Annotated in this window: 54 protein-coding genes and 4 pseudogenes (1 of these 58 cut by a window edge); 26 read left to right on the top strand and 32 right to left on the bottom strand. The window is 62.5% G+C overall.

The window, feature by feature from the left end; all coding sequences use genetic code 11:
• On the bottom strand, positions 1–501 hold the 5' portion of the coding sequence (locus AC0L2O_RS11165) for an ABC transporter permease (protein WP_473369751.1). Its footprint begins 591 nt before the window's first position; only the first 501 of its 1,092 coding nucleotides appear in the window; it begins with the start codon at positions 499–501; its stop codon lies off the left edge, out of view.
• The gene (locus tag AC0L2O_RS11160; protein WP_473369750.1) at positions 485–2,056 is read right to left on the bottom strand and encodes an ABC transporter ATP-binding protein; all 1,572 of its coding nucleotides are present in this window, start codon (positions 2,054–2,056) and stop codon (positions 485–487) included. The genes AC0L2O_RS11165 and AC0L2O_RS11160 overlap by 17 nt, the downstream gene beginning before the upstream one ends.
• Before the next feature lie 581 nt (positions 2,057–2,637).
• Here AC0L2O_RS11160 and AC0L2O_RS11155 point away from each other — a divergent pair.
• Complete coding sequence (locus AC0L2O_RS11155; RefSeq protein ID WP_473369749.1) at positions 2,638–3,744, top strand: hypothetical protein; 1,107 nt, start codon at positions 2,638–2,640, stop codon at positions 3,742–3,744.
• A gap of 172 nt (positions 3,745–3,916) precedes the next feature.
• On the opposite strand, the gene AC0L2O_RS11150 is transcribed toward AC0L2O_RS11155, so the two are convergent.
• The 6 genes from AC0L2O_RS11150 to AC0L2O_RS11125 all read right to left on the bottom strand — a co-directional run bounded on the left by AC0L2O_RS11150 (position 3,917) and on the right by AC0L2O_RS11125 (position 9,857).
• Positions 3,917–4,402 carry a nucleoside deaminase gene (locus tag AC0L2O_RS11150; protein ID WP_369722368.1) on the bottom strand — a complete coding sequence of 162 codons (486 nt, stop codon included), beginning with the start codon at positions 4,400–4,402 and terminating at the stop codon, positions 3,917–3,919.
• Positions 4,403–4,472: 70 nt separating this feature from the next.
• A complete protein-coding gene (locus AC0L2O_RS11145; RefSeq protein WP_369722369.1) occupies positions 4,473–6,005 on the bottom strand; it encodes an ABC transporter ATP-binding protein in 1,533 nt (510 codons plus the stop codon).
• Positions 6,002–6,685 (bottom strand): biuret amidohydrolase, encoded by a 684-nt coding sequence (biuH, locus tag AC0L2O_RS11140; RefSeq protein ID WP_409187805.1) that lies wholly within the window; start codon positions 6,683–6,685, stop codon positions 6,002–6,004. The genes AC0L2O_RS11145 and biuH overlap by 4 nt, the downstream gene beginning before the upstream one ends.
• A 22-nt stretch (positions 6,686–6,707) precedes the next feature.
• Positions 6,708–7,634: an ABC transporter permease gene (locus AC0L2O_RS11135; RefSeq protein ID WP_188096507.1), complete on the bottom strand. Its 927-nt coding sequence runs from the start codon at positions 7,632–7,634 to the stop codon at positions 6,708–6,710.
• 1 nt (position 7,635) lies between these two features.
• On the bottom strand, positions 7,636–8,748 hold the full coding sequence (locus AC0L2O_RS11130) for an ABC transporter permease (RefSeq protein WP_409187806.1): 1,113 nt from the start codon (positions 8,746–8,748) through the stop codon (positions 7,636–7,638).
• Positions 8,745–9,857, bottom strand: coding sequence for a BMP family ABC transporter substrate-binding protein (locus AC0L2O_RS11125; protein ID WP_473369748.1), 1,113 nt, complete (start codon positions 9,855–9,857; stop codon positions 8,745–8,747). Before AC0L2O_RS11125 ends, AC0L2O_RS11130 begins: the two co-directional genes overlap by 4 nt.
• 406 nt (positions 9,858–10,263) lie before the next feature.
• Between AC0L2O_RS11125 and AC0L2O_RS11120 the strand changes: the two genes are divergently transcribed.
• Positions 10,264–11,523, top strand: a complete 1,260-nt coding sequence (locus AC0L2O_RS11120; RefSeq protein WP_409187807.1) for an allantoate amidohydrolase — start codon at positions 10,264–10,266, stop codon at positions 11,521–11,523.
• Positions 11,524–11,564: 41 nt separating this feature from the next.
• Positions 11,565–12,938 (top strand): hypothetical protein, encoded by a 1,374-nt coding sequence (locus AC0L2O_RS11115; protein WP_473369747.1) that lies wholly within the window; start codon positions 11,565–11,567, stop codon positions 12,936–12,938.
• Positions 12,939–12,948: 10 nt separating this feature from the next.
• Here AC0L2O_RS11115 and AC0L2O_RS11110 read toward each other — a convergent pair whose 3' ends face one another.
• Positions 12,949–14,268, bottom strand: a complete 1,320-nt coding sequence (locus AC0L2O_RS11110; RefSeq protein ID WP_473369746.1) for a dicarboxylate/amino acid:cation symporter — start codon at positions 14,266–14,268, stop codon at positions 12,949–12,951.
• A 101-nt stretch (positions 14,269–14,369) separates the two neighbouring features.
• Positions 14,370–14,623: pseudogene (locus tag AC0L2O_RS11105) on the bottom strand (IS1 family transposase); the annotation flags it as partial.
• A 49-nt stretch (positions 14,624–14,672) separates the two neighbouring features.
• On the opposite strand from AC0L2O_RS11105, the gene AC0L2O_RS11100 reads away from it, so the two are divergent.
• The gene (locus AC0L2O_RS11100; RefSeq protein ID WP_369722376.1) at positions 14,673–14,807 is read left to right on the top strand and encodes a hypothetical protein; all 135 of its coding nucleotides are present in this window, start codon (positions 14,673–14,675) and stop codon (positions 14,805–14,807) included.
• A 486-nt stretch (positions 14,808–15,293) separates the two neighbouring features.
• On the opposite strand, the gene AC0L2O_RS11095 is transcribed toward AC0L2O_RS11100, so the two are convergent.
• A complete protein-coding gene (locus tag AC0L2O_RS11095; protein WP_473369745.1) occupies positions 15,294–15,767 on the bottom strand; it encodes a winged helix-turn-helix transcriptional regulator in 474 nt (157 codons plus the stop codon).
• Between the two features lie 125 nt (positions 15,768–15,892).
• Here AC0L2O_RS11095 and AC0L2O_RS11090 point away from each other — a divergent pair, with 125 nt between their 5' ends.
• Positions 15,893–16,693, top strand: coding sequence for a zinc-dependent alcohol dehydrogenase family protein (locus tag AC0L2O_RS11090; RefSeq protein WP_473369744.1), 801 nt, complete (start codon positions 15,893–15,895; stop codon positions 16,691–16,693).
• Positions 16,694–17,171: 478 nt separating this feature from the next.
• Positions 17,172–18,162: pseudogene (locus tag AC0L2O_RS11085) on the top strand (IS1182 family transposase); the annotation flags it as partial.
• A gap of 22 nt (positions 18,163–18,184) precedes the next feature.
• Here AC0L2O_RS11085 and AC0L2O_RS11080 read toward each other — a convergent pair.
• Entirely contained in the window at positions 18,185–18,817 is a 633-nt protein-coding gene (locus tag AC0L2O_RS11080; protein ID WP_369722377.1) for a dihydrofolate reductase family protein, read from the bottom strand.
• A gap of 463 nt (positions 18,818–19,280) precedes the next feature.
• On the bottom strand, positions 19,281–20,294 hold the full coding sequence (locus AC0L2O_RS11075) for a formamidase (protein ID WP_473369743.1): 1,014 nt from the start codon (positions 20,292–20,294) through the stop codon (positions 19,281–19,283).
• 224 nt (positions 20,295–20,518) lie between these two features.
• Between AC0L2O_RS11075 and AC0L2O_RS11070 the strand changes: the two genes are divergently transcribed.
• From AC0L2O_RS11070 to AC0L2O_RS11060, 3 genes are read left to right on the top strand one after another with little or no spacing between them, the layout of a single operon-like run.
• Positions 20,519–21,190, top strand: a complete 672-nt coding sequence (locus tag AC0L2O_RS11070) for a TetR/AcrR family transcriptional regulator (RefSeq protein ID WP_473369742.1) — start codon at positions 20,519–20,521, stop codon at positions 21,188–21,190.
• Positions 21,191–21,199: 9 nt separating this feature from the next.
• Positions 21,200–23,065, top strand: a complete 1,866-nt coding sequence (locus AC0L2O_RS11065) for an adenine deaminase (RefSeq protein ID WP_473369741.1) — start codon at positions 21,200–21,202, stop codon at positions 23,063–23,065.
• Between the two features lie 23 nt (positions 23,066–23,088).
• On the top strand, positions 23,089–24,495 hold the full coding sequence (locus tag AC0L2O_RS11060; RefSeq protein WP_473369740.1) for an NCS2 family permease: 1,407 nt from the start codon (positions 23,089–23,091) through the stop codon (positions 24,493–24,495).
• 23 nt (positions 24,496–24,518) lie between these two features.
• On the opposite strand, the gene AC0L2O_RS11055 is transcribed toward AC0L2O_RS11060, so the two are convergent.
• On the bottom strand, positions 24,519–24,737 hold the full coding sequence (locus tag AC0L2O_RS11055) for a hypothetical protein (protein ID WP_473369739.1): 219 nt from the start codon (positions 24,735–24,737) through the stop codon (positions 24,519–24,521).
• 354 nt (positions 24,738–25,091) lie between these two features.
• Here AC0L2O_RS11055 and AC0L2O_RS11050 point away from each other — a divergent pair, with 354 nt between their 5' ends.
• On the top strand, positions 25,092–25,274 hold the full coding sequence (locus AC0L2O_RS11050; protein ID WP_473369738.1) for a hypothetical protein: 183 nt from the start codon (positions 25,092–25,094) through the stop codon (positions 25,272–25,274).
• A 24-nt stretch (positions 25,275–25,298) separates the two neighbouring features.
• Here the strand turns inward: AC0L2O_RS11050 and AC0L2O_RS11045 are convergent, their stop codons facing one another.
• From AC0L2O_RS11045 to AC0L2O_RS11035, 3 genes are all read right to left on the bottom strand, one after another.
• A complete protein-coding gene (locus AC0L2O_RS11045) occupies positions 25,299–26,675 on the bottom strand; it encodes a vWA domain-containing protein (RefSeq protein WP_473369737.1) in 1,377 nt (458 codons plus the stop codon).
• A gap of 5 nt (positions 26,676–26,680) precedes the next feature.
• Entirely contained in the window at positions 26,681–27,628 is a 948-nt protein-coding gene (locus AC0L2O_RS11040) for an AAA family ATPase (RefSeq protein WP_473369736.1), read from the bottom strand.
• Positions 27,629–27,773: 145 nt separating this feature from the next.
• Complete coding sequence (locus tag AC0L2O_RS11035; protein ID WP_008130254.1) at positions 27,774–27,974, bottom strand: hypothetical protein; 201 nt, start codon at positions 27,972–27,974, stop codon at positions 27,774–27,776.
• A 224-nt stretch (positions 27,975–28,198) separates the two neighbouring features.
• Here AC0L2O_RS11035 and AC0L2O_RS11030 point away from each other — a divergent pair, with 224 nt between their 5' ends.
• Positions 28,199–29,173, top strand: coding sequence for a quinone oxidoreductase family protein (locus tag AC0L2O_RS11030; protein ID WP_473369735.1), 975 nt, complete (start codon positions 28,199–28,201; stop codon positions 29,171–29,173).
• Between the two features lie 135 nt (positions 29,174–29,308).
• On the opposite strand, the gene AC0L2O_RS11025 is transcribed toward AC0L2O_RS11030, so the two are convergent.
• A complete protein-coding gene (locus tag AC0L2O_RS11025; protein ID WP_473369734.1) occupies positions 29,309–29,584 on the bottom strand; it encodes a hypothetical protein in 276 nt (91 codons plus the stop codon).
• A gap of 109 nt (positions 29,585–29,693) precedes the next feature.
• Positions 29,694–30,302, bottom strand: coding sequence for a S24 family peptidase (locus AC0L2O_RS11020; protein ID WP_473369733.1), 609 nt, complete (start codon positions 30,300–30,302; stop codon positions 29,694–29,696).
• A gap of 109 nt (positions 30,303–30,411) precedes the next feature.
• Between AC0L2O_RS11020 and AC0L2O_RS11015 the strand changes: the two are divergent.
• Positions 30,412–31,001: pseudogene (locus AC0L2O_RS11015) on the top strand (GcrA family cell cycle regulator).
• Between the two features lie 55 nt (positions 31,002–31,056).
• Positions 31,057–31,632, top strand: coding sequence for a hypothetical protein (locus AC0L2O_RS11010; protein ID WP_473369732.1), 576 nt, complete (start codon positions 31,057–31,059; stop codon positions 31,630–31,632).
• A 46-nt stretch (positions 31,633–31,678) separates the two neighbouring features.
• Here AC0L2O_RS11010 and AC0L2O_RS11005 read toward each other — a convergent pair whose 3' ends face one another.
• Complete coding sequence (locus AC0L2O_RS11005) at positions 31,679–32,035, bottom strand: hypothetical protein (RefSeq protein ID WP_369722387.1); 357 nt, start codon at positions 32,033–32,035, stop codon at positions 31,679–31,681.
• Between the two features lie 194 nt (positions 32,036–32,229).
• On the opposite strand from AC0L2O_RS11005, the gene AC0L2O_RS11000 reads away from it, so the two are divergent.
• The 3 genes from AC0L2O_RS11000 to AC0L2O_RS10990 all read left to right on the top strand — a co-directional run bounded on the left by AC0L2O_RS11000 (position 32,230) and on the right by AC0L2O_RS10990 (position 33,627).
• Complete coding sequence (locus tag AC0L2O_RS11000; protein WP_409187824.1) at positions 32,230–32,694, top strand: hypothetical protein; 465 nt, start codon at positions 32,230–32,232, stop codon at positions 32,692–32,694.
• A gap of 281 nt (positions 32,695–32,975) precedes the next feature.
• Positions 32,976–33,161 (top strand): hypothetical protein, encoded by a 186-nt coding sequence (locus AC0L2O_RS10995; RefSeq protein ID WP_369722390.1) that lies wholly within the window; start codon positions 32,976–32,978, stop codon positions 33,159–33,161.
• A 124-nt stretch (positions 33,162–33,285) separates the two neighbouring features.
• A complete protein-coding gene (locus AC0L2O_RS10990; protein ID WP_369722392.1) occupies positions 33,286–33,627 on the top strand; it encodes a phasin in 342 nt (113 codons plus the stop codon).
• Between the two features lie 194 nt (positions 33,628–33,821).
• Here the strand turns inward: AC0L2O_RS10990 and AC0L2O_RS10985 are convergent, their stop codons facing one another.
• From AC0L2O_RS10985 to AC0L2O_RS10975, 3 genes are all read right to left on the bottom strand, one after another.
• Entirely contained in the window at positions 33,822–34,139 is a 318-nt protein-coding gene (locus tag AC0L2O_RS10985) for a c-type cytochrome (protein WP_409187826.1), read from the bottom strand.
• 246 nt (positions 34,140–34,385) lie between these two features.
• Positions 34,386–35,216 carry an alpha/beta fold hydrolase gene (locus AC0L2O_RS10980; protein ID WP_473369731.1) on the bottom strand — a complete coding sequence of 277 codons (831 nt, stop codon included), beginning with the start codon at positions 35,214–35,216 and terminating at the stop codon, positions 34,386–34,388.
• A gap of 152 nt (positions 35,217–35,368) precedes the next feature.
• A complete protein-coding gene (locus tag AC0L2O_RS10975) occupies positions 35,369–37,165 on the bottom strand; it encodes a ShlB/FhaC/HecB family hemolysin secretion/activation protein (protein WP_473369730.1) in 1,797 nt (598 codons plus the stop codon).
• Positions 37,166–37,297: 132 nt separating this feature from the next.
• On the opposite strand from AC0L2O_RS10975, the gene AC0L2O_RS10970 reads away from it, so the two are divergent.
• Positions 37,298–38,581 (top strand): FecR family protein, encoded by a 1,284-nt coding sequence (locus AC0L2O_RS10970; protein WP_473369729.1) that lies wholly within the window; start codon positions 37,298–37,300, stop codon positions 38,579–38,581.
• Positions 38,582–38,638: 57 nt separating this feature from the next.
• Positions 38,639–41,383, top strand: coding sequence for an EAL domain-containing protein (locus tag AC0L2O_RS10965; RefSeq protein ID WP_473369728.1), 2,745 nt, complete (start codon positions 38,639–38,641; stop codon positions 41,381–41,383).
• Positions 41,384–41,399: 16 nt separating this feature from the next.
• On the opposite strand, the gene AC0L2O_RS10960 is transcribed toward AC0L2O_RS10965, so the two are convergent.
• Positions 41,400–41,660 carry a hypothetical protein gene (locus tag AC0L2O_RS10960; protein ID WP_473369727.1) on the bottom strand — a complete coding sequence of 87 codons (261 nt, stop codon included), beginning with the start codon at positions 41,658–41,660 and terminating at the stop codon, positions 41,400–41,402.
• Positions 41,661–41,954: 294 nt separating this feature from the next.
• Between AC0L2O_RS10960 and rocF the strand changes: the two genes are divergently transcribed.
• The 4 genes from rocF to AC0L2O_RS10940 all read left to right on the top strand — a co-directional run bounded on the left by rocF (position 41,955) and on the right by AC0L2O_RS10940 (position 45,264).
• On the top strand, positions 41,955–42,917 hold the full coding sequence (rocF, locus tag AC0L2O_RS10955; RefSeq protein WP_369726702.1) for an arginase: 963 nt from the start codon (positions 41,955–41,957) through the stop codon (positions 42,915–42,917).
• Between the two features lie 159 nt (positions 42,918–43,076).
• Positions 43,077–44,345 carry a sulfite dehydrogenase gene (soxC, locus tag AC0L2O_RS10950; protein ID WP_473369726.1) on the top strand — a complete coding sequence of 423 codons (1,269 nt, stop codon included), beginning with the start codon at positions 43,077–43,079 and terminating at the stop codon, positions 44,343–44,345.
• The gene (locus AC0L2O_RS10945) at positions 44,332–44,871 is read left to right on the top strand and encodes a c-type cytochrome (RefSeq protein WP_409187830.1); all 540 of its coding nucleotides are present in this window, start codon (positions 44,332–44,334) and stop codon (positions 44,869–44,871) included. The genes soxC and AC0L2O_RS10945 overlap by 14 nt, the downstream gene beginning before the upstream one ends.
• Positions 44,872–44,970: 99 nt before the next feature.
• Positions 44,971–45,264 (top strand): hypothetical protein, encoded by a 294-nt coding sequence (locus AC0L2O_RS10940; protein ID WP_369722401.1) that lies wholly within the window; start codon positions 44,971–44,973, stop codon positions 45,262–45,264.
• Positions 45,265–45,300: 36 nt separating this feature from the next.
• Here the strand turns inward: AC0L2O_RS10940 and AC0L2O_RS10935 are convergent, their stop codons facing one another.
• From AC0L2O_RS10935 to AC0L2O_RS10920, 4 genes are all read right to left on the bottom strand, one after another.
• A complete protein-coding gene (locus tag AC0L2O_RS10935) occupies positions 45,301–46,515 on the bottom strand; it encodes a mandelate racemase/muconate lactonizing enzyme family protein (protein WP_473369725.1) in 1,215 nt (404 codons plus the stop codon).
• Positions 46,516–46,646: 131 nt separating this feature from the next.
• Entirely contained in the window at positions 46,647–47,906 is a 1,260-nt protein-coding gene (locus AC0L2O_RS10930; protein ID WP_369722403.1) for an NRAMP family divalent metal transporter, read from the bottom strand.
• A gap of 272 nt (positions 47,907–48,178) precedes the next feature.
• Positions 48,179–48,364, bottom strand: a complete 186-nt coding sequence (locus AC0L2O_RS10925; protein WP_369726703.1) for a hypothetical protein — start codon at positions 48,362–48,364, stop codon at positions 48,179–48,181.
• Between the two features lie 695 nt (positions 48,365–49,059).
• Positions 49,060–49,395, bottom strand: a complete 336-nt coding sequence (locus tag AC0L2O_RS10920) for a GYD domain-containing protein (RefSeq protein WP_369722404.1) — start codon at positions 49,393–49,395, stop codon at positions 49,060–49,062.
• Between the two features lie 665 nt (positions 49,396–50,060).
• Between AC0L2O_RS10920 and AC0L2O_RS10915 the strand changes: the two genes are divergently transcribed.
• On the top strand, positions 50,061–50,312 hold the full coding sequence (locus AC0L2O_RS10915; RefSeq protein WP_409187833.1) for a hypothetical protein: 252 nt from the start codon (positions 50,061–50,063) through the stop codon (positions 50,310–50,312).
• 298 nt (positions 50,313–50,610) lie between these two features.
• Positions 50,611–50,844, top strand: coding sequence for a DUF6894 family protein (locus AC0L2O_RS10910; RefSeq protein ID WP_473369724.1), 234 nt, complete (start codon positions 50,611–50,613; stop codon positions 50,842–50,844).
• Positions 50,845–50,851: 7 nt separating this feature from the next.
• On the opposite strand, the gene AC0L2O_RS10905 is transcribed toward AC0L2O_RS10910, so the two are convergent.
• The 3 genes from AC0L2O_RS10905 to AC0L2O_RS10895 form a co-directional block, all read right to left on the bottom strand.
• Positions 50,852–51,679: a Crp/Fnr family transcriptional regulator gene (locus AC0L2O_RS10905; RefSeq protein ID WP_473369723.1), complete on the bottom strand. Its 828-nt coding sequence runs from the start codon at positions 51,677–51,679 to the stop codon at positions 50,852–50,854.
• 174 nt (positions 51,680–51,853) lie between these two features.
• Complete coding sequence (locus AC0L2O_RS10900) at positions 51,854–52,069, bottom strand: hypothetical protein (RefSeq protein WP_369722407.1); 216 nt, start codon at positions 52,067–52,069, stop codon at positions 51,854–51,856.
• Positions 52,070–52,253: 184 nt separating this feature from the next.
• The gene (locus AC0L2O_RS10895) at positions 52,254–53,528 is read right to left on the bottom strand and encodes an Nramp family divalent metal transporter (protein WP_473369722.1); all 1,275 of its coding nucleotides are present in this window, start codon (positions 53,526–53,528) and stop codon (positions 52,254–52,256) included.
• Between the two features lie 280 nt (positions 53,529–53,808).
• On the opposite strand from AC0L2O_RS10895, the gene AC0L2O_RS10890 reads away from it, so the two are divergent.
• Positions 53,809–54,057: a hypothetical protein gene (locus tag AC0L2O_RS10890; RefSeq protein WP_369722410.1), complete on the top strand. Its 249-nt coding sequence runs from the start codon at positions 53,809–53,811 to the stop codon at positions 54,055–54,057.
• Positions 54,058–54,238: 181 nt separating this feature from the next.
• Positions 54,239–54,486: pseudogene (locus AC0L2O_RS10885) on the top strand (DUF3606 domain-containing protein).
• A gap of 461 nt (positions 54,487–54,947) precedes the next feature.
• On the opposite strand, the gene AC0L2O_RS10880 reads toward AC0L2O_RS10885, so the two are convergent.
• Positions 54,948–55,144: hypothetical protein (locus AC0L2O_RS10880; protein WP_473369721.1), on the bottom strand; the 197-nt coding region annotated here is incomplete at its 5' end.

Genomic DNA, 55,144 nt, shown 5'->3' with positions numbered 1-55,144 from the left:
GCGCACCAGGTAGTCCAGAAAGAGATCCGCGACATAGACCAGCATCAGGCTGGTTAGGATTTCACTGGCGCCGAACTTCACCTTGCAGATCGCCGGGATCAGCGCATAGAGCGCGCCCCCGGCTGCAGCGAGCACGAACATCGCCGGCAGCACCCAGACACCGGCGTCGGTGCCTTGCGTCTTCACCGCGATCCAGCTTCCGGCGACGGCGCCGATCAGGAATTGCCCCTCGGCGCCGATGTTCCAGGCATTGGCGAGATAGCAGAGCGACAGGCCGATCGCGATCATCACCAGCGGCGTCGCCTTCACCGCGATCTCCTGGAGCGAATAGCTGTCCGTGAGCGGTGCGATAAAATAGGCTTGCAGCGAGAGGAGCGGGTTCTTGCCGAGGATCGCGAACAAGACGGTCATAGTGACGATCGTCAAGCCGATCGCGATCAGTGGTGAGACCAGTGCGATCGTGTTGGAACGCTCGGCGCGCTTCTCAAGCACCAGCTGCATGCGCGGCCTCCTTCGGCTCGAGGCTGCTGCCACCCATCAACAGGCCGAGTTTTTCGCGTGTTGCGTCGCGCGTGGCGAGCGGCTCCGACAAATGGCCGTGGAACATCACGGCGATACGATCGGCGATTTCGGCGAGCTCGTCGAGATCCTGGCTGGTCACGAGCACGGCCGCACCGGCGGTTGCCAGATCGAGCAGCGCCTGGCGGATGACCGCGGCGGCGCCGGCGTCGACGCCCCAGGTCGGCTGGCTCACCACCAGCACCGCCGGATTGCGCAAGATCTCGCGGCCGACAATGAATTTTTGCAGATTGCCGCCGGAGAGGCTGGCGGCTTCCGGGTCGCGTTTCGCTTTGCGGACGTCAAAGGTTTCGGTGGCACGGTCGACCGTCTTGAGCGTGGCGGCGGTGTCGATGAAGCCGCGATGGACCATGCCGCTCGCCGCATGCCCGGTGAGTAGCGCGTTCTCCGAGAGCTTCATCCGCGGCGCGGTGCCGTGCCCGAGCCGCTCCTCGGGCACGAAGGCCGCGCCGAGCTTGCGCCGCTTGGTGATCGAAAGCTGGCCGGCGGCGATGCCCTCGATCACCACCGTGCCGGGGTCTTTCGACAGGCGCTCGCCGGACAGCGCGGCGAACAACTCGTCCTGGCCGTTCCCTGCCACGCCGGCGATGCCGAGGATTTCGCCGCCCTTGAGCTCGAACGAGATGTGCTCGAGCCGTACGCCGTGGGCCTCGTCCGGCGCGAGTGAGAGATCGTTCACGACCAGCCGTGGTATCGTGGTCTGCCGGCCAGCTGCAGCTTTCACTTCCTTGATCTCGCCGCCGACCATCATGCGCGCGAGCGAGGCCGCGGTCTCGAGCCGCGGGTTGCAGGTCTGGATTTTCTTGCCACCGCGCAAGATCGTGGCGGTGTCGCAGAGCCGCTTCACCTCCTCGAGCTTGTGGCTGATGTAGAGGATGGCGCGGCCTTCGGCCTTGAGCCGTTCCAGGACGACAAACAGTTGGTCGGCTTCCTGCGGCGTCAGCACCGCGGTGGGCTCGTCCAGGATCAGGAATTTCGGATCCTGCATCAGCGCGCGCACGATCTCGATGCGCTGGCGCTCGCCGACGGATAATTGCCAGACCTCGCGCCTGGGATCGAGCGGCAGGCCATAGGTCTTCGACACCTGCTCCAGCCGCGCCGACATGTCCTTAAAGGATTCCCTTCCATCGAGGCCAAGTGCGACGTTCTCGGCGACGGTGAGGTTGTCGAACAGCGAAAAGTGCTGGAACACCATGGCGATGCCGCGGCTGCGCGCTTCCGAGGGACCAGACAGCACGATCGGTTCGCCTTGCCAGCGAATCTCGCCGGCACTGGGCTGGATCAGCCCGTAGATTGCCTTGACCAGCGTCGACTTGCCGGCGCCGTTCTCACCGAGCAGCGCGTGGATTTCCGTCGGCCAGATGTCGAGGTCAATGGAATCGTTGGCGAGGAAATCCCCATAGCGTTTGGTGAGCCCGATCGCTCTCAGCAGCGAGGACTCGCCGGAATGCAGGTCGTTAGCCGTCGGATCTAACATTCGCTGATACGCTTGCATGCGATGAAGTGCCTCAATACTGGGCTAGTTTGAACCGCCGCGTAAGGTGTGAAAAAACGTCATCCCTTGCTCAACGCTTCGGCAGGCGACGGGCGTCGCGAGTCGCGGCTCCCGTCTGGCGACGATCGCCTCCAATCGCCCCTCGGATAGCGGTCGCGGTCGCGTCCTGCGAGCAACGGTTGTTGCCAATTTGTGACGGTTCGAACCGAATCGGAACCCGCTATGCAGGGTTGACGCGAAGTTGAGCATTGTCGTGTGGCCACACGTATGCATTGCCGCGGAGCAATGATGAACGTGTTCGCGGCCCCATGTCCACGCTTTGCGCAGGACGCAAAAGCCGAGCAGAATCAAACGGGAATATTTGGCAATCGCGGGAATTGTCGTGCCGCTTACAGGGAAGTGCGAGGCGCACGAGCCTCGAGAATCCATCGTGAAATGCCACTCGCTGCCGAAACAAGCGGCATGCCTTGGAACAAGTTGAGGCTTCTCACTCCGGGAGATCGGCGCAAGTGTCGCATCCAGGGACGTTCATTTTTACGTGTCCAAATTTGGGGGTATTCAGGATGTCGTTTCGTTTGAAAGCAGTTGCAGCCGCGGCGCTGTCACTTGCTACGCTTGCCACGGGGGGTCTGGCGCAGGCAGCGGATTTGCCGGTCAAGGCAGTCAAGAAGGCCGCGGACCTGCCGTTTTTCCTGGTGATCGATGACCGTGTGTCGTTCTCCTGGATGCCCAAGGGTACCGATCCCGGCATGTGGAGCACTCGTCCCGATGGCAGCATCAACGGTACCACCGCCAAGCAGGTCTACTCCTTCACTCACTTCGACCTCTGGGCCTACGGCACCAACTTCTTCACCATCTCGATGTTCAAGTCGGGCCACAACGATCCGGCTTCGCCCTGTACCGCGCCGGGCGTGACCATCACCGGCGGTGTCGGCGATTGCGCAGGCGCAACCGAGATCTACGGCCTGTTCCGCTCGACCTTCGGCTGGAACGAGCTGTTCAATACCAAGACCTTCACCATGGGTCCGCTGCACAACATCTCGTTCGAAGTCGGTATGGATGCGAACACCGAGAACAACTTCCTGGCGCCGGCCAAGCGCGACGTCGTCGCCGGTCTCCAGTTCGCCTTCGACCTTCCCTATAAAGGCTACGTCAACGTCTCTCCATTGATGTACTGGGAGTTCTTGAACCACAATGCCTTCACGCAGTGCGGCCTATTCGGTGCCGGCGTGGCCGGTGTGACCTGTAACTCCGACGGCAATGTGAGCTACCGTCCGACCTGGGCCGTCGAAATCAACTACTACATGGACCTCGGCTTCCTGCCGCCGAACATGCAGTTCTGGTCGATCAGCGGCCGCGCCGGCTGGTACGGGCCGAAGGGCGACTCGAATGGTCTTCCTGCGCTCTCGGGCATCGGCCGCTTCTCGACCGCGTCCAAGACCGAGCTGAACAGCGAACCGATCCGCCTGACCTTCGACGCTTCGAAGGCGGCCTGGGGTGACAAGTACTCGCATTTCGTCGATCTCTGGGTTGCCTATCGTTACTGGCAGAACAAGTTCGGCCTCGACCACAACGCCATGGCGGGCGTCTGCACGATCGCAGCGACCGGCCAGAGCACAAAGAGCTGCACGGAGTCCACGGTTTATGGTGGCGTGACTGTGAAGTTCTGATCGGCTGGAGGTCTTCAGGTTCCAACGGCGTCGCGCAGGAGTGCGCGGCGCCATTGGTGCTTCGAGGGGGCAACCTAGGGTGTGTTAGCCGAAGGGTGTAACCCACGTTTTTGTTTTTCGCGTTGGGAGAGAAGTGGTGGGTTACGCTGCGCCAACCCACCCTACAAGCTCTCTACTTCGCCCACACGCCGTCGTGCAGCGCTTCGGCTTCGTCCTCGAGCAACGGGCCCACGACCTCCGTCGGCCGCTGGCCGGCGGCAAAGATGTCGCGGCAAGGCAGATCGAGCGTCGGGTTCTCCGGGTGGTTGCCGGTAAGACCGCGCAGGCGGTGCTCGCCGAGGCCATAGACCACGCGGCCGATGCCTGCCCAGTAGATTGCGCCGGCACACATCGCGCAGGGTTCCGCGGAGGAATAGAGTGTGGCCTTCGCCAGGATCGCACGAGTTAGCGTGCGGCAAGCCTGCGTGGCCGCGAGGCGCTCGGCATGCGCGGTGCTGTCGTGATCCGGCATGTAGCCGTTTTCGGTTTCCATCAGCACATGGCCGTCCGCATCGACGACGATGCAGCCGAAGGGATGGTTGCCATGGGTGAGGGAACGGCGGGCGACCGCAAAGGACAGGCGCAGAAAGTGTTCGTCGCGTTCGGCTGCGCCGCTCATCGCTGCTCCTCGAGCATGATCCGGAAAAGTGTGCAGCGGTTTTCCGAAAAGACCATGCTCAAACCATTTGTCAGTGCCCCGCCATATGCCGGCCGATCACGGTAAGGTCGGCCTCGCTGGTCCGTGCTTCATACACGAATTCGCCGTGGAACATCACCACCAGGCGATCGGAGAGCTCGAGCAGTTCGTCGAGGTCCTCGCTGACCAGCAACACCGCCGCGCCGCGATTGCGCGCGGCCATGATCTCGGCATGGATCTGCGCCACCGCGGCAAAGTCGAGGCCGAAGCAGGGATTGGCCGCAATCAGCACCTCGACGTCATCGCCGAGTTCACGTGCCAGCACGGCGCGCTGCACATTGCCGCCCGACAGCGCTGAGATCGGCGTATCCGGAGACCGGGTCTTGATTTTGTACTGCCCGATCTTCTTCTTCGCGTCGTCCCGGAAGGCGCCGCGATTGAGCCACCAGCCGAGGCTGGCAAAGGGCGCACGGTCGAACTCGCGGAAGGCGATGTTGTCGGCGACGCTCATGCCGCCGACGCAGGCGTTCTTCAGCGGTTCCTCCGGCAGGAGCGACATCTTGTGCCGCCGCATCTCCTCACGGCTGGCGTGATAGGGGTCGCCGGCAACGCGGATTTCGCCGCTCTCGGATTCGCGCTGGCCCGCCAGCACTTCGACGAGCTGGCGCTGGCCGTTCCCGGAGACACCCGCGATGCCGACGATCTCGCCGGCGCGCACTGTGAGCGAGACGTCCTGCACGGCGATGGCGCCGGCATCGTCGAGGGCGCGAATCTTGCTCAGTGTCAGCTTCGCCGCGCCCGCTTCGCCGGTGCGCGGCGGCTGCACGGTCAACTCTTCGGCGCCAATCATCGTCCGCGCCATCGCATCGGGCGTGAGCTCGGCGACCTTGCCGGCACCTGCGAGCTTGCCGCGGCGCAGGATCGTGACGTCGTCGGCAAACGCCATAACCTCGCGGAATTTGTGGGTGATCATCAGGATGGTCAGCTCGCCTTTGACCACCATGTCGCGGAGCATCCCGAGCACCTCGTCGGCTTCCGCTGGCGTCAGCACCGAGGTCGGCTCGTCCAAGATCAGGAAACGCCGCTTGAGATAGAGCTGCTTGAGGATCTCGCATTTCTGCCGCTCGCCGGCGGAGATATCCGAGACCTTTGCGCCGAGTGGGACCTTGAAGGGCATCCGCGCCAAAAACGCCTCGAGCTCCTTCATCTCCTTGGCCCAGTCCACGATTGCCGGCACGTTGTCGCGCGCCAGCACAAGATTTTCCGCGACCGTCATCGCCGGCACCAGCGTGAAATGCTGGTAGACCATGCCGAGGCCGAGCGCGTGGGCGTCCTTCGGGTTGGCGATCGCCTGCTCGTGATCGCCGATGATGATGTCGCCTTCGGTCGCGTGGTAGTAACCCATGATGCATTTGACCAGCGTCGACTTTCCGGCGCCGTTCTCGCCGAGCAGCGCATGGAACGAGCCCGGCCGCACCTTCAGCTCGACATTGTCCAGCGCCAGGAAGTCGCCGAAACGCATCGTCATGGCAATGGCGTTGACGCCGAAGGCGCCTGACGGCGGGGGCGGCTCGCCGATGATCACGAAATCGCTCCGATAAAGGCGTCGGAGGTCGAGACTGCGCCGAACACGCCGCCCTGCATCTTAATCATCTTCAACGCGTGCTCGTGGTTGCTCTTGTCGGTCGCGCCGCAGCAATCGTGCAACAGTACGCATTCGAAGCCACGGTCGTTGGCCTCCCGCATCGTGGTGTGGACGCACACGTCGGTGGTGATGCCCGTCAACACGATATTCTCGATACCGCGCACGCGCAGGATCAGCTCGAGATCGGTGGCGCAGAACGAACCCTTGCCGGGCTTGTCGATGATGGGCTCGCCCGGCAACGGCGCGAGCTCCTCAATGATGTCCCAGCCCGGCTCGCCGCGCACCAGAATGCGGCCGCAGGGGCCGGGGTCGCCGATGCCCGCACCGATCTGGCGCGAACGCCAGCGCTTGTTGGCGGGCAGGTCGGACAGATCGGGGCGATGGCCCTCGCGGGTATGGATGATGTGAAAGCCTTGGGCGCGCATAGCCGCGAGCAGCTTCTTGATCGGCTCGATCGGCGCTCGGGTCAGTGAGAGGTCGTAGCCCATCTTGTCGACATAGCCACCGATGCCGCAGAAATCGGTCTGCATGTCGATGATGATGAGCGCGGTGTTCTTCGCTCGGAGGTCGCCATTGTAGGGCCAGGCATAGGGCTCGGACTTGATGTAGCGCTCGGGCATGGACGACCTCGTTGATGCGCGATTATCGTGTGATTGAAAGTTCGGCGGGTGCACCGGTCAGCGTCCGCTTCGGCGAGCAGGTGATGATCATGATCGCCAGCGTCAGGATGTAGGGCGCCGCGTTGAAGAGATGATAGCCGGAGGTGACGCCGACCGATTGCAGCGCCGGACCCAGCGCTGCCGCGCCCCCGAAGGCGAGCGAGGCCCACAGGCATAGCAGGGGATCCCAGCGCGCGAAGATCACCAGCGCCACCGCCGTGATGCCCTGCCCGGAGGACAGGCCCTCGTTCCAGCTTCCGGGGTAAAACAGCGAAAGAAAAGAGCCGCCAATTCCCGCGAGGAAGCCGCCGACCATGGTGGCGCGCAGGCGGATCAGCAGCACGGAATGGCCCATGGCGCGTGCGGCATCCGAGCTTTCGCCGGCGGTGCGGATGAGAAGGCCCCAGCGCGTGGTGCGGAAAGCCCAGTAGAGGATCGGTGCAAGTGCGACGCCGATCAGGAAGAGGACATTGACCCGCAAAGCGGCGCGGAGCTGCGGGATGTCGCTCCACCAGCCGAAATCGATTGCCGGCAGGCGCGGTGCGGTCGGCTCGATCAGAGGCTTGCCGAGGTAGAACGCAAGTCCGGTTCCGAACAGCATCAGCGCGATGCCGACCGCAACGTCGTTGACGCGCGGCAGCGAGCAGATTCCGGCATGGAGCGCGCCGAGCAACGCACCGGTGATGCCGGCGGCGAGTACCCCGAGCCATGGTGAGCCGGTGAGATAGGAGATGCCATAGGCGCTCATCGCGCCCATCACCAGCGTGCCTTCGAGGCCGAGATTGATGCGGCCGGAGCGCTCGGTGATGCATTCCCCCAGGCTCACGAACAGGAACGGGGTCGAGACGCGAATGGCGCCGCCGAGCACGGCGAGCGGGACGGTCCAGAGTCCGATCGATCCGTCTGCCATCTCAGGACTTACCTTTCAGGAATCCGATGCGGCCGTAGAGCGCGTCGCTTGCCAGCACAAAGACGAAGATGATGCCTTGCAACACCAGCACGGATGCATCGGGCAATCCCAGCCGGCGTTGCAAAAGGCCGCCGCTAGCGCTAATGCCGCCGAGCAGGATCGCGACGGGGATGATGGCGAGCGGATTCTGCCGCGCGAGGAAGGCGACAAGAATGCCGGTGAAGCCGTAGCCGGCCGCGAGGTTGGCGTTGGTGCGCCCCTGCACGGCCGCAACCTCGACCATGCCGGCAAGGCCTGCGGCGCCGCCAGCGAGGAAGCAAATCGTCAAAATGAGCTTGCTCACGCCGAGGCCGACGATCTTCGCAGCGCGGATATTGCCGCCGGCGACACGCGCGGCAAAGCCGAACACGGTGTGATAGATCAGGATGTAGGCGGCGATTGCGGCGATCAGGCCGAAGACGAGGCCCCAATGCACGTCGGTGCCGGGGATGGAGCCGATCATGTTGGCGGCGCCGATCTCGCGGGTCGACGGCTTGTTGAGGCTCGCGGGATCCCGCATCATGCCTTCGACGAGATGGTTGAGGATCGCGAGCGCGATGTAGACGAGCAGCAGGCTCGAGATTGTTTCGTTGACGCCGCGATACTGCCGCAGCGCGCCTGCCAGCATGATCCACAGCCCGCCGCCGATCACGCCGGCGCAAACCATGGCGATCTGAACGACGAACGGTGGCATGCCCTGAAGCGCGAGTGCAGCGCTCGTCGCCGACAGCGCGCCGATCAGGAGAGCGCCTTCGCCGCCGATGATGACCATGCCGAGCTGGGCGGGCAGTGCCGTGCAGAGCGCCGTGAGGATCAGGGGGGCGGCGCGCGTCAGGGTGTTCTGCCAGGAAAACCAGGTGCCGAAGGCGCCGTAGTACATATAAAAATAAAGATCGAGCGGGTTCTTGCCGAAGATCGCGACGAAGATGCCGAAGACCACGAGCGCGCCGGCCAGCGCCGCGCCCGGGATCAGAATGTATTCGATTGTCGCGCCGTGGCGCTGGAGGAAACCAGGATCCGCGGCCGGGGCGATTGCCCCGATCGCTTCAGTGGAATCCGCCGCTTCCGTTGTCACGAAGTCGCTCCGATCACGCCTTCGACCAGATAGTCCATCTTCTCGAGCTCGGGATCTTTCTGGCCCCGATCGGTGCCGGCCGCGATCACCGTCTTGCCCTTGTTGTCAACCAACCCGCCCTTGAAGATGGCGTAGCCGTCGGCGGACAAGAATTTTGCCTTGACGTCGTCGGCGTGCTTGCGCGCTTCCGCAGAAACCGCTTCGCCGTAGGGCGAGGTCTTCACGATCTCTTCCTTGAGGCCGCCACGATAGAAATTCGGGATGGTTTCGCCCGCGGCGATCATCTTGACGAATTTCGGGTAGAGCGCTTCCCAGTTCCACTCCGCACCGGTGAGATAAGCCTTCGGCGCGAGCGGCGACTGGTTGACGTGATAGCCGCACACCATTGCGCCCCGGCGGGCCGCGTTCTCGACCATGGTCTTCGGGCCGTCGACGTGACAGGTGAGCACATCGACTCCCTGGTCGATCAGGCTGTTGGTGGCTTCAGCTTCCTTGACCGGCATCGACCAGTCACCCGTGAAAATTACCTGGGTTGTCGCCTTCGGGTTGGCGAGCTTGGCGCCAAGCGCGAACGCATTGATGTTGCGCAACACCTGCGGGATAGGCTTTGCAGCAACGAAGCCCAGCTTGCCGCTCTTGGAGGTGTATCCGGCCACGATGCCGGAGATGTACTGGGCTTCATCGATATAGCCGAAATAGCTGCCGGCGTTCTTGGGGTCCTTGTCGCTCCAGAGGCCGCCGCAGTGCTCGAAGCGCAGCTTCGGGAACTTGCTGGCCATCTTGATCATGTGCGGATTGTAGTAGCCGAACGAAGTCGGGAAGAGCAGGCTGGCGCCGTCGAGGTTAATCATGGACTCGATGGTCTTCTCGACCGCGTCGGTCTCCGGCACCTTTTCTTCCTCGACGACCTTGAGGCCGGGGATTTTCTTCAGCGCTGCGGCGCCCTGGGCGTGGGCCTGGTTGTAGCCGTAGTCATCGCGCGAACCGACATAGATGAAGCCGATGGTCGTATCGGCTGCGAACGCCCGGTGGGCGCCGGCCGCGGCGCCCAGGGTGAGTGCCGCACCGCCCTGCAACAAATGCCGTCGTGAAATCCTGCCAAAATCCATTGCTCGCTCCCTTGGCGGCTGCACCGCCATGATCTCGCGGCTGCGCCGGTCTGGCGGAGCCTGGAACAGGATGTCGCAAGCTTCGTGCCAGAGGTCACGAAGTAATCATTTTGGAATAAGCATTTGAAACAACAGCGTTATGGCGCGCTTCATAAACCTGACCAGGAAATCGGCAGATTAAATATTAGGCAGTCATGTATGATTGTATGCAAGGCACTTAAGCAGTCTTAACCAGCTCATACGTGTGCATGACGGAGAGTTGGACGATCGGCCGGCTCCCCGCATCATGCTAACCACGCTCTGATTGGGACGGGCGCCGGCGGAGCGATTTTCGCTGGCACCGAACTTGTATCGATTGTCGTCACGATCGCCGCGCGCGGTCGCCAGGATGGAAAGCTCGACCGAAATGGGTGCTGCTAGCGCCGTTCAAGATGCATCACTCGGCAAGGAGATCGTTCGCCGCATCCAAGAGCTCGGCGCGATTTCGGAAGAGACCGACAAGCTCACCCGCATCTATCTCAGCAAGGAGCTGCGTAGGGCGGCCGACCTCACTCTCGGCTGGATGCGCGAGGCCGGCATGAGCGCGCATCTCGATGCGATCGGCAACGTGTGCGGCCGCTACGAAGGCGAGCGGCCGGGGGCGCCCTGCCTGATGCTCGGCTCGCACTACGATACCGTGCGCGATGCCGGCAAATGGGACGGACCGCTGGGAGTGATCACGGCGATCTCCTGCGTCGCCGATCTCAACCGTCGCGGCAAGCGCCTGCCGTTTGCCGTCGAAATCGTCGGCTTTGCCGACGAGGAGGGCGTGCGCTTCGCCTCGACGCTGCTCGGCAGCCGCGCGCTGGCGGGCACCTTTGATGAGAGCGTTTTGAATACGCGCGACCACGAGGGTGTGTCGATGCGGGCTGCGCTCGTCGAGTTCGGCCTCGATCCCGATCATATCGGGGCGGCGGCGCGGGCGCGGCGCGAGTTGCTGGCTTACCTCGAATTGCACATCGAGCAGGGGCCGGTGCTGGAAGCACAGAATCTGCCCGTCGGGGTCGTCACAGCGATTGCGGGCGCAACCCGGCTTGCCGCACGGCTGACTGGCATGGCCGGCCATGCCGGCACGGTGCCGATGGCGCTGCGACGCGACGCGCTCAGCGGCGCGGCTGAATGCATTGGAGCGATCGAGCAGTTCTGCCGGACTGATGCGAGCGGGCTCGTCGGCACCGTCGGCTACATCCATGCCAAGCCAGGCGCGACCAACGTCATTCCGGGCGAAGTGTCGTTTACCATCGACATGCGCGCGCCGACCGACATGCATCGCAAGCGCGCGGTCGCCGATGTCGTCAGGCAGATCGAGGCGATCGCAAAGCGCCGGCAGTTGGCGCTTCAGCTCGACGTCACCCATGAGAACCGCACCGTGCCTTGCGCGACCTGGCTGAAGGATCAGATCGCGCAGGCCATCGCTACGGAAGGGTTTTCCGCATTCGAGCTGCCGAGCGGGGCAGGGCATGACGGTATGGCGATGATCGACATCGCCGATGTCGGCATGATCTTCGTCCGCTGCCGCGGCGGGATCAGCCATCATCCGGACGAGCATGTCGAGCTTGGCGATGCCGATGCCGGCGCACGGGTCCTGCTGCGGGTCGTCGAGAATTTCCAGCCGCGGGAAGGCTAAGCGGCCCGCAACATACCGGCCTGCCGACACGAATGATTCAGATGAACAGCGACCTTTCCTTTCCATCCGATCGCGGAAACCGGTTTTACCAGGGAAAGGCGGCGACGTTCGTCGCCAACGCCCTTCAGGCGGTCAATTTTCTCGGCGACCGATTCCTGAGAAAGCCGCCTGATGTGTCATCGGCGATCTCGGACCTTTACCGGCACTCGATCGACAGTGCGTTTTCGGTGACCGAGTCCTTTCTCGTCACGGGGGCGCCGCACGCATCGGCCTACTACCCGCGCGACTTCGCCTGGTTCTATCCGGACGTTCTCGATCCGGAGACCATCATCGATGCTCAGGACGCGATCCGGAGGGCGCGGCTGCTCGAAAAGAGCGTCCGTCTGTTGCTGGCGGCGGTTCGCGCCAATGTCGTCACGACGACCATCGTCCCGGCGGGACGCGGCCGTTATCTCGGCGTGAACTATTTCTCGCGCCCCTCGGACACGCTGCTGGGCGTTCTTGCCGGTCTCCGGCAGATGCTCTCTGCCGAAGAGCGGGCATCGTCTTATCTGGCGATGTCGCAGTGCGCGCATGCCGGCCGTCTGTTGCTGGCCGAATACGGCGGCGATCTGGAGCGCGCAATCCTGAAACTCGCAAGCGAGCTCGAGCCGTTCGAAGCTGACGGCGCCAGATATTTGCTCTGCGACGCCCGCGGCCCTCGCTCTGCGGCAACGGACACCCGCGCCGAGCGCCGGCGGTTTGTCACCAATGCCTGCGTCTACACGACCTTCGCGTGGGGTGTGCAGCTCGGGGTGGTCTACGAGAACCGGCTGAAGCGATTGCTCGGGCGCGACCTCGCGCGATACAAGCAGGACCTGCTCCGCCTGTTCGGCAAGGATGGCTATATCAGGCATTCGCTGGATAGCCCGGCGGGCACGCCGGCATCCCTGGTCGCGCTCGATTTCGTCAGCGTCCATCGCGGCTTCTGGGACATGAACGATCCGAGCGAGCGCGCGCTGTTCGCGGCGACGACGGATCTGATCATCGCCGAACCGAGGTTTCGCATACCTGGGACATCGCACTTCCTGGTGTCCGCGAATAATCCGCGCAACAAGATGATCCACAAGATTGCGGCGCCCGCCTATCAGGGACGCTCCTCCTGGCCGACGTTCAACGTCGAATTTGCCGATCGCATGCTGGATCACGATGAATTCTCAGGGAGCGATACCTATCGCCGCTATGCCCAGGGCATATTGAAGGACATCCGGACTGCGACCGAGGTCCATGGCGGATATCAAGAGTTGATCTCGGAATCAGGCTTGAAATATCGCACCTGGGCCTACAAGGGCGCCGTGGCTCACTCCTGGTTTCCGCGTTTCCTGTCCGTCTGGAGCCGGGCGTTTGGAACGCCCTTGCTCCGTTGGAATGATTGACCTGCGGCCGCTACCCCGCCGTGACGTCCACCAGCTCGCCGCCTTCGAGCACCTTGGCCGCCTTGGCGCGGTCGAGGTCGCCTTCCCAGGCGGCGACCACCACCGTCGCCACGCAATTGCCGATGAGGTTGCCGAGCGCGCGCGCCATGCCGATGAACCAGTCGACCGACAGCACCAGCACCAGGCCGATCGCCGGAATGCTCGGCACCGCGTTCAGCGTCGCGGCCAGGATCACGATGGCCGAGCCCGGCACGCCGTGCGCGCCCTTCGACGTGATCAGGGAGACGCCGAGCACCAGCAGGAGATCGCCGAACGACAGCGGCGTGTTGGTCGCTTGCGCGATGAACACGACGGCGAGCGTCAGGTAGATCGAGAAGGCGTCGAGATTGAAGGAATAGCCGGTCGGAATCACCAGGCCGACGACGGAATCCTTCACGCCCATGCGCTCCAGCTTCTTCATGATCTGGGGCAGCACGGCGTCGGAGGACGCCGTCGCGAGCACGATGGTGAGTTCTTCGCGCAGGTAGGCGAGAAATTTGAGGATGTTGAGTCCGGCCAGCGCCATCACGGTGCCGAGCACGCCGAGCACGAAGATGCCGACCGAGACATAGAACAGCATCACCAGCGAGACGAGCTGCTTCAGCGAGCCGACACCGTATTTGCCGACGGTGTATGCGACCGCGCCGAGCACGCCGAGTGGAGCAACGCGGACGATCAGCCCCATGACGCGGAACAGCACGGTGGAGGCCGCGTCGATCATCGAGGTGACGAGCTTGCCCTTCTCGCCGCCGACCAGCGCCAGGCCGACGCCGAACAGCACCGCAAAGAACAGAACCTGGAGCACGTCGTTGCGCGACAACGCATCGAAGGAGGTGCTCGGGATCACGTTGAGCAGGAAGGAGCCGACGCCGGCACCCTGGAGCTTGTGGGCGTTGTCGGCATAGGTGTTGAGCGCTTTGGCATCCAGCGTCGAGGGATCGATGTTCATCCCATGGCCGGGGCCGAAGATGTAGGCCAGGATCAGCCCGACCACGAGCGCCACCGTGGTCATCACCTCGAAATAGAGCAACGCCTTGACGCCGACGCGGCCGACCTTCTTGAGATCACCGGCGCCGGCAATGCCGTGCACGACCACGCAGAACACGATCGGTGCCACGATCATCGAAATCAGCTTCAGGAAGGCATCGCTGAGGATCTTGAGGCTGACGGCAAAGTCCGGGGCGGCCACGCCGAGGATGATGCCCAGGATCAGCGCTGCCAGAACCTGGACGAACAGCGAAGTGTAGAGCGGCTTGGGCTCGGCGGCCGGGGCCGCGGCAATGGTCGACATGGTAACTCCCCCGTTTCAACGACGTCTTGGTCGCCAAAACTAGCAACAACCATGCCAGAATGCCGCGGTTTTCGTCGGAAATGGCGTATTGGGGTAGTGTCTCAGTTTGAGATCTCGTCCGCTTCGCGCTTCTTGTAAGAACCGCGAACGGCCGGGACCGGGTTGGCGGCAACGATGAGCGCGACCACGTCCGTCACGTTCATCACGCGGTCGATCAAGCCAGCAGCTATTGCCGGGGTAGCGCCAAGCGTCTTGTGGACGCGGCAGAAGTTGTAGAGCACAAATAGAGCGCCAGCGCGTGGCAGTGGTTCTCAAACTTCTTGCCGAACGCATAGGTGAGGCGGGTAAACCGGCGCGCCGGCGCACTTGGGCAAACGCCCGTCCGCTTTTATCCGAATAGCGGCGTGAAAGCGGCTTGTCTCGCTGAGGTGCTGGCTCGCATCGCTGATGCGCCGCCGACAGCCACTCTGCTGGATGTCCTGGGCGACGATCTGCGTCTCACAGGCGTCAAGAAGGCTGCGATCTCCGGCTTTGCGTAGCAAGTACACCTCAGGCCCTTGAGGACGCGAGGGCCCTCCAGTAGTCCGCGCCGGCAACTGTCGTCCTTGCGCGCATGGAGCAGATAGCATTCGTAAAATGCGATGAGGCCGAGTTCCGCAAGCACCTCTGGCTGCATCGACAGCAACACGAGGCAGCGCTCGGGCGTCGTGACGATCACCTGCGGAAGCACGTTAAGCGACACCAGTGTCAATCGGCGCTCAAGTATTGCAGGCCGAATGACACTCCCGCTGCCGTGGAAAATATCCAGGACAATATTCATAGCAGAAAACCGGTCGGAGCACACCTAACCGCGCTGTTACCATCTCGTTGTTTCAGAGAAGAACCGCTTTTCGAAGGTCGCCATAGCGCAACAGGCACTGCTGAAGCTTCGGCAAATCGTACGATGGGACCCGACTGCTCAATCGCTCAAGAACGTCTTTCTACTTTCAGCAAGTCGATCAACATTATTGACCACACACGTGTGATTACCTCCGCACTATTGGTCGCACCCGCTCCACTGGAACATAGTCGCCGTTCTTACTGACGACCTTCAGAAACACTTCTTCCCGAGTCGCTTTGTCGATCATGCGGGAAGATCCTTTGCCGAGATGCTCATCTCCCCATTGGCTCAATGCCATCAGCACAGGGAGCAGCCTGATCCCGGCTTTGGTGGGTTCGTATTGATAGCGCGTTCGCGCTCCCGGCTCCTTGTAAGGTGTTTTTTTAAAAATTCCGTACTCAACAAGTTTTTCTAGGCGCTCAGACAGCACCGCTCTTGGTATGCCCAGAAACGTTTGAAAGTCCTGGAATCGGCGAACGCCCCATGAGGCCTCGCGCAAGATCAACAAGGTCCAGGTTTCACCAACAATGTCGAGCGTTCGCTTGATGGAGCAGTTGTTCTTTTGTTCCAAGATCAAGCGAAGATCCAGCTCGGGCGAATGCGCTTTTTTTGAGTTCATTTTTCATACACAGGTTGACGTTGATCACAGTTCGTTATACGAACTTAGCACGGTTTGGTTCGAGCGGTCAGCGAACCCATAAGATTAATTGGCGGAATGAGCCATACGGCTCTCGCGGAGGGACAATGAAGTTCTTGCAAATGTCTAAGTTTGGCAATCCCACCGAGGTGGTTGAAGTTGTCGAAAGCGATCCACTCCCACCGCCGGCAGCAAATGAAGTCACGGTCGCAGTCGAATACTCAGCGATCGGTCCCGCTGAACTTCTGATGATCCGTGGCAGGTATGGGATCAGGCCACAGCCGCCGGCGCCCCTCGGGAACGAAGCTATTGGCCGCGTTATCGCCGTAGGAGCCTCGGTTAAAAATGTAAAGACTGGCGATCGTGTCGCCATTCCGATCGGACTTCCCGTGTGGAGGCAGGCCATAACGGTCGCGGCCGCCGATCTCATCGCCTTGTCTGAGCAAGCCGATCCCCAACAGATGTCAATGCTTCGGATCAATCCGCTGACAGCGGCATTGCTCCTAACCGAGTATGTGGAACTTGGCAAGGACGACTGGGTCATCCAGAACGCCGGCAATTCCGGAGTGGGACGCAGCGTTATAGCGTTTGCAAAGGAGTTCGGACTGCGCTCGGTAAGCCTCGTGCGCAGACCCGAACTCGTGGATGAGCTGACGTCAGCCGGAGCTGACGTCGTCCTTGTCGATGGACCCGACGTTGTGAAGCAAGTCGCAGCGGCGACCGGCAAGGCTAAAATCAAGCTGGGCATTGACGGCGTGGGTGGCGACTCCTCGCACTCGGTTGCGTCTTGCCTCACGTCGAACGCCAAGATGGTGGCCTATGGCGGCGTCAGCGGAAAGCCCGCTGCCATGAGTCCTCTGAATATCATTTTCAATCAGGTGACCCTGGAAGGATTTTGGCTGGGATAGCCGCGCACTACATGTCCGAGTACAAGAACATTCAAGGGATTATGGTGCCGACAAAACGGCGCAACTTCAGGAGAAACCCGGACGGGACTCTAAATACTGAAACTGTCCTCGTTGGTATCGATATTTCTGCAATTACTTTGACCTAAGGAAAGCATTGAGACGGCAGGGAGCATACAAACAAATGGCTAACTCTGTTGTGCAAGAGGAGCCTTAGCGAGGCAACAGCTCGGCCTGATGACCCCGACCGTCAGTGCCGGCGCATAGAGACCGCCACGTCAGCGACACGGCAGATCAGCACGGACACTGATCGATACCGGTGAAGACGCCGACGAATGATTGTCGTTGTTGGCCATATTCTCGATGTCTGCTTTGGGTCCAGGCTGTGTAAAAACTCCGCCGATGCTATGATTCTCTTGCTGAATCGCGGAGGGAATTGATGCGGGGTTTCGTTCAAGGGGTGGATCGCCGGTAGACGACGTTGCTGCCGGAATGCCTTGATGATTGGGTCGGCGATAACAATCCTGTTCGTGCGGTCGATGTGTTCGTCGATGCGTTGGAACTCCATGACCTCGGGTTCGATGGCGTCGATCCTGCAGCGACCGGCCGGCCAGCGTATCATCCTTCGCCGATGCTCAAGCTCTACATTTACGGTTATCTCAACCGGGTCCAATCGAGCCGACGGTTGGAGCGCGAGGCTGGCCGCAATCTTGAAGTGATGTGGCTGACGGGACGGCTCGCGCCGGATCACAAAACCATCGCCGACTTCCGCAAGGACAACGGTCTCGCGATCAAGAAAGTTTGCGCGCAATTCGTCGAGTTGTGCCGCAAGATGGGCCTGCTAGCGAAGGCCAGCGTTGCCATTGACGGCAGCAAGTTCAAGGCCGTCAACAGTCGCGACAACAACTTCACGCAAGGCAAGATCCAGCGCCGCCAAAAGCAGATCGAAGAGGGCGTGGCACGCTACATGAGCCAACTCGATAGCGCCGACCGCCAGACTGCAGCAGGCGAAGAGCCTTCGGAAACGGTGCTTCTGACCAAGACACGGCTTCGGGAAAAGCTGATGAAGCTTGAAGAAGAAGTGAAGCGGCTGGCCGCGATTGAAAAGAGATTGCTCGCCTCACCGGACAAGCAGATATCGCTGACCGGTCCCGATTGTCGCTCGATGGCAACTAGTGGGCGCGGCTCCGGCATGGTCGCCTACAACGTACAAAGTGCGGTCGACACCACGACCATCTGATTGTCGCGCACGACGTTACCAACATCGGCACCGATAAATCGCAACTAGCGGGATGGCGCAGGTGGCGAAAGCCGCGTTGCACAGCGATACTTTGGACGTCGTTGCGGATCGGGGTTACTTTAACGGCGAGGAAATCCTGGCCTGTGAACAGGCCAGCGTGGCAGTTACGCTACCCAAGCCGCAAACCTCGGGAGCCAAGTCGGCAGGCCGCTTTGGGAAGCCTGATTTTGTCTAGTCTGGTCTGCGATTAAGAGTTAGCGCGTCAGCACGAGGTGCGTCGCCAGCTCGGTTGGGACCACCTCCGTCACCCGATAGCCAAGGCCCGGCAGGTCGACGCCTGTGAACAGGGATTCACCGCGGCCCAGAACGACGGGCGACAGCGCCAAGTGCATCTCGTCGATTGCTCCTGCGAGTAGATACTGGCGGACAGTCGCAACGCCCCCGCCGATCTTTACGTCCAGGTCGCCCGCGGCGGCCTTTGCCTCGGCAAGCGCCGCCTCGATCCCGTCGGTGACGAAATGGAAGGTCGTCCCGCCCTCCATCACGATTGACGCCCGGGCATGGTGAGTGAGGATGAAGGTCGGCGCGTGGTACGGCGGATTGTCGCCCCACCAGCCCTTCCAATCGGGGCCGCCCCAATCGTCGCCGGCCGGCCCGAACATATTGCGTCCGAGGATGAAGGCGCCGAAGCCTTTCATTGCGGCTTCGGCAAAGCGGTCGTCGGTGCCCCCGTCTTTCCCGATCATCGATCGAAAGGCCAGGGTCGGGAAGAACCAGTTCATCAACTCCTGGCCCCGTTTGCCGAGCGGATGTTCCAGGCCCTGATCCGGACCGGCCCCGAAGCCGTCGATGGACACTCCGAAGCCGGCTACGCGTACCTTGCCCATCCGGGCCTCCCTTTAATTGTGAACTGACTCAAGACGAATGGGCACGCGCGTTTCCGACACCATCGGCCTCCTTTGACACAAAATTTTTAGAATTTCCGACCTTCGCTGACTCGGTTGGGGAAGCCACTCATGTTGTGATGGTCCGTAATGGGTCATTCGCGTCGATTTGCTCGCGTCTTCCCGATGTCCGGTCTGGCCTCGACTGCCGACGTGCCGGACACGACGGCGATCTTCGCCTTCTGGGATGGAAGGCGGAACTTATTGGGCTGCAAGTGTGGCCATGGGAGCGGCCCGCGCAAAGAGCCAAGGACTTGTAAGCGCGCAGGTAACGCTTGGGATGAGCACGAGCATTTGAGAAAATCAAAAGCCCTAACTCGCGCCCGTTGCGATCCGGACGACATCACTGTCGAAGACGCTGAAAATTCAAACTGAGACACTACCCGCGTTCTTCGTCGAAAACGGTCTATTCGGCCGCTTTTGCCGTCCTGCCGAAAATCCGCGTCGGGGCCGGGAAACCGCAGGACGTGCCGTCGGTGACCTTGACCTGGTCTTCCCACGGCAGGCGAAAGGTGCCGGCCACCATGTCCTGCATAAAGGTGTAGGGGCAGTCCATCGCGCCGCCTTTGACGGCGACATAACCGCGGTGCCAGATCTGGTAGATGTTGTTCTCGACGCCCCAATTGATGCGAGCCTCGCGCACGAGATCGGGACGCACTTCGGCGGTGATGATCTCGTCGGCGCGGCCGGTGGTGCCGTGCGCGAGCACGCTGCCGTCGAAATTGACGATCATGCCTTCGCCCATGGAATCGAACGAGCCGTCAGAGCCGCACATGCAGACATTCGCGGTCACCATCAGGTTCTGGAACGAATTGGCCTGGTTGGTGAAGCGCCAGGACTCGCGGATCGGTGCGGTGTAGCCGGCGGTACGGATCATGATCTCGGCGCCCTTGTAAGCACATTCCCGCGCCATCTCCGGGAACATGCCGTCGTGGCAGATGATCAGCGCGATCTTCGCACCGTTCGGGCCCGAGATCACGGGGATGCCGATGTCGCCCGGCTCCCAGGGCTCGACCGGTATCCAGGGATGGAGCTTGCGGTAGTAGAGCTTGATGTCGCCGTGGTCGTCGATGATCAGGCCGGAATTGTAGGGATTGCCGTGCGGGTTGAACTCCATGATGGAGAAGCAACCCCAGATCTTGTTGTCGATGCAGGCTTTCTTGAAGGCGGCGACCTCGGGCCCGTCGAGCCGGCACATGATCTCGGGATTGATGTCCATCGAGAGGCCGTGCAGCGAATATTCGGGGAAGACCACCAGATCCATCGTGGACAGATTGCGGCGCGCCTTGCCGACCATCCAGACGATGCGCTCCGTCTGGTTCGCCAGATCCGCTGGGGTCACGACGCTCGGCAGTTGCAGCTGAACGAGGCCAATGACCACGCCCGCAGGCGATTTGTTCAACCCGCCAAGTCCGTTCATGATTTGCTCCCTTGTCGTCCGCGCGGCGTCGTTGCGCGCCATTGGAAGAGCAAATCCGATTTTGGCGGCGCGCAAAAGTCCATTTTTCAGGCTCGCGGGCGAAAGCGGCCGTGCTTGCGCGCACCGTGGGTTGTCACCGACGCATGCTGACGCCCATTGTTGCAGCGGCGCGTGCCTCAAGTCTCGGCTTGACCACCGAAATCGTGCGGTGTCAGACTTATGACATGAGTACAGCAAAGCGACATACCGCCAGCCTTCGTGACGAATATGCCGCGATGACGCGGCAGCGCATCGTTGCCGCTTTTGTCGAGACGCTGGAGGACGAGCAGGCCGACGACATCTCCATGGCCGCGGTGGCCAAACGCGCGAAGGTGGCTGAGCGAACCATCTATCGGCACTTCAAGACCCGCGCGGAGCTGTTTGCGGCGGCCGGCGAATGGATCGAAAAAAACGTCTTCAGCTATATTCCGTTCACCTCGCCCGACGAGTTGCCGGAGATCTTCCGCAAGCTGTGCAAGCGGTTCGATCGCCATCCGCATTTGGCGCGCGCCATTGCGATGACGCGGGCCGGCCGCCGCGTGCGCGCCGGCTTCCGGCGGAACCTGATCGACCAGCATCACAAGGCGATGGCGCCGCTGGTGCAGCATCTGCCCGCGAAGGAGGTCCGCCAGGCGGAGGCGCTCGCGTCCTATCTCAACAACGTGCTGGCCTGGAATGCGATGCGCGAGGACTTTGGCATGTCGAGTGCCGAGGTCGCCGACGCGATCGAGTGGGCGATCACGACCCTTTTGAAGGACGTTCGCCGGCGCGATGCCGCTGCTGCCGGGGCCAGCGGCAAGACCGGCAAATCGCAGCGAAAGCGAACCCCGGCCCGCGAGACGACCGGAGTCATGTGAGGCAAGGCCATGAACGCGATGCCCGACGATCTTCTGATCAACGCGCCCGACGAGGTACTTATCCGCCAGGATCTGGTGCTGACCGCGCTCGGCCGCCGCCCGGCCGATCGCTCCTTGCGGGTCGGCAAGTTGCTCGACGTGCACAGCCGCACCTGGAGCGAGGATCAGGAGATTGTGTTCAAGGGCCGGCGGATCGCATGGGTCGGGCCGGCAGGAAGCTATCCCGGCGAAGTCCGCGAGCGCGTGCATCGGCCGGATCTTGCCGCCGTTCCCGGCTTCGGTGAAGTGCACAAGCATATCGAAAGCTCGCATCTGACGCCGGAATGGGAGGCCGCGCTGGTGCTGCCGCATGGCAACACCTGGACGTGCGAGGCGAGCCACGAATTCTCCAATGTCAACGGCGCACGCAATCTCGAGTTCTGGTTCGAGGCACGCCGGCGCGGATCGCCGCTGAAAATTTTTCCGCAACCCGGCTCGGCGGTGCCGCCCACCGCTTATGAGTGGGGCGGCGGCTGGTATGGCCGCGAAGAGCAGGCAAGGTTCATGAGCGAGAGCCTGATGGTCACCGGGCTTGACGAAGTCATGGACTGGCCGGCGGTCTGGAATCCGGACAATCCGTCCTACAAGCGGCTATGGGGCATGATCGAGGCCACCTTCGCGGCCCGCGGCGTCGTCGAAGGACATGCCTCCGGTCTCCGGGATCTGCCATCGATCAACGCCTTCGCGGCGGCCGGGCTCGCCTCCGACCATGAAGTGCAGACGCCGGAGGAGACCTGGGACAAGCTCACCCGCGGTCTCTTCATCGAATTGCGCGTCTACGCCATGCCCGAGATCGTCGCCTGGCTGCTTGCCAAGGGCTTGCAGGACTGGTCGCAGATCGCTTTCACCACCGACGACCGCAGCGCCAGCCATACGCTCGAGCTCGGCGCCAGCGATCACAATGCGCGCGTCGCGATCGAAGCCGGCCTCGCGCCGGAAGTCGCGATCCAATGTCTGACCATCAATCCTGCGCGGCACATGCGCATCACGCCGTTGGTCGGCAGTCTCGCCCCCGGGCGTTTCGGTGATGTCGTGTTGCTCTCGGACGTCGCCAAACTGACCATCGCCGAGGTCTGGGCGGACGGCGCCCAGGTGTCCGAAGGCAAACGCTATTTGGGCCAGGTCCCCGAAATCTCCTGGCCCGATTGGGCGACCAGGACGGTGAACGTCAAGCGCGCAATCCAGCCGAAGGACTTCGAGTTGCCGGCCGAGCCCGGCCGCACCACGATGAAGGCCGCCGTGATCCGCCCGTTCCATTGGCATCCGGAGTTCTACACAGTCGAACTGCCGGTGCGCGACGGCGCCGTGCAGCGCGATGAGAGCGAGGCGATCACCAAGTTTGCGATCGTCGATCGCTTCTCCGGCGAGGGTCGGGTTGCAAAAATGTTCTGGCGCGGCTGCGGACCGCGCACGCCGGACACCGCGCTCGCCTGCTCGGTCGCGCACGACAAGCACAACATCTGGGTAGTTGGCTCCTCCGATGCCGCGATGGCCAAGGCCGTGAATGCGCTGGTCGAACGTCAAGGCGGATGGGCCCTGGTGCGCGAAGGCGAGCTCGCCGCCACCGTGCGGTTCGAGGTCGGCGGATTGATGAGCTGCCGCTCGGCCCAGGCTCTCGATGCCGAGATGCAGGCGCTCTACGCGGAGGGCCGCAAGGTGGACTGGATGTACGAGCCAACCTTCCGGCCCCGCTGGTATCCCGGATTTCCGGAGCGCCTGATGTTCGCGACGCTCACCTGCGCGCCCTGGAGCTGGGTGCTGGTCGCGCCCTGCGAGCAGGCGCCGCTCGGATTCATCAACGTGCAGACGGGCGAAGCGCACCCGGTGGTCTGGTGAGCGCAAGGATGGGGGAAACGGCGATGGACGAGATGACGCTGCCACAAACGGCTTCCACGGACGCCGCGCCAAAATCCGTCGGGCCGATTGGCCCGCAAGGTCCGATCGACCGCCTCTTCGGCCTCTCCGAGCGCGGCACTACCGTCGGTCGCGAGGTGATGGCCGGCGCGACGACGTTCGCAGCGATGGCCTATATCATCGCAGTGAATCCGGCGATCATGTCCAATGCCGGAATGGACCGCGCCGATCTCGTCAGCGCGACGGCACTCGCGGCGATCTTCGGTTCGGTCATGATGGGGGCGTGGGCCAACCTGCCGCTCGCCGTTGCGCCGGCGATGGGCTCGAACGTCATCTTCACCTACGTGATCGTCAAGCAGATGGGCATGCCCTGGCAAGGCGCGCTCGCGATGGTCGCTTTTACCGGCGTGCTGTTCCTGATCCTCAGCCTGTCGAAGCTGCGCGAGCGCGTCGCACGCGACGTTCCGGAAGCATTGAAGATCGGCATCCAGGCCGCCGTCGGCACCTTGATCGTGTTCATTGCGCTGCGCGGCGCGGGCTTCGTGGTGCAGAACCCCTCGACCTATATCGCCATGGGATCGCTACGCAGTCCGCCGGTGCTGCTGACGCTCGCGGGCCTGCTGCTCACGCCGGTGCTGGTCGCGCGGCGTGTTCCCGGCGGGCTCATCCTGTCGATCGCCGCGCTGACCCTGATCGGCTTCTTCGTTCCCGGCGCAAACGGCAAGATGGTGACATCGGTGCCGTCGGCGATCCTTTCATGGCCGCGCTGGCCGACCAGCACCTTCATGGCGCTCGATGTCGGTTATCTCTTCAGTCACTTCGTCGTGGTCCTGCCGCTGCTGTTCTACTTCCTGTGCGCCGAATTCTTCTCGACGCTGGGAACGCTGATCGGAGTGACCGGCGCTGCTAACCTGCGCCGCCCGGATGGCTCGATCCCGAATGCCACCGCCGCCTTCGCCACCGATGCGACGGCGTCCATCGTCGGCCCGCTGCTCGGAACATCGGTGGTGACGGCTTATATCGAGTCGATCACCGGGGTTCAGGCCGGGGGACGCACCGGCCTGACCTCGCTGACCGTCGCGGGGTTCTTCTGTCTCGCCTTGTTCTTCTGGCCGGTCTTCGTCATCATCCCGCCGCAAGCAACCGCACCCGCGCTGGTGCTCGTCGGCGTGCTGATGATGCAGGGCCTCGCCCGCATCGACATGACCGATCTCGTCAACGCCGTGCCCATTGTGCTCACGCTGCTGGTCACCGTGCTGACCAACAATCTCATCAACGGAATGGCGCTGGGGACGCTGACTTATATTTTACTGGAAATCGCGATGGGCCGGCGATCGCAGATTCCTGCCATAGTCTGGGGTCTCGGCGTGGTGTTCGTCGCCTATGCGGTCGTGACCGCACAGATCTTTTGAGACATCCGAATGTCGCGAAAAACCTAGGCCACCAGATCCAGCAGGCGGCACGATCCGCGCACCAGCACCTTGCGTCCGGTGGGCGTCATTGCGGGGACGCCGTCATCGACGACGACGAGGCCGAGCTTGATCAGGCTGTCGAGGAGATAAGCCTTCGAGAGGCGACCGTTCGACACGTTTCGAAGCCCCCGCAGGGCTTCCCACTGGTCCGGCGCAAGATCGAACTCAACGTCGCTGCTCATGTTGCTTCAAACCATAATTCTGCTCGCGCGCCCCTGTTAGCGGCGCTGCGTGAAAACCATGCGACGACAATGAGTCGGGAATTCGTTGAACGGTTTGGAATGTCTCTTCACAAATTGCCGCAAATCGTTGCGTCACAACAGTTAAGATCACTCAGGCAGGAATTTCGTTCCGATCACGGATCACGAATTGATGATTTTCGCTTGATCGCGCGACCGCGGCTACTCGCAGCGCACGGGAAGCGCCGCTGTCCCATTCTGCGTCGCAACATGCATGGAAAAGGTGAGGCGAAGAGTTTCAGACTCTGTTACGCTGATTCGCAGGGGATTGGCTTCACACGACAGGAGTGTGAGTGCATGAACAGGCTGGTCGAAATTCGCAGTCAGGAATTCCTTTGCCGTGAGCGCGCCGCGTTGGATACCAGCCGCCGGGTGTTCTGGCTTGCGCAGGCCGAGGCGTGGGAGCAGCGCGCGCTCGACGAAATCGCGCATCACTTCCGCGAGTGCAATCTCGCGAATGTCGAGCAGAATGCCGCCTGACGCCAGCGGCGAGCCGATCGCCGCTTATTGATAAGTCGCCACGATATCAGACACCGCGCGCTCGAGCTGTTGCGCGGTGGCGCATTGGCGCACCACGCTGCAAAACGTCGCGTAGCGCGGCATCTCGGAATCGCCGAAGCCCCAGGCGAGCCGTCCCTCGGGATTGAGCCAGACCAGACGCTTCGAGCGTTCGGAGATCCGGCGCAGAATGTCCGCGCGCGGATCGAGATTGTTGCTGCGGGCATCGCCGAGCACGATCACCGTGGTTTGCGGTGTCAGCGTGCTCATGAAGTCCTTCTCGAAATCGACCAATGACGAACCGTAATCGGACGAGCCGAAGCCGACCTTGGACATGATCTCGGCCATCGCCTCTTCCGGCGATTTCGATTCCAGAATGTCGCTGACCTCGATCAGATGCGAGGAGAAGGCGAAGGAGTGGACGTCGTCGACCACTTCATGCAGCGAGTGGATCAAGAGCAGGAAGAAGTCGGACACCTGCGCAACCGAGCCCGAGACATCGCAGATGGCAACGATCCTGGGCCGGTCGCGGTGCTTGCGCTTCCACGCGGTGAGGAAGGGTATGCCGCCCCAGGCGGCGTTGCGGCGCAGCGTGCGGCGAACGTCGAGATGGCCGCGGCGCTGGCGCTTGCGCGGCTTCGAATAGCGCTCGCGCAGGCGCCGCGCGATCTGGCGGATCAGCGCGCGCATCTCCGCAACCTGACGCCGCTCGACGCGCGCGAGCGGCGCGTTGCGCAGGATTTCGTTGCGAAGGTTCTCGGCCTCTTCGCGGGCATAGAGCGCAAGCCCCTGCGAGACGGTGTCGCGCACCGCTTCACGCAGAGCATCGAGCGCGTCGCGCAGACGCTCGGCCAGCGACGGGTTGGTCGCTGCCAGTTCGTCGAGATCGTCGCGCAGGCGCTGGAGGCCCATGGCATCGAGGATGCGGCTGGAGAAAATGCCGCGCTGGGTGGAATAGCGGATGTCGGACAGCGAGGCTGCGCCGGCGGCAGTGGCGATGGCAGCCGCGATCGCATTGCGATCCTGCGCGAGCAGCATCTGGGCAAGCGGGCCGAGTTGTGGATCTTGCGGATTTCCGCCCGCTTCGCTGGCCGCCTCCGACGCGGGCGATTGGTCCGCATCCCCTGAAGCGTCGTCGCTCGTGGCCTCAGGCTGATCCTGCCGCGGTTCCGGCTGGCTGAAGAACAGATCGAAGCAGTCGGCCAGCGCGAGCTTTTCGTCCTGCGATTTGGCGAGCGTCAAAAGCAGGGTATCGCGCAGGATGGCGCGGTCGGACACGCCGACCTCCGCGACCGCGCGCATCGCATCGATGCTTTCGGCAGGCGAAACATGGACCCCAGCACCGCGTGCCGCCCGAAAGAAGCGATGGATGTTCTCCCGCATCGGCGTCAACCGAAGACGTTGGAACGCGCGGCCTTGGCAATGAAGCCCGTGATCTGGGGCGACGCGGCTTCGATGTCAGCCTCGTATTTCAGCAGCACATTGAGCGTGTCCTTGACGATCTCGGTGTCGAGCTCGGAGGCCTGCAACAGCACCAGCACACGCGCCCAATCGATGGTCTCGCTGACCGAGGGCAGCTTCTTCAAATCCAGCGAACGGATCTCGTGGATGAAGCCGACCATCTGCCGGCGCAGCGTCTGCGAGATGTTGGGCACGCGGCTCTCGACGATGCGCTCCTCCAGCCGCTGCTCGGGGAAGCCGATATGCAGATGCAGGCAGCGCCGCTTCAAGGCGTCGCCAAGATCGCGCTCGCTGTTCGAGGTGAGGATCACCGTCGGCGGCGTAATCGCGGAAACTGTGCCGAGCTCCGGAATCGTGACCTGGAAGTCCGAGAGGATCTCCAGCAGCAGCGATTCGAACTCGGCGTCCGACTTGTCGATTTCGTCGATCAGAAGCACGCAGCCGCCCGGCTGCTCCAGCGCCTGGAGCAGGGGACGCGGCTCGACGAATTCCTTGGAGAAGAACACGTCGCCGAAATCGTGGAGCTGGTCGAGCGCGGCGTGCAGCGTCTGCGCGCCGCCGAGGACCTCGCCGAGCTTGTCCTTGAGGATCTGGGTGTAGAGCAGCTGCTTGGCGTATTTCCACTCGTAGAGCGCCTTGGCCTCGTCGAGGCCTTCATAACATTGCAGGCGGATCATCTTCATGCCGCGCCAGGCGGCAATCGCCTTGGCGAGCTCGGTCTTGCCGACGCCCGCGGGGCCCTCGACCAGGATCGGCTTCTCGATCTGCTGCGACAAATAGACGGCGGTCGCGATCTGGCGGCTCGCGATATAGCCTTGCGCAGCGAGGCCGCTCTCCACTGCCTCGATCGCGGTCGAGGCCTTCTGTTCAGCCACGAAAGGCGCTCCCAAAGGTCTTGCTTGAGGCTTGTTCTGCCTGCGTTCCCGGCAAAGAACAAGCCTCGTTTGGGACGGGCCTGACCCGCGCCGACTGCCAGTTTTTCCGTTCAGCGCAAATACTTGGTGATGAGCGATCGTGCGGTTAGTGCCGCAGCAGCTCGCCCTTGCGGATAGTCTGCCTGACCTCGGCGCCGCAATCGGCGCATTCGTAAACGAAGTCGATCTTGGCAAGGCTCCAATGCGGCTCAACCTCCCGCACGTACATTGGCAGGAACCCCATGCATGTCGGGCAAATCACAGGCGCGATTTCGATATCCTGATGATGCTGTACATAAGCTGGCATCTCGGCTCTCCTTCGCAGGCGACCACCAAACCCCGCGCAAAGGCTACTGCCGGTGTCGCCAGCTCCGTCATCAACTCTTTCGAACAGAGGCGGAACGGAGAGGGTTTGTCGCTCGTTGTGACATTCTTGTTACGCCTGCGTACTGTAGCGGGCGGACGAGATGCCTATTTCACGGCCCAGTCGGATTCTTCGACGCACATTCCAACAAAAAAGGGAGCAAGCCCATGACGCATGCGATCCGTTTTCACAAGACCGGCGGTCCGGAAGTCCTGGTTTGGGAGGAGGTCAGCGTCGGCAAACCGGGACCGGGCGAGGCACGTATCCGTCACACCGCCGTCGGTCTCAACTTCGTCGACATCTATAATCGTTCCGGGGTGTATCCCGCACAATTGCCGAGCGGTCTTGGCAGCGAGGCCGCCGGTGTGGTCGAAGAAGTTGGTCCGGGCGTCACCGATGTGAAGCCGGGTGATCGCGTCGCCTATGGCGCTTCGCCGCTCGGCGCATATTCCGAGGCGAGGCTGATTCCCGCCGACCGGCTGTTGAAGCTGCCTGACGGTGTCGACGACAAGACCGCGGCTGCGATGATGCTGAAGGGGCTCACCACGCAATATCTGATCCGGCAGACCTATCGCGTGAAGGCCGGCGACACCATCCTGCTTCATGCGGCCGCCGGCGGCGTCGGCCTGATCTTGAGCCAGTGGACCAAGCATCTCGGCGCCACCGTGATCGGCACCGTCAGCAACGACGAGAAGGCGAAGCTCGCGAAAGCGCATGGCTGCGATCATGTCATCGTCTACAGCCGCGAGGATTTCGTGAAACGCGTCGACGAGATTACCGGCGGCAGAAAGGTGCCGGTGGTCTATGATTCCGTCGGCAAGGACACGTTCCTGAGGTCGCTGGACTGTCTCGCGCCGCTCGGCGTGGCTGCATTGTTCGGCGCGTCCTCGGGCCCGGTCGAGCCGCTCAATCTCGGCCTGTTGGCGCAGAAAGGGTCGCTCTACGTCACCCGTCCGACCCTGTTCACCTATGCTGCCAAGCGCGAAAGCCTGGTCGCGATGGCGGGTGAGCTGTTTGACGTCGTCAAGTCCGGCGCAGTCAAGATCGAGGTGCACCAGACCTACGCGCTGAAGGATGCGGCCAAGGCGCACGCCGATCTCGCCGCGCGCAAGACCACGGGGTCGACCGTGCTGACGGTCTGATCTCCGGCCGGACGGTGGCGCAGGCTCACGACGGCGTTTTCCAGCGAAGTGGATACCGATTCGCGTAGAAAACGCGTCAAAACAAAAATCCAAAGCCTAGTTCCGATCCCATCGGAACTAGGCTCTGGGCCTGCGTCACGTCCGCTCATGCTTGCGCAAGTCGCGAACGTGATCGAGGCGGATCGCCTGGAGATCGAGATCATCAGGCGGGATTTCGGGGAGGGCGGCCTCGCTCAGGATGGCCTCGGTCACGTCCTCGACCGAACTCTCCACGACCTCGTGGATGAACGAGATGTTCTGATATTCACCCGAGCTGACGCGGGAGATGACCTCGCGCCTTGTGATCTCGGGATCGACGATCGCCTCGCGGCCGCGCCGGCCATAGTCGATCATCACGACGAAATACTGCATGGAATTGGTCCCTGCCGCACCCGCTGTCGGGAGTGCGGCAGAGTATTTCCGAAAAACGGAATTTAGTCAAGTTCGATTTCAGAAAATCAGAAATAAGACGCCGGGGCGCCTATCTGCTTTTCTTGCGGGGACGCGCTGACTTGGCGCGCAGCCGCTCCAACTGGCCCTTAGGCATCGAGAGGCAGATCTCCCCGACCCAGTCGATCTTGACGCCGACGATCGGTTTGGCGTTGAAGCTGGTGAGGTTGACCACCGAGGGAGATTTTCCCCGCTCGATCGTCTTCAAATAGCGCTCGCCGGTTTTAAGCCGGACCGCGGCTTCTTCGCCGTAAAAGCTCGACAGCGGATGGCGCTGGTCCTTGTAGACCACGATCACATCGCCGCTTTCGTATTTGGGCAGCATCGAATCGCCGACGATCTCGAAGGCGACGGTCTCCTCCATGATCGGGAAGGGCAGCGCGACGTCGCCGAGTCCTTCTGGAGGAACCTGCTCGAAATCCGGCTCGATCACGGCGCCGGCTCCGACACGGCCCATGATCGGTGCGAGGTTCAGCTCGAGATATTCCATGATCGGAATGATTTCCGAGGCCTTCACCAGGCGTTCGCCACCGAGGATTTCCGACACCGCGCCCGGGCGCACGCCCATCGCTGCTGCCAATCCGCCCTTGCTCTTGCCCGTTTTTTCCAGGCCCCGCTCGATCATTGCAGCGTCCAACATGATGATTCCCTCGATTGTCCGTGGTCTTGCCTCTTGTAATCCGAAATTCGGAAATGATGCAATTATGAATATCAGAATTCGCGCTTGACTTTTATTTCGGAATACCGGAATGTGCATCCCGCCTCCGGATCGTGCGATTCCGCGGGGCGCATCACAGGACAGCAGCATGGAACCGGGCCATTGGTCGTCGGAGCACTCCGACGCGCTTCGCGACTATTTTCTCAAAGGAATGTCTTATGCAGAGATCGGGAGGGAGATTAATGCAAGGTTTGGAACGGCTTACTCCCGCAACGCTGTCGTCGGACGGGCCAAGCGGCTCGGGCTCGCGGCGCCGGCCCGGATGACGAGCCCGTCGATCGTGCCCCCTTGCCTTGTGAGCCCCGTCTGCCCTCGGCGCGACATCCAGCGTCACTGTGCCTGAACCTGCCGCCACAATCGGCGCTGCAGCCGGTCAAACCGGTCAAATTGCGTTGCGTCGGTGTCCGACCGCGCTTGATCGCGCTGGTCGAGCTCGAACCAGGCGACTGCCGCTATCCTTATGGCGGCGACAAGGAGGGCGAGGAGATCGCCTTTTGCGGTCATCCGCGCCAGCCCGGCTCGAGCTATTGCGCGCCGCATGCGCGCGTGACCCGCACTGGCGGAGCCACATCCAGCCGCAGCGCGGGTGCCGTCACGCTGAGACTGGTCTCCGCCGCCTGATCGGCGCGCGGTCTGGCCATTCATTCCATCGTCAGTTTCGCAAGGAGTCTCGCAAGTGGCACGTGTCAGACGCAACATGTCTTACAAGCTGGCCAAGCTTCACGACCGGCGGTCACGCGATCTGCCGTTCAATGCCGCGGTGGTGGAGGTCGAGGTCGACAATCCCCTGGCGCTGGATTCGGACGAGAAGATCGTGGCCGTGCGCTCGATCCGCAACGATCCGCTCGGCCGGCTGCATTCGCATCACCAGATCGACGAGGCGCAATATCGTGGCGGCCGCGCCTACCAGAACGACTGGGAGAGGGCCGAGCGGGGCCCTCAGGCGATGGACCCCACGCGCGAATATGTCGATGGCGCGCGCGCCCGCGAGCCCGTCACCGAGAGCCAGCGTCAGGCGGTGCTGCGGCTCAGCCGTGTCGAGCGCGAACTCGGCACCGACGGCGCCGCGCTGGTGCACGACGTGCTGGTGATGGGGTTGACCATGGATCAGATCGGGGAGCGCCGCGCCGTCCGCACCCAGCGCTGGAGCGACTATTTCGCTCGGCGCTTTCGCGAATGCCTTGACCGGTTGGCGCTGGTCTATGGTTTTGCCACGGAAGCCTCAGCGCGGCGCGTCCAGCCGCGTCGATGACGCGAGCCTGCCGGCGGCCTTGGTCGCCGGCGCGCTCCGCCGTCTCTTACGGATGCGGCATGACCTGGTAGGGCGTGGTGTAGGGCTCGACGCGAAGTGAGGCGCTGGCAAGCAAGCCGATTTTGCTGGTTGGCGCCTGCTGCAATTCACCGCTCGGGCCGCGATGCACGTTGTACTGCCAGACGGCGAGATCGCCCTTCTGCGCCAGTGCATGCGCGACCGCGCTCGCATCACTGCCGCCCAGCGCCTGGAGCTCTTCGGGCGACAACCCGATGATGATTTCGTCCTTGATGGTGACGACCTTGAACAGGTTCATCCTGGTCTCCTGCGCCCATGCGCCCTGTGTCGACAGTGTAAGAAGCGCAACCGCGGCGCCCTTGATGAGATCGCAGCGAGAAAGCATGCCCTGGTCCTTTGCTGACGCGCCCGGATCGGATTGTCCATCGACCATTGCGTCCGTGATCTGCGTGGCCGTTGCGCAACCGCTTGGTCGGGCGATCTTGAACGACGGTTCACGAGAGGAGATTAATTGGCAAATTGATGAACCATGATGCGGAAAGGCGAGTCCAAAGCCGGGAGATCAAGGGGACTCGCCAGATGAAATTCACCAGCACCGTTTGTCTTTTCGCAGCTATCGGCTTGGCCGGCCCGGCGGTGGCCGCCGATCCCTTCTATATCGGAGGCTGGACATTCACGACGGCCGTGGTGGCGCCATGGGCCGATCCGCAGCGCAAGGCTGACGGCGCCGAACGGGCGCGGTTAATGAGCAAGACGATTGTCTTCGGGGCGCGAGAGATATCCGGTCCGCGTCCCTTTGCCTGCGCCAAGCCGCTATACAAGGTGACGGACTATAGTCCCGACATGCTCTTCCAGGGCGCATTCGACGAGATGCAGCGCGCCGACAAGAAAGCCGATCCCAAGGCGATTGCCGCTGCGCTCGGTTTTACCAGTGCCCGGATCAAGACCCTGGAGACCGGTTGCGAGATCGACGTCCATTTCGTGGATGATGCAACCGCCGAGGTCGGACTCAACGATTACGTGTATACGCTGAAAAAGCGATAGTCGGCGGTCGCCAATCTCCGCCACACGGGAAACAAGTGGAAACGCTGTGCCGATTGATGCTGCTTCTTGACGCAGGTTGGTGACGGCGCCGCATATTCCTGTTATCCGGAATTGCCGTGGCGCGATGTCGGCGACGCATCATTGCGTCTGCGGTTTGGCTTGCTTTGTTGGTTGTTTCTTGGCATAGTTGCAACCTCTCGGGCTGGCCGGTTCGTCGGATGTAGGGCTGAGCGGTAACTTGACGTCCAACCCAAGACGGCGATCCTTGTGATAGGTGCGAGATGAAAAACCTCAATTTCGCGGCCGAATTGCATCTCAAGCTCGGCGCGCCCGCGACCAGCACCGTCGAAAGCCTGCGGCTGCTACGCGCCTTTCTCAAGCTCGCGCCCCGGCAGCGCTTTGAGGTGATCAAGCTCGTCGAAGACCTCGCCACCGACGAAACCCTTCCCGAACATCCGTTGTCTTGAGTCGGACCGCGCGCCGGCATTACACTTTGTCCATCTTTCTGGCCGAGGGGCTGTCCCCGCAGCCGGGCCGCTGGAAGGCGGTACGACAAACGTGATAATCAAGAGAAAAGGGAGGAGTACGACCATGATCGAACCGAAACTCGAAGTTCCGGCCGAACTGCGCGACCTGGCCGAGAAGACGATTGACCAGGCAGAGAAGGCTTTCGGCATGTTCTTCGATGCCGCCACCAAATCGATGTCGTCTGTTCCGGGGGCGGGCGCGGATGTGTCCAAGCAGGCGCTCGCTTTCACCGAGCAGAATATGAAGGCCGCATTCGAGCACGCGCGCAAGCTCGTTCACGCAACCGATGTTCAGGAAGCCATGCGGATCCAGTCCGAGTTCCTGCGCAGCCAGTTCACCAATGCCGGCGATCACATGCGCCAGATGACCGGCAACTTCATGCAGTCCGGCAAGGGCAAGTCCTGATTTCGCTCTCCGCCCTCCGTCTGCTTACAAATTGATCTTGCGCAGCGGCGAGATGCGCATTTCAATTCCGGTGCAGGTCCATGATGGGCCACCGGATGAGCTTCATTCGCCGTCCATCATCCTTTCTGCTGATCCCTGTCGGTTCACCCGGCAGGGATTTGCATTTTATCCGTTTGCCGCGATTGGCCGTCGCTCTATGGGCGCAGCGATCCGATGTAGGCTGCGATGTCGCTGGCTTCGGTCCGGCTCAAGGGAAAGTTTGGCATCTTCGGATGCGGGTCGAGCAGGAAGAAGGCGAGCCGCTCCGGGCTGAAATTTGGCCTGCGTGCAACGGATGCGAAGGAGGGGACATCGACGCTCGCCTGGCTCTGACCGTCCGCCACGACGTGGCAGCTCGCGCACCAGCGCTTGGCGAGATCGGCCCCGTGGTCGGCGTCGGCCGCAGCGGCTGACGCGCTGAAGCCAATAAGCATAGCGAGCAGAGCCAAAATTGGTCTCACGCGTGCACGCATTGGGGTTCCTTCATGCGTCGTTTCAGCCGCAGCACGATCCCGGAAATTGCGACAGATCGATGCGGGCTATGATCGATCGGAATAGCCTGCGGGTGGACCGATACAATTGCCGTATGAATCGCGGCATCCTCGCAGCCGGCAGGCCAAGGCTTTCAGCAGAGTGGGACACGTGGCTCTCCGACTTTGTGCAGCCTTTGTATCGTGGCCGGCTCGGAGCAGCCTTGATCTGCCGCAAAGCGCTCCCGGCTAGTAGTCGGCGGGATTCATGATCATCGGGCTCGTCGTATCGGCCGGCGCGAGCGAGCTGCTGGCGCTCTCACTCAGGAAGCGATCGAGCGTCGCCTGTATCTTCTCCTTGACCGAGTCGGGACCGCGATCGCTCATCTCCGTGTGCTGTGCGCCGGTACGGACGATGTCGATGCCGCGCGCCTTGGCTTCTTCGGGCGTCGGCAGGACGCCGGGGTCCGTCACGAAGTGCGGATCCTTGGAGCGGAACGACAGGATTTTCATTTTGTCGCTGAGCACGAAGGGGACCCTGAGATTGTCGAGCGTGATGACCTTCGACACCAGCTCCGGATGCTGACGGGCGACATACATCGAGACGTCGCCGCCATTGGAATGACCGACCAGCGTCAGGTGATCGAAGTCGGCGTTCTCCTGCCGCCTTTTGAGCTCGCCGAGCACGTAGAGGATGTTGGCCTCGCAACGCATATAGACCTCGCGCCGGCCGACATAGGGCTGGCCGACATGGGTCATCAGGGGCGGATCGGTCGGCAGGTCCTGCTGGATGCTCGCAACGAGATAGCCGCGCGCGGCGAGCACGTTGGCGAGGAAGGAATACTCGGTGGCCTTGACGGTGTTGCCATTGCTGATGATCGCGATCGGAAGTTTCCAGAGGCCGAGATTGGCCTTGGTCTCGTAGTCGCGACGCACGGCGATCTCGACCGAGATCGGCCGCTGGCGCGCGGCGTCGAACAAGGTCAGCATTTCGTGGCGGATCGCGAATTTGCTGACCACCACGTACTCGGCTACGCCAAGGACGCAGACAAAAGCCAGGATCGCAAAGACCTTCTTCATGGTTCCGTCTCAATCACGTTTGACTGAAGATGGTCATTGGGACCTCCCGGATCGAGCGATCGTGAGCACCTTCCGGGATTAAATTTAGGCAAGCCCGTGGGCAGGAGCTCAAAACGCACCAGCATGAGATGGTGCGGTGCAAAAAGACGCGGCTAGAGGCAGTTCGCCTTGCCACGCTCCGGGCAGAGCCGGAAGGCGCTCGAGAGTGTGAACAGGAAACGTGCGCTGCGCCGTTCGTTGTCCGGCGCCCGGTAGCTCAAGGGGACGGCAACACCGAAATCGGCCTGAACATCGTCCCACAGAAACAACCGCACGCCGGCGCCCGCCGACGTCAACGACAGGCCATCACTCAGGCGGTAGCCGTCGTTCCAGACAGCGCCGGCGTCACCGAAGGCGTAGAGCTGGTAGCCGCTCCAGTAGCGAAAGTTGAGCTTCTGGTCGAAGCGCAGCTCGAGCGAACCGGCAAGCCCGTTGTCACCGCTGATCTCGGCCGCGCCATAGCCTCGGCCGAAAGCCGCGCCGCCGAGATAGAATTGCTGCGATGTGAACAGCGGCCGCGATGCGGTCTGGCTCGCCGCGGCCAGCTTCAGCGACCAGGCGTCATTCAGCGTCTGGTAGCGCGTGAACCAGAAGTTCAGCACGGAGAAGTTCGACGAAGCGCCGTCGTGCGACAGGAGATCGTCGCCGAAATGCGAGGCGCCAAAGATGTCGAGGCCTTGGCGATAGGTCAATGTCGCGTAGTTGGTGCCGCCGAAACCATCCTTCAGCCGATAGTCGGCGGTCAGGCTCGCAGTCCTGATGTGGTCGTTGTACCAGGGACCGTAGACATCGCGTTCCGACACATTGCTGTAGGTCGTGGCGGCCGTCAGGATCAGGGACGAGTATTGCGACTGGACCGGCGCGATGCTGGCACGCAGTTCGACCGCATCTGTCGTGGTGACGTCATTGACCAGGCGTCGCGCATCGCCCGGCCGAACCTCGCTGTGCAGAAGCGATGCACCGAGGCGTACGCCATCGACGCCGACAGGGGCATCATAGGACAGGCGTCCGAAGCGAAGTTGGCGCGGATCGTTCGGGGTGGTCGACAGGTTCACCGCCAGCGTATCGCCTGGCGTGAAATAGGAGTTGAACGCTCCCGTCGCATAGCTCTGCCAGGGGCCGACGGTCGAGGATCCGAGATTATCCAGACCGAACGAGGTGAAGTTGTGCCAGGTCTTCACAAAGACGGTGAGCCGGAAGCGACCGGTCGCCAGGCCGATCTCCTCGAGCGCAGTGTCGGTGATCCGGACTCCCGGCCATCCGTTGACCAGATAAAGCTGGCGTTCGAGCGTGGCCAGTCGCGACGGATGCTCGGCGAGGACCGGGCCGAGCATCGGCCGAATTCCGAACTGCTCAGCGCCGTCGCCTTTGAGCTCGGTCTCGACGATGGAGCCTTCGATCACCTGGATCTGTACGGTTCCGTTCTCGATGTCCTGTGGTGGAACGATCGCCCGGGTGAGATGAAAACCGGCGGAGCGGTAGAGGTCACTGATCGCGCCCGCGATCGCCACGAGGTCCGCTTGCGAGACATGCTTTCCGAGATAGGGCTGATAGGTCGCGGCGATACGATCCAGGGCAACGGCATCCGCGCCACGGACGCTTACGTTGCGCAGGACAAATTGCGGACGGGTATCGGCGCCGTTATCGGAACGGTTCACTGCCGGCAGTTTGACAGACGCGCCTCGGCGGGAATTTTGGTTGGTCTGGTTGTCAAAATACTTCTCGGTCTGCCGCGAATCGAAGCCCGGCTGACTCGCCTGCTGCGCGAGGGATTGCGGAATTCCCGCAATCGTCGGCAACAGCAGGCCGATCACGGCAGCACCATACCTCCGGAAGCGCTTCCACGCATGCCGCTCTCCGTAATTCGACGGAGTTCCGCCAGAAGAATGGTAAGAGAACGTTAGCCGCATGATTTTTCATAGTTTTTTATGGTCAATGAACGGTTAACGCGGCCGGTCATCCTGCCGGGAGTCCAGCTAATTCTATCTTGAGACATTTCCGATAACCCTCAGAACCGGGCCACTAGCGGACTGAGGACCATCATGTTGAGCAGAGCTGGACTGCAGCGCACCCTCTTGGTCGCGCTGGTACTGGGAAGCACTTCTCATGCCTTCGCCGCGGACGGCGATGCCTGGTCGGTCAGCAAGGCATCGGGAGATGTCTGGATCGCAACTGACGGGGCGCAGCAAGCCTCACTCAAGCAGGAGGAGACACTGAAGTCCGGCGATACCATTCGCACCGGACGCAACGGCCGCGTACTCCTGGTCCGCGGCGAGGAAACCATCCTGATCTCGCCCAACTCCGTCGTCGGTGTGCCGGCGGAAAAGAAGGACGGGCTCTCGACCACCATCGTGCAGCAGGCGGGTTCGATCTTGCTCGAGGTCGAGAAGCGCAACGTGAAGCATTTCGAAGTCGAGACGCCCTATCTCGCGGCCGTGGTCAAGGGAACGCGGTTCAGCGTCACCGTGAATGGGGGCAGCACCAAGGTCGGCGTACTCCGCGGCCAGGTTGAAGTCTCCGATTTCAAGACGGGCCAGATTGCCCAGGTGATGCCGGGCCAGACGGCGACCGCCTTCGAGCACGGCAAGCCCGGTCTCAGCCTGAGCGGGGCCGGTACGTTCAACGCCATCGAGCAAGGCCAACCGCGTGCCTCGACGATCGAGCGAATCCCGGTGCCGAAATCGGGCCTGTCGGCTCCGCGCAATGCTGCGAACGGCCACACATTTCATGCGCTCGGCCAGGTCGAGAAGAACATGAAAGGTCCGAAGGCGGCCAGTGCGGACTCGAGGTCCCACCAGGCGGCCGGCGGGTCTCATCCCAAGGCCGGTGTGATCCGGATCTCGGGCTCGCTCGGCGAGGTGAAGTTGAACTTCCACAAGGTGACGCACGGGCTCGCGCACGGAGCGATAGCGCCGGCTGCCGCGAGAAACGCGTCGAACTCCAACACCCAGACGGTCTGGAGCGACGGCAAGACAAACGCGACGGTATCCAATAGCGCCGTCCAGACGGCGGTCACGACCAGCGCCGGCACGGCCGCGAGCGGCACGGTCTCGTCGGGTGCGAGCACGACGATAGCCGCAACGACCGCAGGTTCGTCCAACGACAGCTCCAGCGGGAGCTCCGGTGCCAACGGAAATTCCGACAATGGGAAAAACGGCAGCGGCGACGACAGCAAGAGCAAGGGCAACGACAAGGGCAATAGCAATAACGCCGCCACCGGTAACGGCAAAGGCAACAACGGGACCGGCAACGGAAATGGCGGCGGCAACGGCAGCAACGGGAATGGCGGCGGGAACGGCAACGGCCACGCCAACGGCAAACACTGAGGCGCTTTCCTAGGGGACAGGGGCACATTTGCAGAAGCGAGTGTGCAGGAGGATCGGGTGAAACGCTTTCGACCGCATATTCTGGTCGCGACTGCGCTGGCGATCGTGCTGTCCACGGGATGGCACGGTCCAGTTCGAAACGCGCTCACCGATCTCCGGTTTGCCTGGGAATCCCGTGAGGCCAGTGGTGACGTCGTGGTGGTCGCCATTGACGCCCCCTCGATCGACCAGATCGGTGTCTGGCCGTGGCCCCGCCTCCTGCATGCCGAACTGCTGCGAAAGCTCGAAAGCGCCGGCGCGCAGGACGTCGCTTTCGACGTCGATTTCAGCACGCCCTCGGACATCGCCACCGACGAGGCCTTGGCCAAGGCGCTGCGGGATGTCGGCGGCGCGACGATTCTGCCGTCCTTCAAGCAACCGGCCTCCAATGGTGGCGCCGCTCACATCAATCGCCCGCTGAAGCCATTTAGCAACCAGTCCTGGCCGGCCGTCGTCAACGTCGCGATCGAACCCGATGGCCTTGTTCGTCGTTACCCATTCGGCGAGCAGATCGGCGAGACCTTTTTGCCCTCGATGGCCGTTGTGCTGGCGGGACAGAATGGAATCCGAACCTCGCCTTTCCTGATCGATTTCAGCATTCGCCCAGGTTCTATCCCGCAGGTGTCTTACGTCGACGTGTTGCGAGGCGACGCTGCCACTCTGGCGAGGCTGAGGGACAAGAAGATCCTTGTCGGGGCCACCGCGCTCGAACTCGGCGATCGCTTCAGCGTGCCGAATGGCCGCATCGTATCGGGTCCGGTGCTACAGGCACTCGCTGCGGAATCAATCCTCCAGCACCGGACGCTGCGCCGGACGTCCGACGCCGGCACGATACTCGCCCTGGGTGTCCTCTGTCTTCTGATGATCTTCTCCTGGCGCCGCTTCGCCCCCGGCTTCCGCGTCGCGATGCTGATCGCGGCGGGTGCCGCGATCGAACTGGTCGCGGTCCTGGTGCAGGCGAGATGGCCGCTCGTCATCGACACATCGCTATTCCACGTCGCCATCGCTGCCTACCTGATGGCAATTGCACTCGACGAGATCGACTTCCGCAGCCTCCTGGGGCGCATCGCCGAGAGTCGCTTTCACCGGATCGCGATGTCGCTCGGCGACGGGCTGGTCTGCACCGACGAGGATCACCGCATCACCGTGTGGAATCCAGGGGCCAGTGCGATCTTCGGCTATATGCCGGCCGAGATGATCGGGCGCCCGTTCGAAAGCCTGTGCGCCGTGCCTTCCAACGGTGGCGGAAAGCCGTTTTCGATGGGCGACGCCGCGCGCCAGGGCCTGCTGATTCCGGGCGGCGCGGTCGTTGTCGAGTTCGAGGGTCGGCGCAAGACGGGCGAGACTTTTCCTGTCGAGGCAAGCTTTTCTGGCTGGCAGGGCGCGGACGGGTTTCAGTACGGTGCCATCCTGCGTGACATTTCCGTACGCAAGCGCGAGGCGGAGCGCATCAGATATCTCGCCGAATATGATGTGCTCACGGGTCTTTCCAATCGCAACACGCTGCATGCGAGGCTTGTCAGCTTGATCGCAGCGGCGGAGCAACGGTCTTCCGAGCTCGCGCTGCTCGTCCTCGGGCTCGATGGCTTCCAACAGATCAACGACATGCTTGGACACGCGGCCGGCGACCTCCTGTTGAAGGCCGTCGCTGCGCGCCTCCAGGCCGAGGCAGCCGGCAAAGCCATCGTCGCCCGGCTCAGCGGTGACGAATTCGCCATTGTGCTTGACTGTGCGGTAACCGACGAACCGGTTGCGGAGTTTGCGGACCGGGTCGCGCGCGCTTTCGAAGCGCCGCTTGTGACCGGCACGCGGCAGCACCGCGTCAGGATCAGCATCGGTGTCGCCGTCTATCCGGAAGCCGGGCACGGCGCGGATGATCTCCTGAGCAACGGCCATCTCGCGCTGAGCCGCGCGAAGGGCACGCGGCGCGGTGGCCACGTGATCTTCGAGAGTGCCATCAGACACGAGCTGGAGAGCCGGTTGACACTGGAGAGCGAGCTCGCGCTCGCCGCCGAGCGCAGCGAATTCGAGTTGTTCTACCAGCCCCAGGTCCGTCTGGTTGACGGCAGCCTGGTTGGAGCCGAGGCGCTGATCCGCTGGCGGCACCCGGCGCGCGGCTATGTGTCTCCCGGAGAGTTCATGCCTGTGGTCAACAGCTCGGCGCTGTCCGAGCGGATCGCGAGCTGGGTCATGGAGACCGCCTGCCGGCAGGCGCGTGCGTGGGAATTGTCCGGTAACAGCGTGCGCGTCGCGATCAACCTGTCGCCATCGCAGCTCCACTCCGGCGATCTCGCCCATTCGGTTGGACTGTTGCTCGCTGCGACCGGACTGACGCCGTCGCTGCTCGAAATCGAGGTCACCGAGGATATCCTGCTGCACGACGAAGGCCGCGTGCTCGACATCTTCAAGCGAATCCAGGAGCTCGGCGTCCGCATCCTATTCGACGACTTCGGCACGGGTTATGCCAGTTTGAGCTATTTGAAGAAGTTTCCGCTCGACGGGCTCAAGATCGATCGGTCTTTCGTGCTCGACCTGCTCGCGGAACCGGATGACGCCGCGATCGTCAGCTCGACGATTGGCCTCAGCAAGCAGCTTGGCCTTACGGTCGTGGCCGAAGGCATCGAGAACCGCGCCACCGCCGACTTCCTGGTCAGCATGGGATGCGAGGAAGGGCAGGGCTATTTCTTCGGCCGCCCAATGCCAGCTGATGCGTTTGAAAAGCAATTCGTGGGCGCTGACTGTGCAGCCGCCAGCGCGGCTTGAGAGGCTCGTTTCGCCTCTAGCGCCTGCGCGCCACTGCGATGCCGAACAGGAATGCGACGAACAGGCTCGCCAAAGGCGCTTCGCGGGTGATCGCCGCCACAGTCGCGAGTGGTTTACCGGGTTTTCGCGCTTCGTCGATGACGGAGGTCAAGCGATCGACAGCGGCCCGCAAGCCGCCCGCAACTTCGCCGATGGTGCGGGAGACGTCGGTCGTGGCGTCGATGGCGCGCTCGGCCACGCCGGGTTGGTCAACAGACTGCGGAATTTCCGTGGTCAAGTTCGTGAACTCCGCTCCTGACAGGTGACTGAGGCCGGCGCCTTTGGCTATCCGCGCGCGCGCTCGTTTTGAACAGCGGGTCTCGAAAGACCTTTGGCTATCCGCGACAGGCGCCGTGGTGAAACGGCGGGCACCGGCCTTGCAGTAAAAATGCGGCGCCCGGGATTTGGTTCCAGGGTGCAGGCCCGCATGACGTGCTTTCGCTGCTCCCCCGTGAACGACGGATGCGAATCTCTGTTAGGCTGCCGCAGGGTCTACCTTAGGGAGCAGGAGATTGCCGTGACCGTTCAGACCATGGCGGACCGAGCCCGGCGCATCGCCTTGCTCGGTGCGCCGATTGATATGGGGGCCTCGCAGCGCGGGACCCTGATGGGACCTGCGGCGTTGCGCACTGCCGGCCTGGCGACATTGCTCGAAAGCCTGAGTTTCGAAGTCGTGGATTATGGCGATCTGTCGGTCGCCGAGTTCGGCGATCTCGCCGACAGGCCGCCGGAGAAGGCCAATCACTACCGGGAAATCCAGAGATGGACGCGCCTGCTCAGCCGTCGCGCCTATGAGATTGCGAACACGGGCGCGATCCCGATCTTTCTCGGCGGCGATCACACCTTGTCGATGGGCTCGGTGAATGCGATGGCGCGCCATTGGCAGCAGCGCGGGCGCGAGCTGTTCGTGCTCTGGCTGGATGCGCATGCCGACTACAACACGCCGGAGACGACGATCACCGCGAACATGCACGGCATGTCGGCGGCATTCCTGTGCGGCGAGGCGGGCCTCGAGGGGCTGCTGGGCGATGATCCGCGCGTCTCGATCGATCCCGACCGGCTCGACCTGTTCGGCATACGTTCGATCGACAAGCTTGAGAAGGAGTTGATGCGCGCGCGCCGGATCCGGGTTGCCGACATGCGCCAGATTGACGAGTTCGGCGTCGCCGTGCTGATCCGCCGCGTGATCGAGCGCGTCAAGGCGAGCGACGGCGTGCTGCATGTCAGCTTCGACGTCGATTTCCTCGACCCCTGCGTCGCGCCTGGCGTCGGCACCACGGTGCCGGGCGGAGCCACCTACCGCGAGGCGCACCTGATCATGGAACTGCTGCACGATTGCGGGCTGGTCGGATCGGTCGACATCGTCGAGCTCAATCCGTTTCTCGACGAGCGCGGCCGCACGGCGCGAACCGCGGTCGAGCTGATCGGCAGCCTGTTTGGCCAGCAGATCGCCGACCGGCCGACGCCCAGCAACGCGATCGCTCCGGGCGAGTGAGTAGCGAGCCTTTTGTGCGCCGCAAAGAAGGGAACTGCTGCCGCGACCGGTGGATTTAGATCAGTCCTGATCTAAATCGCCTGCTTTTGAAATGCGAGCGAATTGCAAATGCGCTTCGCGGAAGGTTTCATGCGGGCCGAGCTTCAGCCGAGGTCCGTCATGAGCAGCACAATCGACCCCGACGAAAAATCCTCCCGGACCACTCGCCGCCGTTTCCTGCAAAGCGGCACCGTTGCGGCTGGAGGAGCCGTCCTTGGCGCCGGCACCGCCGCTGCTGAAACGAATAACCTTCCGCCCAACATTCCGGAGTGGATGAAGACGCCGGGCGAGCCGATGGGAAGCCAGCCCTATGGTACGCCGTCGCCGTTCGAGAAGGGCGTCGTCAAGAATATCTCGAAGACCCTCAAGCAGTACATTTCTGCCTCCGGCCGGACACCGTTGCAGGAGCTCGACGGCATCATCACGCCGAACGGATTGTTTTACGAGCGGCATCACGGCGGTGTCCCAACCATCGACCCGGCGCAGCATCGGCTGATGCTGCACGGCCTGGTCGAGCGTCCCCTGATCTTTACGATGGACGATTTGCAGCGCTTCCCGTCGGAATCGCGCATCCACTTTCTCGAATGCTCCGGCAATCCCGGTTACAGCAAACCCTACGGCAAGACCGCATCGGACCTCGTGGGTCTGGTCAGTTGTGCCGAGTGGACCGGCGTCAGCCTGAAGCTGGTGCTTCAGGAAGCCGGGCTGAAGCCAGAGGCCAAGTGGGTGGTGGCCGAAGGTGCCGACGCAGCCGCGCTGACCCGCAGCATCCCGATCGAAAAATGTCTCGACGACGCAATGCTGGTCTACAGCCAGAACGGCGAACGGCTACGCCCGCAGCAGGGCTATCCGCTGCGGCTGCTGCTGCCGGGCTTCGAAGGCAACATGAATGTGAAATGGCTGCGGCGTCTGCACGTGGCCGCAGAGCCCGTCTATTCGCGCGAAGAGACCTCGAAATACACCGACCTGCTGCCGGACGGCACGGCGCGTGAGTTTTCCTTTTATATGGAAGCGAAGTCGATCATCACGCGTCCCTCGGGTGGTCAACGTCTGAGCGGGCCGGGCTTTCACGAGATCACCGGCATTGCCTGGAGCGGCCATGGCAAGATCTCGCGTGTCGAAGTCTCTGTCGACGACGGCAAGACCTGGCAACAGGCGAGCCTACAAGAGCCGGTGTTGACACGCGCCTTGACGCGGTTTCGCCTGCCGTGGCGATGGGACGGAAAGCCCGCGGTGATCCAGAGCCGCGCGATCGATGAGACCGGCTATGTGCAGCCGACGCTTGCCGAACTGCTCGCGGTGCGCGGCGAGAACTACTTCTACCACAACAACGCGATCTGGCCCTGGCGTGTCGCTTCTGATGGCGAGGTGACCAATGCGCTGGCGTGAGATTTGCGGCATTGCCTTCGCGGTCCTGCTGTGCGCCTCGGCGAATGATGCGCGAGCGCAAAGCCCCTATGGCATCGGAAGGCCGGCGACGGCGGCCGAGATTGCGGGCTGGAACATCGATGTGGGCCGCGATGGCGGCAATCTGCCGGAGGGGCGGGGCTCGGTCAGCCGGGGGCGCGAGGTGTTCGCTCAGCAATGCGCGTCTTGCCATGGCGACAATGGTGAGGGCGGCCTTGGTGATCGTCTCGTCGGCGGTCAGGGCACGATCGCCACGCCCAAGCCGATCCGCACGGTCGGCAGCTACTGGCCGTACGCGACGACGCTGTTCGATTACATTCGCCGCGCCATGCCGCAAAATGCGCCGCAGTCGCTGAGCAACGAGGAGGTGTATGCGGTGTCGGCCTATATCCTGAACTTGAACGGATTGGTCGCAGCCGATGCGACGCTGGATGCGAAATCTCTTGCCGCGATCAAAATGCCGAACCGCGACGGGTTCGTCGGTGATGCCCGGCCCGACGTGAAATAGTGAGGGGCGTCGAGTTCCAGTGCATTAAGCGGGAACCTACTTACATCAGGGTGGAACTCACGGGGGCGGAATCGAGTTAACCCTCGGGAGGAATGAAAAGTGGCTTCTTCGATGACGGGACGTTTCTCGGAGTCCATCGCAACAGCACTGCGGCACCCCGGCGTGATCGCGCTGGTCGTCGCGGCGGTTACGATTGCCGCGATGCTGATCGTCGACCACGGGCCATGGAGCCGGGCCAAGACCCAGCCGGCTCATGTCGCGATGTATGCGACCACGGGCGAGGCCGCGCGCGCCGCAGGCGCCAAGGTGCTTCCGACCGACCCGAAATCGCCGCTCGAGCCGGAACGGCCGGGGCCCAAAACGTCGCCTGCCATCAATCCCGTGACGCCGTAGTTCGTGTCAGCTGTTGCGGCTCAGCTCTTTTCGGCGTCAGCCCTTGCGGCCATAGTTGAGGAGTCCGCCGCTTGCCTTCGGTGGATGGGCGCGGAGAGCTTCTTCGTTGGGCTCGGTGCCCCAGCCGGGGCGGGCCGGAATCATCAGATGGCCGTTCTGGATGTCAGGCTCATGCGTGAACAGCTCTCGGTCCCACGCCAGGCGATCAATGTCGATCTCCATGATCCGCAGGTTGGGGACGGCGGCGCAGAAATGCGCGTTCATCATCGTGCAAAGATGGCCGTAAAAATTGTGAGGTGCGACGTTGACCTCAAAGGCTTCCGCCGCTGAAGCGATCTTCATCGACTGCCACACCCCGTTCCAGGGCGTGTCGATGATCGCGACATCCATCGCCTGTTCGCGGAAATAAGGGAGGAATTCGCGCAACCCCAGCAGCGTCTCGCAGGACGAGATCGGGTGGGGGCTTTGCCTGCGGATGTAGCCGAGCGCTTCCGGATTGAAGCTGTCGATCTCGACCCAGAACATGTCGAGGTCGGCGATGCTGCGCAGGATTTTCAGGTAGCCTTCGGTCTTGGCGTTGAAGTTGCAGTCGAGCAGGATGTCGACATCGGGACCTGCGCCGTCGCGGATCGCGTCCAGGTGCATGCGCAGATCACGCAGGATGTTGCGGTCGACGTTGATCTCGGGCGCGAAGGGCGAGCCGAAGCCGGGCCGCCAGCCGGTCGGCTTGCCGTCGTCATAGGAGAAGATGTTGGTCTTGAGCGCGGTGAACTTCTTCTCGCGCACCTCGCGTCCGATCGCCTTGACGCCGTCGAGATTTTCGATCGCTGGCTTGTACCAGGATGGATGATTGATCCGCCAGGTGGCGCAGTGTGACCAGTAGACTCTGACGCGGTCGCGGATCCTGCCGCCGAAGAGCTCATAGCAGGGCACGCCGAGACACTTCGCCTTGGCGTCGAGCAGGGCGTTCTCGATCGCGCCGAGCGCCTGCGCCACCACGCCGCCAGCGGCGGGCCGCGTTGCGGCGAACAGCTCGGCATGGATGCGCTCGTGCTGGAAAACGTTCTGGCCGACAACGCGGGCCGAGAGGCGCTGGATCGCCGCGCCGACGCCGGGCGAGCCAAAGCCCTCGTCAAACTCGCTCCAGCCGACGATGCCGTCGTTCGTCGTCACCTTGACGAAGTGATAGTTTCTCCAGCCGGCGTCGCAGGCGAGGATTTCGAGACTTGCTGCTTTTGATGAGCTGGTCATGTCGCTCCCTGTGGCCTGGACCGGGCGTTGTTGCTCTTATGGTCCCCAGGTCGCATTGTTAAGCTCGCGACAGGCCGGCGTGAAGTCCGCAGAGCGCGCGGCGGGCGTGCATTTCCGGGCGCCGTTCCAGATCAGCCGATCACGAACGAGCCGAGCAAGGCGAGGACGGCGAGCGCCATCAGCGCGGTGCCGAGCCAGCCCAGCACGACAAGCCATGACCGGGCCTTGAAGCGGCCCATGATGGTTTTGTTCGAGACGATCAGCATCATCATTGCCATGATGGGGACGGCGACGACGCCGTTGAGCACGGCGCTCCACACCAGCATATGGATCGCACTGATGCCGGTGAAGCCGAGGCCGAAGCCGATGATGGTCGCGGCCGCGATGATGGTGTAGAAGCCGACCGCCTTCTCCGGCCTTGCCTCCAGCGTGGCGCGCCAGCCGAAGATCTCGGCAACCGCATAGGCCGCCGAGCCCGCCAGCACCGGGATCGCCAGCAGGCCCGTACCGATGATGCCGAGCGCGAACAGCGCGAAGGTGAAGTCGCCGGCCAGCGGTCGCAGCGCTTCGGCGGCTTCCGTAGCCGAGTTGATGTTGGTGACGCCGTTGGCGTTCAGCACCGAAGCCGTGGTCAGGATGATGAAGAAGGCGATGCCGTTCGAGAGCAGCATGCCGAGCGTCGTGTCGGCCCTGATGCGCGCGAGCTCGGGATCTCCGCCGCGCTTGGTCTCCTCGCGCAGCGGCCGCTCGCGTTCGCCCTGGTTCATCTCCTCGACCTCCTGGGACGCCTGCCAGAAGAACAGATAGGGGCTGATGGTGGTGCCGAGCACGGCGACCACCATCATGAAATAATCGGCGTTGACGGTCGCCTTTGGCCACACTGCGGCGACCAGCGCGGTGCTCCATGGGATCTTCACGGTGAAGGCGGTCGCGACATAGGCGAACAGCGTCAGCGTCAGGAATTTCAGCACCGGCGAATAGCGGCGGTAGGGCAGGAAGACCTGGAGGATGGTCGAGCCGGCCGCGAAGATCAGCGCATGCTCGTGGTTGAGCCCGCCGATCACCAGCGAGAGCGACTCCGCCATCGCGGCGATGTCGGCGGCGATGTTGAAGGTGTTGGCGGTAACGAGCAGCGCCACGAGCCCCATCACCCCCCAGCGCGGCGCGACCCGCATGACGTTGGCGGCGAGCCCCTTGCCGGTGACCCGGCCGATTTGCGCGCTCACCAGCTGGATCGCGATCATGAACGGCGTGGTGAGGAAGACCGTCCACAGCAGCCCGTAGCCGAATTGCGCGCCGGCCTGCGAATAAGTGGCGATGCCCGACGGATCGTCGTCGGCAGCGCCGGTGATCAGGCCTGGCCCCAGCCTTTGCAGCAGTGCCGGCGCCAACTTCGTCGACGCGACGACGCTGTCGTGCTTCGAGGCGGCGCTTTTTGTTCGGTTCGACAGGGCGACCTTCCGGAATTGCGAATCCAGGGCTAATCGCGATCATAGCCGGAAAGTTCCCGGGGCGGCCAGCGGCGCTCGCGCAGCGACCCGGCGCTTTCCCGTTGGTTTGACTCGTCGGGCAAAACACCTGCAGAGCCGGAGCATCCGAAAGATCGCCATCCGGAATTCAGCTGTTCAGGCACGCCGGCTGGTCGGCCGTTAGCGTCTGCGCGCTACTTCATGCTGACGAACATGCCCCAGGCGGCGGCGAGCGCAGCGCCGGTAAAGACCACCACCGGGTTGTCGCAGAAGGCGCTGCCATAGCTGCAGACGTCCGCGCCGAACTGGCCGAGTTCGTGATGGCTGGCGGAGTAGAACAATCCTGAAAGCCCGAGCAACACGGCGGCGACGTAATACATGGTCCGTCTCTCCTCGGCTGTCTCTGGTATCCTGGCCTCGCCGACCATCGGCATTCCGCGGTGGTGCTTCAGCTTGGCGCAGAGAGATTTCATTCCGCCAAATCCCATTCGCTGAATTTTAGATAAAGTTTGATATGTCGGGTCAAGCACCGGCAATATGGCAGCATCGGGCTGTGCTGGTGCGACGCTGGGCGCGCCTCTCAGGTTGAATTTGAAGTTCGTGAAAGTCTCCGGTCGCTTGCGAGCGGCATGGCAAGGCGCACAATTCGGGTGATTTGCAAAAGGGAGGTGCAGCATGCTCGCCGTCCTCATTTTCAAAGTCACCATTGTTGGGTTAGGCGTCTTTTCGACAGTCCTCGCCTACAGGCTCATGAGCGCATAAAGCAAGAGACCGCTCGCCAGCGGCCTCTCATGTTTCACGTCACGCAAGCGAAGCTGATGTCACAGGCTCTCGCTTCCGTGCGCTCACATTGAAGCGTGTCCGCCGACGGGTCCCTCATCTGCATCTGCGCTGTCAAGAATTGAAAGGGGCCGCCTTGCGGCGGCCCCTTGCCGGTAAAATCGTTCTACGGAATGGAAATATCAGCCCCGGCAGGATCAGCTTACGGCCTGCCGCCGTCCCGGAAATACCGCACAACTACCGTATGGAAGGCTGACCTGATTCTGGCGCTAGGTTCCGTAGCGACTTTCGAGCATCAGCTGCCCGGGGGGCTATAGGACGTGCGCAGCTTGGCCGCGTTCTGCCGCACCTGCTTGATCTCGTCCTGCGTGAAGAGCCGCGTCAATTTCACGTTCTGAAGCGCGCCCGCCGTGACGGTCAAGCCGGAGATGGCCGGAGCTGCAGCCGGATCAGGCACGTCGAAAATCACCAGAACGCCAGGGCCGTCGGCCGCGACGCTGTACATCGAGATCAGCTTTCCGCCGGCCGCCTCGATGAGTTTTCTCGCCGCTTCCTCGCGGCTGGTCGTCGGCTTTTCGAGTATGGCGTTGAGAGCACGTGGTGTGTATTGCCCGGTGAGACAAAAATGCATGGCAATCCTCCTTCTGAGGTTCATTCACGTTCCCGCCGTTCCGAGTTGCTCGTCACGACGGCCGTATCTGAAAAAGATGGAGTACAATGCCCGCCGTGGGCACAAACGCCGCCACTAACTGACGAGACTTCGGCACACCTCGTTGGCGGCTCGGCCGGGAAGATACATCAGACGGCGAGCGCGCAAAAGACGATTCCGGATTAGGATGGTCCACGCGATGGCAGCGAAGTACCGCGATGGAGCGATCCGCGGCGAGATTTTCTCTGCCAAGTTGCGAAGGCCTCCTCGCCTCTCGACCCAGCGGACCACGCGAGGATCAAAGCGCTAGGCAATCGCCGCCGGCGTCGCGCGGGGAGATTTCATTCCGCCGAATCCAATTCACGTTTTTGAACAAAGCTTGCTCCGTCGGGCAAAACACCGGCACAATGGCATCCTGGAAATTCGCGCGTCACCAGTCGGTCCCCCCGCCGGGTTCAGAACCGGCAACCTCCAGGAGGAAGCCGCCTCCCGCTGATGCCTCCGTCGTACGGCGCTCATGCCGCGATTGAACCCGCATCCCGTCCGGGCACACCAAAACCAGGCAGCGCTATTGCGTCGGCTGCCGTGACCCGACCGACGAGCAGGCACGGCGTGGTCATCGAGCCAGGACCTGGACTTGCATGAGCATGAATCCTTTTATCGATTTCGGGTATCGGCTCCTTGCGTTCGCGGTGTCGGTCTATTGCGCGCGCAAGCTGTGGTACGGCTACGTCGACCGAAAGATATTGTTCGTCAACACGGATTGGCTCGCCTGGTCGCGGCAGGTGTTTTACAGGGACACGATGCCGATCCGTTACTGGATGCAAATGTGCGGCACGGGCTTTTGCTCGGTGCTCTGCCTCGTGGGTGTGTTCATGAGCTGGCAGCCAAGCAGCTGAACCCCAATGGGAACTTCGCTGTTTGTTGCGGGCGCGCCGTTGATTTTTCGAACGCGGTCATTAACATTTGTGTATGAATGCTGATGACCACAGCGCCGACAGGATGAAGCACGGGGAACTCGCGGACCTTGCCCGGACGCTGGAACAAACGCGTGCGCTCGTTGAGGCAAGCCGAAAGCTGATCGCGCGCAGCCGAGATTACCTGCAGGAACACCGCTGGGATCGGACCGCGGGCAGACCAAGTCCGATCCCGCATTCGACTTAGGAACGATAGCGGGCGCGCAATGCTTTTTCGGGCATGGCGCGTTACCTCTTCAAATTTCTCGACCCGGAGTCCCCCCCCCCGGACATTCAGGGCGAGGACTTTCCGGACGACGAAGCGGCCTGGCGTGAGGCCACGGTCTATGCCGGACAGCTTTTGAAGGACGGCGGCGGACGGCTTCGTCCCGGCCAGCAATGGGCGCTGGAAGTTGCCGACGAAGCCGGCAGGGCCATCTTCAACATTCAGATCAGTACGAGCGCCAAGCGGTGAGGGCGTCTCAGTCCGCCTGATCGCGGCTGGTCTCGGGCCGAATTTGCTGATGTCGCGCCGCGGCAGCTGGCATGATCGCGGTCACACTCATGACCGGTGAACGGGCTAGCTCCAGCGCGTGGAGATAGTCCCGGTTGAACTCGGCCACGTCTTCCAGTGCGGTGCGGTTGCGCAGCTGCACGACGTGGTTCTGCCACTCGAGCAGGCCTTGCCGTCGCAACTCCTGAAGCGTCCGGTTGACATGGACGACCGACAGCCCGCACGCATCGGCGACGTTCTGCTGCGTCAGTGGCAGATGAAAGCTGCTGCCATTGTCCAGCGCGCCGACGAGCTCCAACCGGGCGGCAATCTCGCAAAACAGATGCGCAATTCGGCCCAGCGCCTCGCGCGATCCGAGGTTTTCGACCCATTCGCGATAGAGCGCGGCATGGATCAGCGTCTCGCGCCAAAACGCCTGCGTGATCGCGGGTGAGTCGTTCATGAGCCCCTTGAGATAGGTGTGGGGCACACAAGCGACTGCCGAGTTGCCGACGCTGCAAAGCTCGTGGTCCATGACGGGCAGATGCAGCGTGTGCAAGTCCGGCATGTCGCCCGCGATGTAGAACGAAGAGATCTGGTTGCGGTCCGAGACCACCCTCTGGCGCGCCAGAAACCCGCTCATCACGACCGTCGAATGCGTCGGCCTGTCGCCCTGGCGCACGACAAGCTCGCCATTGCCTAGCGTCCTGAGCTTGTACGGCATGCGTGCGAGACTGGCTTGATCTTGTTCGGAGAGGGCGGCCACCGCCTGCAGGCGCGCGATCAGTTTGCGATGTGGCATGAGCGGCTCCCTCACCTTGATAGGCGGGAGCACCATGGTCTCTCAGCCACCGACGCCTATGGACGTTAGCCTGGCCGGTGATGCCCGATTAACGCACGAGGATTGGCGGAGTTCAACTGGTGATTTGCCGAGTGGCGGTTCCATTATCAGGAACGTGACTCCTTCGCCGTCATTGCGGCGGCAGTTGCTTCAGGGTTGCAGCCGCGAGAGCAGACGTTGTCGATCCTGATCGCGGCGTCGCTGCTCTGCGCGCATCCGTTCGAGTTCGGATTCGGCTTTGGAGGTTTCTTCGTTCTGGCGCTTCATTTCGACGATGAGCGCCTCCTGCTCGGCGAGCCGCCGTTCGCCTTCGACGACATCGCGCTCCACCTGCCTCAGCTCGTCGTATATCGCAGTCGCGTACATGGCGATCCTCGCGCGGCCGTGCTGCCAACGCACGTCGGAGAGTAGCTTCCGCCTCTTGCAGTCCGGAGCCGCGGCACATGACCTTCAACTCATCACGCTTCTTGAACGTTCCGGCTGATGCTATTTTTTCCCGAGGTTTGCATGAGAGGTCGCGCGCGCCAACAAGACATCGAGATGCGGCAGGTCAGAGCAGCCACGTCGCCACGAGTCCCGCGCTCGCCGAGAACACGGCGGCCGTGGTGATCCATCCGAACGCGTTCATCCAGCGCGAGTTCACCTTGTCGCCCATGATCCTGCGGCTGTTGGTCATGAGCATGATGAGCAGCAGCAGCGGCGGGGTCGAAAAGCCCTGGACGATCCCCGACCACACCAGCGCCCGCATCGGATTGAAGCCGAGGAAGTTCAGCACCACGGCGATCGCCGTGAGCCCGGCAATGAACCAATAGAACGCCGGCGCCTCACCGGGACGGGCGTGAAGGCTGGCCTTCCAGCCGAACGCCTGCGCCAGATCGTAGGCCGCACCCGCCGTCATGACCGGCACCGCGAGAAACCCGACGCCGATGATGCCGACGGTGAACAGCACGCTCGCACCCTCGCCGGCAAGCGGACGCAATGCCTCCGCGGCCTGCGCCGCGGTCTCGATATTGGTCTGACCATGGGCGTGGAGCGTGGCGCCGGTCGACATGAGGATGAAATACATCACGGCGTTGGAGAACAGCATGCCGATCAGCACGTCGCGCCGGCTGCGCGCGAGCTCGGAATTGGACGCGCCGATGCGCTGCGACAGGCGGGTCTTGCCGTCCTCGATCTTCTCCTCCACCTGCTGGTTGGATTCCCAGGTGTAGATATAGGCCGACAGCGACGTGCCGATGATCGCGACCACGATGGAGAGGAAGTCGCGATCGAAGCGCACCGTGGGAAGCAACGTTCCCCTCAGGATCTCGCCCGGGTTTGGCCGTGCCAGCAAGGCGGCGGCGACATAGGCGAGCAGCGCCAAAGTGAGCCAGCGGAACACCGAGCGGATCGTGGCATAGGATCCGAACATCTGCAGCGCCAGCAGCGCGGCGGCGACCGCCGCCACGATCCAGGGGATCGGCAGCGCAATGAAGATACCGAGCGCGGCCGCCATGCCGCCGAGATCGGCCGCGGCTTCGATCGTGTTGCCAATGGTCACGCCCACCAGCACGGCCCAGAGCAGCCAGCGCGGATAGAAATCGCGAATGACCTGAAACAGCCCGCGCCCCGAGACCTGCCCGAGCTTGGAGGACAGGTAGACCACGGTGAACATCATCGGCAGCACGACGGGCGCGAGCCACAGGATCGCCGTTCCGAACTGCGCGCCGGCGCTGGCATAGGTGCCGATCGCCGACGGATCGTCGTCGGCCGCCCCCGTGATGATGCCGAGCCCAATCGCCTTTCCGAGACCTTGCTTCTTCTCTGTCTCGTTGTCGCCCGACATCTAGTCCCGTTGCGCTGCCTGCCAGATCCCTTCCTCAAGCGCGCGCCGTGAACAAGGTTCCTGCGCATCGGGGGCGACGAAACACGCCTGAAACAGTACTGAAACCAGATGACCCTGAACTCCGCTGCCGTTCGCCCCGACCAAGAAAGCGAAAAGGAGACAGTCATGATCCAGGTCGGTTCGACGGAAGAAGTCGCGTTGCTGCTGGCGCTGTTCGGCACGCACACCCAGCCCGTCGGCAAGCCGAACCCGGCACCGCGGCACCGCTGAGAGCAAACCCATGCCCGGCCTCGCCGATTGCCTGAGCTTCCTGCGCTTGTTGATTGCCAGGGGAGATCCGAGAGCGATCCCCTTGGCGACAAGCGCCATCGACGACTATCTGGCGATGGCGCCGATCAGCGCCGGCCGGCGCGGCCTGCGCGTGCTGCAGCAGGACGCATGGGAGCTGCATGATTCCGGCGTCGGCGTGCAGCGCTCGTTCGCGGAGACGGTGGACGCTTATATCGAGCGGAGGCTGAAGGAGGAGTAGCGTGACCTCCGCGGACCGCTCTCTCAGTTCTTTTCGTCCGTGCTTGCGGAAGCGAATGAAACAAGGTTCTTCTTGTCTCCAAAGTCGATCTTTAGCTCGACCTGAGCAGACTTAATGTCATCGGCGGAAACGAGGGCCCCAAGGGCCAAACTGGCGCACCCCGTTCCGCTGATGTTCGACGATAAGACGCTTTTGCTCAAAGAAGCAGACCGCTCGCGGTCGCAAGCAAGACCGCGCACGGGTCGCGGGTGGGCAAAAGTACGAAGTCGACATGAGGCGAAGAAGACGTGCCGTTCCGCGTCCGCGGTGAAGAAGGCAGTCAAGAAGGCAGTCAAGAAGGCAGTCAAGAAGGCAGTCAAGAAGGCAGTCAAGAAGGTTGGCAACAGCCGTAAGAAAGTCGAGCGCAAGCTCGGACGCAAGGGGCGATAGGAACTTCCAGTTTCAGGCTCGACTTGTTTGGTGCCGGCCTGCCGCCAATTGGTCGGCTGTAACGGCGGCTCTGGCGCGCGAGTCCCCCCGTCGCGCGCCGGGGCCGCTTCGGTTTTTCCATAAAGAGCTTGACCCGTCGGGCAAAACACTGGCGGGTGGCGTCATCGAAAAGGTGTTCGGTTCGGCCCGCGCGGAGCAGTCTGCCGCGGGATTTTGTTTATTCAGAGCTTTTATGTCGCCTGTTGCACCTTCAGCCGACATTCCAAAGCTGGTGATTGAGGTCAGCTTTTGTGAAGGGTTTCGGATGCCGGCCCCATGACGGTGTTGCCGCGCGCACGGGGCCGGCGTCCGAAAGCCTCCAAAGGAGGAAATCGCGCTGGGGGGACGGAGGACGATGCCGCGTGATCGAGCTAGTCGCGTCAAACAACCTTCAGACGATCAGGACGATCGCCTATGGGGATTTAATGTTTGGCGGCACCTGTACTTTCAATGGCTTGGCTATAGCAAAAATACCACACCACACAATTTAAACGTGAGCTCCTCGATATTCGAAGGCCATGAGGCAAACTGATCTCTGGCGACTGGAAAGCCCCCGGAGCTATCAGAGCCGAAACTGTTTCGAGCTGCTCGTCAAGAGCATCACCGCATTTGTAACTCT

It is taken from the genome of Bradyrhizobium sp. Kon10 (assembly GCF_055807395.1).
The sequence above is the reverse complement of the archived record's forward strand: the minus strand, read 5'-3'. Positions and strand labels throughout refer to the sequence as shown.

What these genes read in the sequence shown, in the direction of transcription:
- AC0L2O_RS10995 (WP_369722390.1), top strand. Translation starts at nt 32,976, where the DNA reads ATGAAAAACCTCAATTTCGCGGCCGAATTGCATCTCAAGCTCGGCGCG.
- AC0L2O_RS11125 (WP_473369748.1), bottom strand. Translation starts at nt 9,857, where the DNA reads ATGGATTTTGGCAGGATTTCACGACGGCATTTGTTGCAGGGCGGTGCG.
- AC0L2O_RS11060 (WP_473369740.1), top strand. Translation starts at nt 23,089, where the DNA reads ATGGACGAGATGACGCTGCCACAAACGGCTTCCACGGACGCCGCGCCA.
- rocF (WP_369726702.1), top strand. Translation starts at nt 41,955, where the DNA reads ATGGCGGACCGAGCCCGGCGCATCGCCTTGCTCGGTGCGCCGATTGAT.
- AC0L2O_RS11115 (WP_473369747.1), top strand. Translation starts at nt 11,565, where the DNA reads ATGAACAGCGACCTTTCCTTTCCATCCGATCGCGGAAACCGGTTTTAC.
- AC0L2O_RS11110 (WP_473369746.1), bottom strand. Translation starts at nt 14,268, where the DNA reads ATGTCGACCATTGCCGCGGCCCCGGCCGCCGAGCCCAAGCCGCTCTAC.
- AC0L2O_RS11090 (WP_473369744.1), top strand. Translation starts at nt 15,893, where the DNA reads ATGAAGTTCTTGCAAATGTCTAAGTTTGGCAATCCCACCGAGGTGGTT.
- AC0L2O_RS11045 (WP_473369737.1), bottom strand. Translation starts at nt 26,675, where the DNA reads ATGCGGGAGAACATCCATCGCTTCTTTCGGGCGGCACGCGGTGCTGGG.
- AC0L2O_RS11020 (WP_473369733.1), bottom strand. Translation starts at nt 30,302, where the DNA reads ATGTTGGACGCTGCAATGATCGAGCGGGGCCTGGAAAAAACGGGCAAG.
- AC0L2O_RS11095 (WP_473369745.1), bottom strand. Translation starts at nt 15,767, where the DNA reads ATGAACTCAAAAAAAGCGCATTCGCCCGAGCTGGATCTTCGCTTGATC.
- AC0L2O_RS10915 (WP_409187833.1), top strand. Translation starts at nt 50,061, where the DNA reads ATGAATCCTTTTATCGATTTCGGGTATCGGCTCCTTGCGTTCGCGGTG.
- biuH (WP_409187805.1), bottom strand. Translation starts at nt 6,685, where the DNA reads ATGCCCGAGCGCTACATCAAGTCCGAGCCCTATGCCTGGCCCTACAAT.
- AC0L2O_RS11075 (WP_473369743.1), bottom strand. Translation starts at nt 20,294, where the DNA reads ATGAACGGACTTGGCGGGTTGAACAAATCGCCTGCGGGCGTGGTCATT.
- AC0L2O_RS11155 (WP_473369749.1), top strand. Translation starts at nt 2,638, where the DNA reads ATGTCGTTTCGTTTGAAAGCAGTTGCAGCCGCGGCGCTGTCACTTGCT.
- AC0L2O_RS10895 (WP_473369722.1), bottom strand. Translation starts at nt 53,528, where the DNA reads ATGTCGGGCGACAACGAGACAGAGAAGAAGCAAGGTCTCGGAAAGGCG.
- AC0L2O_RS10970 (WP_473369729.1), top strand. Translation starts at nt 37,298, where the DNA reads ATGTTGAGCAGAGCTGGACTGCAGCGCACCCTCTTGGTCGCGCTGGTA.
- AC0L2O_RS10910 (WP_473369724.1), top strand. Translation starts at nt 50,611, where the DNA reads ATGGCGCGTTACCTCTTCAAATTTCTCGACCCGGAGTCCCCCCCCCCG.
- AC0L2O_RS11025 (WP_473369734.1), bottom strand. Translation starts at nt 29,584, where the DNA reads ATGCAGTATTTCGTCGTGATGATCGACTATGGCCGGCGCGGCCGCGAG.
- soxC (WP_473369726.1), top strand. Translation starts at nt 43,077, where the DNA reads ATGAGCAGCACAATCGACCCCGACGAAAAATCCTCCCGGACCACTCGC.
- AC0L2O_RS11030 (WP_473369735.1), top strand. Translation starts at nt 28,199, where the DNA reads ATGACGCATGCGATCCGTTTTCACAAGACCGGCGGTCCGGAAGTCCTG.
- AC0L2O_RS11120 (WP_409187807.1), top strand. Translation starts at nt 10,264, where the DNA reads ATGGGTGCTGCTAGCGCCGTTCAAGATGCATCACTCGGCAAGGAGATC.
- AC0L2O_RS11055 (WP_473369739.1), bottom strand. Translation starts at nt 24,737, where the DNA reads ATGAGCAGCGACGTTGAGTTCGATCTTGCGCCGGACCAGTGGGAAGCC.
- AC0L2O_RS10935 (WP_473369725.1), bottom strand. Translation starts at nt 46,515, where the DNA reads ATGACCAGCTCATCAAAAGCAGCAAGTCTCGAAATCCTCGCCTGCGAC.
- AC0L2O_RS11000 (WP_409187824.1), top strand. Translation starts at nt 32,230, where the DNA reads ATGAAATTCACCAGCACCGTTTGTCTTTTCGCAGCTATCGGCTTGGCC.
- AC0L2O_RS11065 (WP_473369741.1), top strand. Translation starts at nt 21,200, where the DNA reads ATGAACGCGATGCCCGACGATCTTCTGATCAACGCGCCCGACGAGGTA.
- AC0L2O_RS11050 (WP_473369738.1), top strand. Translation starts at nt 25,092, where the DNA reads ATGAACAGGCTGGTCGAAATTCGCAGTCAGGAATTCCTTTGCCGTGAG.
- AC0L2O_RS11150 (WP_369722368.1), bottom strand. Translation starts at nt 4,402, where the DNA reads ATGAGCGGCGCAGCCGAACGCGACGAACACTTTCTGCGCCTGTCCTTT.
- AC0L2O_RS11005 (WP_369722387.1), bottom strand. Translation starts at nt 32,035, where the DNA reads ATGCTTTCTCGCTGCGATCTCATCAAGGGCGCCGCGGTTGCGCTTCTT.
- AC0L2O_RS11080 (WP_369722377.1), bottom strand. Translation starts at nt 18,817, where the DNA reads ATGGGCAAGGTACGCGTAGCCGGCTTCGGAGTGTCCATCGACGGCTTC.
- AC0L2O_RS11070 (WP_473369742.1), top strand. Translation starts at nt 20,519, where the DNA reads ATGAGTACAGCAAAGCGACATACCGCCAGCCTTCGTGACGAATATGCC.
- AC0L2O_RS10900 (WP_369722407.1), bottom strand. Translation starts at nt 52,069, where the DNA reads ATGTACGCGACTGCGATATACGACGAGCTGAGGCAGGTGGAGCGCGAT.
- AC0L2O_RS10890 (WP_369722410.1), top strand. Translation starts at nt 53,809, where the DNA reads ATGCCCGGCCTCGCCGATTGCCTGAGCTTCCTGCGCTTGTTGATTGCC.
- AC0L2O_RS11135 (WP_188096507.1), bottom strand. Translation starts at nt 7,634, where the DNA reads ATGGCAGACGGATCGATCGGACTCTGGACCGTCCCGCTCGCCGTGCTC.
- AC0L2O_RS10985 (WP_409187826.1), bottom strand. Translation starts at nt 34,139, where the DNA reads ATGCGTGCACGCGTGAGACCAATTTTGGCTCTGCTCGCTATGCTTATT.
- AC0L2O_RS10980 (WP_473369731.1), bottom strand. Translation starts at nt 35,216, where the DNA reads ATGAAGAAGGTCTTTGCGATCCTGGCTTTTGTCTGCGTCCTTGGCGTA.
- AC0L2O_RS11035 (WP_008130254.1), bottom strand. Translation starts at nt 27,974, where the DNA reads ATGCCAGCTTATGTACAGCATCATCAGGATATCGAAATCGCGCCTGTG.
- AC0L2O_RS10920 (WP_369722404.1), bottom strand. Translation starts at nt 49,395, where the DNA reads ATGCATTTTTGTCTCACCGGGCAATACACACCACGTGCTCTCAACGCC.
- AC0L2O_RS10925 (WP_369726703.1), bottom strand. Translation starts at nt 48,364, where the DNA reads ATGTATTACGTCGCCGCCGTGTTGCTCGGGCTTTCAGGATTGTTCTAC.
- AC0L2O_RS10975 (WP_473369730.1), bottom strand. Translation starts at nt 37,165, where the DNA reads ATGCGGCTAACGTTCTCTTACCATTCTTCTGGCGGAACTCCGTCGAAT.
- AC0L2O_RS10990 (WP_369722392.1), top strand. Translation starts at nt 33,286, where the DNA reads ATGATCGAACCGAAACTCGAAGTTCCGGCCGAACTGCGCGACCTGGCC.
- AC0L2O_RS11160 (WP_473369750.1), bottom strand. Translation starts at nt 2,056, where the DNA reads ATGTTAGATCCGACGGCTAACGACCTGCATTCCGGCGAGTCCTCGCTG.
- AC0L2O_RS10945 (WP_409187830.1), top strand. Translation starts at nt 44,332, where the DNA reads ATGCGCTGGCGTGAGATTTGCGGCATTGCCTTCGCGGTCCTGCTGTGC.